This is a genomic window from Cardiobacteriaceae bacterium TAE3-ERU3 (assembly GCA_019218315.1).
GTDB lineage: Bacteria > Pseudomonadota > Gammaproteobacteria > Cardiobacteriales > Cardiobacteriaceae > JAHUUI01.
Window position 1 is genome coordinate 288,357 of sequence record JAHUUI010000001.1, and the last position, 57,671, is coordinate 346,027.

The window sequence follows — 57,671 nt, forward strand, 5'->3', positions numbered from 1 at the left end:
CATGCACGGCAAAACACGGCGCGGCGCGCTGGTCTTCGATATCGCCGACCTGATTAAAGACGCACTCATCCTGCCCTACGCCTTTATCTGCGCCAACGAAGGCGACGACGAACAAACCTTTCGCCAGCAATGCCTCAACGCCTTCACCGAACACAAAGCACTCGACGTGATGTTCGATACCGTCAAAAGCTTGGCATTGGCTAACAAGGAAGCACCGTAATGCTCGTCACCCTCATCAGCCAGTGCGACAAACGCGCCATCAAACGCAGCCAAAAAATCCTCGACGCCTTTGCCAACCGCATCGGCGACCGCACATGGCAAACCGTCATCACTGAAGACGGCCTCACCACCCTGCACAAACAACTGCGCCGCACCGCAACCAAAAACACCGCCGTATCCTGCCACCTGATGCGCAGCCGCTCGCGCACCGACTTGTTGTGGATTGTCGGCAAACGCGAACGCTTCAACCACGTAGGCCACGTCCCCGTCAACCGTACAACCCACAACCTCGCGCACCGTGAATGGGAAAATCAGTGGCAATACGCCGCCCTACTGCAAATCGTCAGTACCCTCGCCGCCCTGTTTCACGACATCGGCAAATGCAACGACGGCTTCCAAGCCAAATTACGCGGGCAAAGTACCCTGCGCGGCGACCCATACCGCCACGAATGGCTGTCCTTGCACCTGTTTGCCATCCTCATTGACGGCTGCGACAGTGACACCGCATGGCTCAAGCGCTGCACCGAACCCGAACAACACATCACCCAAGGTGCATGGACACTTGACCCAACCAACCACATCAACATCGCCACATGGCCACCGCTGGCACAATGGATTGGCTGGCTGATTGTCTCGCACCATCGCCTGCCCGGCTACGAATACACCTTTGCCCGCGACAACAATGCACGGCAACAATATCGCCACGACCCGCAGCAACTCTTGCGCCAAACCCTGCGCGACTATTATCAGGACATCCGCGCTGCCGATTATTGGGTACGCAACCCCAATAGCCTCGGCCAGCCCGAATCTGCCGACTTTTGGCGCGGCAGCCACAACATCATGGCCAGCCGCGTATGGCAAAAGACCTTACGCCGCTGGGCGCAAAAAGCCCTCGACCATCCAACCCTGCTCACCATGATGGACGACTTACAACAACAGCAGCGCAGCATGGCCGACCCGTGGCTACTCTACCTGTCGCGCTTGGCGCTGATGGTCGGCGACCACAATTATTCCAGCCTCGCCTACGACGACCCACGCTGCCAACGTTATCAACCCAAGCAACCCTTACCGCTCACCGCCAACACCCTACCCAAAGGCGTACCCGTCAACCTGCGCAATGCGCGCAGCAACATCCGCCAAAGCCTCGAAGAGCATCTACTCGGCGTCGCCGCAATGACCGCTGATTTTGCACGGCTTCTGCCCCAACTCGGCGATGACCTGCCGCGCCTCAGCCGCCACAAAGCACTAAACAAACCCACCGCGCATCCGCGCTTCAAATGGCAAAACAAAGCCTATGAACTCGCACAGCAACACCAGCAAAGCAGTACCGCACACGGCTTTTTCGGCATCAACATGGCCTCGACCGGCTGCGGCAAAACCATCGCCAACGCACGCATCATGTACGGCCTCGCCGACCCCAGGCACGGCGCACGCTTTACCATTGCCCTCGGCCTGCGCGTCCTCACCCTGCAAACCGGCCAAAGCCTGCGCCACCAGCTCAAACTCAACGATGAAAGCCTCGCCATCCTCGTCGGCGGACAAGCGAATACCGCCTTATTCCACATCGACCAAAATGAAAACCACAACGGCAGTGAATCCGCAGATGAACCGGTTGACGGCTGGGTAGACGGCGACATCCTCGACGGCAGCGTCCACAGCGAACGCCTCGGTACGATTATCGCCAGCGACAAAGCCCGCGAATTACTCTTTGCCCCAATCGTCACCTGCACCATCGACCACCTCATCCAAGCCAGCGAAAACCAGCGCGGCGGCCGCCACATCGCCCCGCTGCTGCGCCTGCTATCCAGCGACCTCATCCTCGACGAACCCGACGACTTCGACCAAAACGACCTGCCCGCCCTTGCACACCTCATTCACCTCGCTGGCATCATGGGCAGCCGTATTTTACTGTCCTCGGCTACGATGACCCCAGACATGCTGCAAGGTCTGTTCGACGCATACCACAGCGGCCGCCAATACTGGAACAACAGCCAAGGGCTCGCCGCAGCACAGCCGGTTTGCGCGTGGTTCGACGAATACAGCTGCCGCGCCGAACATTGCAGCGACAACAGTGCCTTTGCCCAAGCACACCAGCAATTCAGCAGCCAACGCGCCTCCCGCCTAGACCAAGCGCCAGTGCGCCGTATCGCCGATATCCTGCCCATCACCAAACCAACCAGCAAACGCACCAAAAAATACTACCAAACCCTCGCCACACAACTGCTAGACGGCATTACCCGCCTGCACCACGACCACCATCAAACCAGTCCGGACGGCAAAACCGTCAGCATCGGCCTCATGCGCATGGCAAACATCCGCCCTCTAAACCAAGTCGCGCTCGCACTGCACGGCAATGGAGACCTGCTACCCGATGACACTGCCCTGCACCTTTGCGTCTATCACGGACGGCAAATCCTCATCCTGCGCAACGACCTCGAACGCACTCTCGACCGCCTGCTCACTCGCAACCCAAAGCATCCCGAAGCCCTGTTCAGCCATCCAGAAATCCGCGAACGCCTGCAAAGCAGCAACGCACAGCATCATATCTTTGTCGTACTGGCCACTGCAGTCGCTGAGATTGGAAGGGATCACGATTATGACTGGGCGCTGGCTGAACCCTCGTCAATGCGTTCCATCATCCAGCTTGCTGGGCGTGTGTGGCGGCACCGACCAGACAAAACCACTACCAAACCCAACATCCTCATCTGGCAGCACAACCACAAAGGTCTGTTAAATGGCGATATCGTCTTCACCAAACCCGGCTTTGAAGACAGCGAACACCGCCTATCAACCCACGACCTCAACCAACTGCTGCGTGACAACGAAAAGCAGCACCTCAATGCCGTACCACGCATTATTCATAGCAGCGATACCAGTACCGACACCTTGAGCAATCTCGAACACCGCGTCATGCACGACCTGCTCAATAATCCCGAACACAATTACGTCAACGCATGGTGGCGTAATCTTGATAACGCACAACGCGCCCTGTGCCACCTACCTGCCATCAGCCCATTCCGCCACCAACACGGCAAAGATGAAGACTGGCTGATGATTCCCAATGACGAAAGTTTTGACGTTTATTCACGCGAGCAAGTCCTGGAAAATGGCTTGAGCGCCAGCGACACCCACAATCTCACCATTCACGCTGAGCCCATACCTGAACACAATAGCCGCATACAACCGTGGCTAGTGCAAGATCTCAACGCCAGCCTTGACCGCCTGCAACCGCACTACCCCAACCTGTCGCGCACCGCGCTTGCCATACGCTTTGCCAGCGTCAGCTTGCCGCAAAAAGAAGGCGAATGGCTATTTCACCCGTGGCTGGGTTTTCACCACAGTAAAGACGATAGGTAAGTTGAATTAAAAAGCCGCCTGTGCGGCGGCGAACAATCTACCTAGTGGCAGTATTTTCTAAGCCAGATATATCTGGAAAACGAATTCTAGCATTCATTTTCTTTTGAGTTGGGTACTAGAATCACAAGATAGCTACAACTTCAATTAATATAAAAATTTCAATCTACCTAGAAGTAGTATGGAGTTGACAAGCTAATTTTACTTATCTAGACTACTCACATCCGCCACTATCGGAACAACTCATGACAGACATCAACGCCGATACCTTCCGCCAAGCCGTCACTGCTTTCCTGCAAGCACAATTCGAGAAAAAATCCGACAAGCAACACAAAGCACTGGATAAAGCCCGCGAGGCTGGCGACAGCGCTGCAATTGCCAATCTTGAAGCTGAAATCGCCGATATCCGCGATAAATACGCCCGTGATAACTGGATGGATGAAGCTGCCAACCGCCTCGCCAAGCAACTTAATTTTGGCACGCATATATCCAAAGGTATTCATCCCGACGCCAAAGGGGACAACGTCACGTTCAGTAACCCACCCGACTTACCCGACACCCTGATTGGCTCACAAACCATCGGTGATTTAATGCTCGATGCCAACGGCAATGCCGCTGCCCTGCCGCTCGCAGCCTTTTTCGATTGGCCGGTCACCGACAGCTTACACATCCGCGATGTCATCCAGCAGCATCCCGAACTCGCCCAACCAGCGCTTGCCGCTGATCAGCAAACCGCAGCCGCCTACTTGCAAATTTTCCAAACCACGTTGTCTGGCGACATGACCGCCCCACAAACCCACGAGCGCAACAAACAAATCCTGTGGCCGGTTGGCAGTCTCGACGAAGACGCTTACCACTGCCTCGTGCCGCTCTACCCGTCTGCACTTACCCACCACGTCAAAAACACCCTCGACGACCTTCGCTGGAGCGACACCAACAAAACCGCACGTAGCAACCGCTACAAAGCCAACGCCGAACAGCAGCCCTATGTCACCCTGGATAACCTCGCCGTACTGCAACTTGGAGGCGCCAAACCACAGAACATCAGCCAACTGATGAGCAAACAGGGCGGGCGTAATTACCTGCTGCCATCCCTACCGCCAACCTATCATAGCGACGGTTATCCTGGTCTAACCCGCAACGGCACCACCTTATTTAACAAATCTCTGTATCGCCATTGTTCGCTACTATTTTGCGGCTTAAGCGAAGTAGTAAAAAACCCGCGCAATAATGTCGATGTGCGTGAATACCGTACCAAACTGGTTGAAAAACTCGTCCTGCGCGTCCTTGATGTTGCCAAGCATCACCGCAACGACCATCCCGCCGGCTGGACACGCCAATTCGAGGAACTCGATGAAATGCAGGTCTTTTGGCTCGATCCGCACCGTGGCACACTGGATGGCGAAAGTGACTACGAGAACCGCGACGAAGAAGACTGGCGAACCCCAATCAAAAAGGATTTTGCCGCATGGGCGGTTGCACGACTGCAAACTCTGTGCAAAGAACAGGCACAGGATTTTGCCGATGCTGAAATCCGTTACTGGCGCAAATTCTTTATCGATGGTATCAACACATTGGCACGTCAAAATGAGGAGGTCTGGACATGAAGCAACCACTACAAGGCTATTTGCTGCTCGACAGCATCCACATTACCTATGCCAACGCCGTATCCAGCCCCTTAACCTATGGTTTTCCTGCCATCACTGGATTTCTCGGTGCGATGCACGCACTAAACCGCAAAACCCGCCAACACCCGGCATTGGCAAATATCACTTTTGACGGCATCGCCGTGGCCTGCCATGAGCACCACATACTCACTAACCAACGCAGTCCCTACGCCGACCACACTTTCAACCAAACCCGTAACCCCATCCTCAAATCAGGCAAAACCGCCGCCATCGTCGAAGAAGGAAAATGCCACATCACCGTATCACTGGTGATTGCCATTGCCGCCGATAGCGACCCCGACGACCATACGCGTAATGAACTCATCAACTGCGTACGCCAACGCCTGTGGCAACAGCGTATCGCTGGCGGCAGCATCACCAGCGACCCGCAGCAAACCCGTATCGAATACATTCCCGCAGCCAAAGCCGACACCATACCAGTCGAACTACTGCCCGCTTATCTACTCATGGACGCCGGTAATGACCTCGCCGACATCACCGCTGAATTGCGCAAAAAGCACCCACAAACTACCCCGCTTGATGCCCTGATTGATGTTTGTACCCTGCACCACATCCCCGAAAGCAACGGTAAACATACTAAATGGCATGTACAAACCGCCAAGTCCGGACGCGGCTGGCTAGTACCAATTCCGATTGGCTATCAAGGTATCGCACCACTATTTGCCGCAGGCACACTTGGCAACGCCCGCAACCCCGACTACCCCGCGCAATATGTCGAAGCTATCTACACACTCGGCAAATGGCTGTTCCCCTACCGTCTGAAAGACAACGACATCAAAAATGCCCTGTGGCATTACCACTACGACCGCGAAAACGACCGCTACCTCGCCACCCAAACACCCAACAAGGAGCATTAACATGACCCTCAAAACCGCATCCGTACTCGCCTTTGAAAAAAACCTCGACTGCTCGGACGGCTTCTTCTGGCAATACGACAGTGCTAAGCAAGACCAGCCTGCAACACCGGTTGGCATCAGCGAAAAATCCGTACGCGGCACCATCAGCAATCGCCTCAAAAACGCCATTGCCAACGATCCGCTAAAACTCGACGCTGAAATCCAGAAGCCCAACCTGCAAACCATCGACAACGCAGCACTCGATGAGGACAAAGATACCCTATTGGTCAAATGGAGCTGCAAAGTCCTGCCCTTTAGCGGTCAGCCCTGCGCCTGCAATAATCAGGACTACCAAACAGCTCTGATGGAGCAAGTACAAAGCTACATCGACGAACACGGCTTTGCCGAACTCGCCAAACGCTATGCTATCAACATCGCCAATGCCCGTTGGATGTGGCGCAACCGCGTCGGCGCCGAGCACGTCGAAGTCCGTGTACGCTGCGGGAAAGAAGAACTCATCTTCAAAGATGGAAAACAATACAACATCCAGCACTTCGACCACAGCGACACACAACTCACCCCCCTTGCGCAGTGGATTGCCGATGGTCTCGCCGACAAACAATTCACCATCCTCTATATCGAAGCGCACGCCAAAGTCGGTTACGGACAGCAAGTCTTCCCCTCACAAGAACTCGTCCTCGACACCGGCAACCGCAAAAGCAAAGTCCTCTACCAAATCGACGGTAAAGCTGGCATGCACGCACAAAAAATCGGCAACGCCCTGCGCACCATCGACACTTGGTATCCCGATGCTGAATACCCAATTGCCGTCGAACCCTATGGCGCAGTCACCAGCATGGGGCAAGCCTTCCGCCAGCCCAAAGCCAAGCAGGATTTTTACAGCCTGTTCGACAAATGGATCACCAAAGGCGAAAAGCCCGGTGTCGAGCAGCAGCACTACGTCATCGCCGTACTTATCCGCGGCGGTGTCTTTGGTGAAAGTGGGAAAGAATAATGCGCGCCTATCAAGAACTCACCATTATTCCCGGTGACGACATCAATCCCTATTTCATCTGGGGCAAACTATACATGCAACTGCACCTCGCACTCGTCGAGGTGCAGAATCCCGACGGACGGGTCAACATCGGCGTCAGTTTCCCCAAATACCGCTACCAACCCGACAGCGACAAACCCATAGCCACCCTCGGCAACCAACTGCGTATCTTTGCCCCTGACCGTGCACAACTTGAAACCCTGAACCTGAACAAATGGCTTGAGCGCCTCAGCGACTATGTGCACCTGCCCAGTATTCAAGACCTGAGTCCCGACAAAATCAAAGGGCATATGCAAGTCAGCCGCTTCCGACAGGACAAAAACCAACAGCGCATCACCCGCCGCTACGCTAACCGTCATGATATGGAGTACACTGAAGCTAAACGCGAACGTAACCAACGCTACGCCGAAGCACACGGCATCAGCCTCGCTGCAGCCGAGCGACACTACGATCGCCCCAAGCTACAGCAACCACCGTACATCAACATGCAAAGCCTCAGCGGCGAGCAACGCTACCGCCTCGAAATCAACCAGCAACCCATCAACCAAGCCCAAACCGGCACATATAACACCTACGCCCTCAGCAGTATCGCTACCGTGCCGCATTGGTAACCAACAGATCCCCCTCTTATTTAAATTTAAGAGGGGAAGGTTTTATACATAACAACCAGCTTGCAAATATAGCAAGACTCCAGAGAAATGGTTACAGCATATAAAACAATACATTGTTCTTATTTTATTTTTGGTTATTCTGCAACCGTTCTTCTGGAATTAGGCTGTAATCGCCCCAACAAAACTACCGACATATATCCTCAGCCAGTACAATAAACCCAATTTAAACCCAAAAATTTTCGCTCTTTAACAACTGGCATAAAAACAGTGTGTTGCAAGAACGGCAATTTTTTTGGGTAAAACCTCAAAATCTATCGAAAGCCGCATGACAACACAATTTAAATCCAATATACTCTTGTCCACCACCGCACAGGTGGCTTAGAAAATCATGCTCAATAACAAGACAAGCACCCTGATGTCCACCACCGCACAGGTGGCTTAGAAAATCCAAACTCACCACACCACACTGATTGAGGTGTCCACCACCGCACAGGTGGCTTAGAAAAAAAGGTGCTTTAACTTGTTGTGCTGGGATTTGTCCACCACCGCACAGGTGGCTTAGAAATTGCACGGACGCTTACGACGGGCGGCAATGTGGTCCACCACCGCACAGGTGGCTTAGAAAAATGCCGGATAAGGAATGCCTGACGGCATAACGTCCACCACCGCACAGGTGGCTTAGAAAGTATTACCACGGCGCAGACAAGGCGCGCGTCAGTCCACCACCGCACAGGTGGCTTAGAAACCCAAGTTTTATCGGGTGCCCCAGCCGATGCAGTCCACCACCGCACAGGTGGCTTAGAAAGGAACCGGGAACGGCAGTTATCACTGTAATCAGTCCACCACCGCACAGGTGGCTTAGAAATCGGCCAATAGCTGTGCAGCCAGCTCTCTGACGTCCACCACCGCACAGGTGGCTTAGAAACAAGGTTGCCGATCAAAATCACTTTGTTGATGGTCCACCACCGCACAGGTGGCTTAGAAAGCCGCGTTATTGTCGCCAACACGCCCAAGCTAGTCCACCACCGCACAGGTGGCTTAGAAATTGAATGTAATCTGACCCCGCACCTTCTGGCAGTCCACCACCGCACAGGTGGCTTAGAAAACATTGGGGATAAGGAAGTTAAGTTCCAGCCTGTCCACCACCGCACAGGTGGCTTAGAAAATCAGCAGTATCTTATTTTGAACAACGTCGCGGTCCACCACCGCACAGGTGGCTTAGAAAGGCATTTTCACAGGTCCAGACGAAAAATCGCTGTCCACCACCGCACAGGTGGCTTAGAAACAGAAAATACGCTACCGACAATATCCGCGCCTGTCCACCACCGCACAGGTGGCTTAGAAATGCGTCACAGAGTGCGCGATTGTCGCAGTGCAGTCCACCACCGCACAGGTGGCTTAGAAACACAGAGAACAGTCACTAACGGCCGTATTGAAGTCCACCACCGCACAGGTGGCTTAGAAATTGGGAAACTGTCTTTAAGTTGGCCTTAGTTTGTTCACCACCGCACAGGTGGCTTAGAAAATCTTAACGCCCGACTTTGTGCGCTTCAGATAGTTCACCACCGCACAGGTGGCTTAGAAAGCCAACATCGCTCTCTTTCTTAGGGGCTGTATGTTCACCACCGCACAGGTGGCTTAGAAAATTTGATCGCTCATTGATACCCAGCTGTTCCAGTTCACCACCGCACAGGTGGCTTAGAAAAGTCGTTCAACTGTTTTGCCAATTTCTAAAATGTTCACCACCGCACAGGTGGCTTAGAAAAGCACGCCTGACGGATGATTAAAGCTGCTATCGTTCACCACCGCACAGGTGGCTTAGAAAACCACAGCATCGCGCAATAGCTCACGATAGACGTTCACCACCGCACAGGTGGCTTAGAAAATGAGATCAGGGCGGCCGGTGGCGAGGTTGAGGTTCACCACCGCACAGGTGGCTTAGAAAATCAGCTTGGCGCTGTTCGTAGCCGTCGCCAAGTTCACCACCGCACAGGTGGCTTAGAAACTGAGCGAGCGCATTTGGGAGACGACGCACAGGTTCACCACCGCACAGGTGGCTTAGAAAAAGGCGAAATACCGCCGCGTGCCAACCACTCCGTTCACCACCGCACAGGTGGCCTAGACCTGTGCGATATATGGCTACTAATTAGGATGCATGTGTGATCCGCCACACACGGTGGATGTTCGGGCGGCGCTGGAAGTCGAAGTCGATGGTGGATTTACTGATGTCTTCGACGTTGTATTCTTCAGCCAACTCAGGATCAAATTTGAAGCTGCGGTAGTTATTTGAAAAATACAGTACGCCATCTTTCGCAAGGCGGCGCATACACTGGCGCACGAGTTCAGGATGATCGCTTTGTACGTCAAATACGCGGTCTTCTTTTTTTGTGTTCGAGAAGGTCGGTGGATCGCAGAATATAAGGTCGAACTCACTGTCGCCATCGGCAATCCAGCGCATGACGTCGGCTTTGATCAAGCGGTGGCGATCACTGAGTTGGTTGGCATCAAAGTTGCGGTGTGCCCAGTCGAGGTAGTTTTGTGAGAGATCAACGCTGGTGCTGTAGGTTGCGCCGCCAAGTGCGGCATGGACGCTGGCCGAAGCGGTGTAGCAAAACAGGTTGAGTACGCGCTTGTCTTTGGCTTCTTTATAGAGGCGTTCGCGCATGATGCGGTGATCAAGAAATAGCCCGGTGTCGAGGTAGTCGTGCAGGTTGACGAGCAGGGTCGCAGCGCCTTCCTGTACCGGCAAGTATTCATCGCGCCATTCGCGCTTGGTGTACTGGTTGCTGCCACTTTGTCGTGCGCGGGTTTTCATGACGACGTTATCCGGCGAGATACCGAGTACATCCGGTACGACTTGTAAGACGTCATAACCGCGCTGGCGTGCTTTGTCTGCATCGATGGTTTTCGGCGGTGCGTATTCCTGGATGTGCGCCCAATCGTCGTAAAGGTCGATGGCAAAGGCGTATTCGGGCATGTCCTGATCGTAAACGCGATAGGCATTGGTGCCGCGCTTTTCTGCGGCTTTGCGCAGCGGCTTGAGGTTCTTGCGCAAGCGATTGGCGAACATGGTTGCTTGCTCGCTGTATGCCGGCGCATCAGCGGCCTGCTCTTTATCTTCCGGTTGTGTACCACGGTGATACAGCGCAATACGCGCTTCAATTGAGCCGTTAAAGGCCTGATAACTCTTGTGGCTGCGCAGACGCATGCGCTTGAGCATGTCGGTGTTGCTGGAAATCAGCGCCATTTGCCAATCGTCGGGGAAGGTTTTGAACGCACGACCAAGCTGCTCGTAAGTGGCAATCAAATCCTGCACTTTGCCAATACGCTCGCCATACGGAGGATTCGAGAGCAGCAAGCCCACGCGACCGTACGCCGGCTGCGCTTGCAGTTCACTGACGCTACGGCGCTCGAAGTGGATATAACGTGACAATCCAGCCGCTGCGGCATTTTCGCGCGCCGTCGATAAGGTATGCCCGTCGCTATCAAAGCCGTAGATTTTGTTGTTCAGCGCTGCAAGCCCTGCTTCACGGCGCGCTTCAGCTTCTTCTTTCATACGTCGCCATTGCGCAGGGATATGGCTTTGCCAATGTTCGAAACCAAAATGCTCACGCATTAATCCCGGCGCGATGTCTGCCGCCATCATCACCGCTTCAATCAACAATGTGCCTGCGCCGCACATCGGATCAATCAATGATGCGCCTTCTGCGGCCAATTCCGGCCAAGCAGAACGGTAAAGAATGGTTGCGGCAAGGTGTTCTTTGATTGGCGCTGCGCCTTGTGCTTGGCGATAGCCGCGCTGGTGCAATGCACCACCGGATAAATCCAAAGCTAATGTGACTTTGCCTTTGCGCAAATGTGCATCAATGCTGATGTCAGGATTTTTCGCATCGACATCAGGACGACGGTGAAGCTTATCGCGCAACACGTCGACAATCGCATCTTTGACTTTAAGCCCGCCAAACTGGGTATTGCGGATGCCTTGCCCGATGCCGTTAAAGCGTACGGCAAAGGTATTGTCGGCGCTGATATGGTCGTCCCAGGGGATGGATGCAGTGAGTGCGTAGAGATCGTCAGGGTTTTCAATCTCACCCTCGGTCAACACCCATAAGATACGGCTGGCTACACGCGACCACAGGCAAAGCTGGTAAGCAGTTTTGAGGTCACCATGGCCAGATACAACCGAGACGCCCACGCGTACATTCTGTAAGCCGAGCTTTTCAGCTTCTTCGGCGAGTACTTGCTCGCTGCCTTTGGCGCAAGGCAGGATGATGGCTTGGGGGGTAATATCTTCAGTCACGGTTCTATCCAGCAGTCAAAGCGTCCACTATAACCAATTCATAAGCATTTGAATATGTATTCAGGGCGCATTTGTACAAAAGACAAAATTTATTAATATCACTTTTCAATGAAAGCTTAAACATTATGCCGGGCATACCAGCAAAAGAGGCCCATCAAGCCTCGCGCAGTGAGCATCGTATAAGCCCAAAAACCTGAATATTATCGATATGATCTACGCATAGATGGCTGCCAATTTTTCAGACAAAAAAAGCCCCACTTAATTCAGTGGGGCCGATAATGGCTGGAGACCTATGCCATTAAGCTATAAATGTCCAAGCTAAAATCAGGCTTAGTCTTCAAGCAGCGAGCGCAGCATCCATGCATTCTTTTCATGTGTCTGCATGCGTACGGTCAGTAAGTCAGCGGTTGGTTCATCGCTAGCTTCTTCAACTGCCGGGAACAATTCACGGCATGTACGTGCTACCGTTTCCTGACCTTCGACCAACTCACGGATCATGGTTTTGGCATCATTTTTGCCATCGCCATCTTTAATGCTGGTCAGCTCGTTGAACTCTTTGTATGAGCCTGGAGCAATGTGACCCAGCGCACGAATACGCTCAGCAATTTCATCAACTGCCCCTGCGAGCTCGGTGTACTGCTCTTCGAACATCAGGTGCAATGTATTGAACATTGGGCCAGTGACGTTCCAGTGATAGTTATGCGTCTTGATGTAGAGGCTATAGCTGTCAGCCAATACTTTTGACAAACCTTTTGCGATGGTTTGACGCTGTTCGTCAGTCATTCCAATATTGATTTTCATGATATTCTCCTTAAATTTCGCTTCAATCAAATGTCGAGATAAATAATATCATATTTTTAGTTTTACAACATTAAACATCGTAAATTCCGAAACATAGCTCTATTTTTGATTTGAATTATCAATACCAAAAAATTGCTCTATGCTGCTCGATTCAGTGCCCGGAAGCGTCCATTGAGACAATCCATGATGGAAGACCGGCACACGCCCGTGCAAATCAGCAAAATAATTGTAGCTCTCGAAGAAGTTATAGCTGAACAACACCAAGAAAGGGATGGAGATAACTAACCATATACGCCGGGGTTGGCGCTGACCATAATCCGATATGTTGCGCAAAAGGCCACGAACCAGCAGAAGAAAAATTACTGCTAACAGAATATGAATAACCGCATCAAGCCATGGTACATGCCATTGAAAAGCTGCCCAATAGTGTATTTCATCACCAATATCCATGAGTAAAGACACAAATGAGACGATACCAAGTAATGGCAAGATCAATGTCGTCTTTAAAAGTGGCATCAGCATCAGATTCATCAGCCATGCAACGCCAATCAGTGCAGCTGCGCCAAAAAACAGCAATTTAAAATCAAGTACGTAGCGAGAAGACGTATTCAAGTAGCCAATAGCAAGCGGTACAAGTAACGCCAATATAAACCAAAAAACCACCATGACAGGATGGGTGAGGAGGCGCCATGCGCCGGTTGGTTGATATCTATCCATAATTAATCCACCCATTCAATCTGCTCAAGCATGTGCGCAAGTATCTTTCGCCCCAGCCCGTCCTGAATACCATTCAGGCCAATTTCGATAATAAAGCCTTGCTCTGCTTCGCCAATTTCCGCTGCAATCAGGCGCACGTCTTCAATTGGCTCATCGTCAATAATGAATTTCTTGCTTGGCTGGATGCAAAACGTCGTTTTAAATGGTCGCCCTGCGATTTTGACGAAGTTCGATTCACATGCAACATCGTCGTAATCACGCTGTGGGCGTAGCTGCATACTGGTGTTATAGAAATGGCTGTAGGTGCGATAAAAGCGCAACGACAGCATATCCTCGCGTGGGTAAAAATACGAATAAGAGTACGCCATTTGCCCAAGCGTAATATCGTCGCTGATAAACGTTGCGCGGTCACTGTAGCAAGCCACAGCCTCTATACCGAGCAGATCATCAACATCTGGATCCGGCGACGCATCCCAACAACGCACATCATCGCGCATCGCCAAAGGCACACGGAAATGCCCAATGGTTGTCGAAGGCCATTTTTGCGCCAATGGTCCGCCGTAATATTTGCCATTATCATCAAATAGCTGCTGTGCAATCAGGGTATTAAGATCTTTCTCGCCATCACTGACGGTATCAAGCAATTCCTGCAGATAGTCCGAAGGAATAATAAAGCTGATATCGCCACTGCGGCGCAACGTCGATACGTTTACACCAACGACTTTGCCCTGCGTATTTAGCGTCGGACCACCACTCATGCCAGAATTGAGTGAACCGGAAAAAAGCACTTGCTCACGCGCACTTTTGCGCAGCAAGCCGTTATTGGTCCCATCGACGATCACGAAGCCAAGATCATGCGGGTTTCCGAGTGCATAAAGTGGCGCGCCTTGTGGCGGAATCGGCGCAAACGAAAACGGCTCGCCCAAATGCTTATCAGCCTTGAGTACTGCAAGGTCATGCACAACGTCAACGCCAAGCAATTCCAGCGTACCCTCATTATCTTCACTATCGACATAGCTCAAAATACGGTTTTCTTTTTGTACCGCATCAGATACGACGTGATAGTTGGTCGCGAGCATACTGCCATCGCCAACGATAAAGCCAGAGCCGATTGAAGTTTTTTGCCCAGTCGCCTCATTGATTGCACGAATCTGATAGATGCTTTTTTTGTATTTGGCAAACAAATCACTAACGCTAAATGGCACTGACGCAGCAACCTTTTCAGGCACAGCCTGCTCCGCACTGACGCCACCTTCAGGTAACGTCAGCTCGTTAGCCAGCGGGGGTACGCTCTCTAGCTTCGGTATTGCCTGCGCACCTGGCTCAGCAGCACCTGCTTTAGCATCGCCACCCTCAGCCATAGTCGGAGATTGTGGCTCTGCTTGCTGTGCACATAAGCTACTGATGGCGCAGCTCAGTGCCAAAAGAATGGCGCGCATCATGCACTCACCACTACCTTAGCCATACGGCGCTTACCTACCGCGACAATTGCATCAAAGCCAGCTTCAATCAAAAGGTTTTTATCTTCTACTTTCTCGCCATCAATCTTGACCGCGCCTTGCTTGAGCATGCGCAACCCTTCTGAAGTACTTGCGACCAAACCTGCGTCTTTCAGCATATTGGCAATAGGCATCGGCTCTGCGGCTTGTAGCGTAATCGTCTCCAAATCGTCAGGCACTTGGTTTTTCTGGAAGCGTGAGACAAATGCCTCTTGGGCATCCTGTGCCGCCTGCTCGTCGTGGAAACGCGCAACCAGTTCTTGCGCCAATTCAAATTTCACATCACGCGGATTACGGCCATCAGCTACAGCCTGCTTCAGCCCCTCAATATCTTCAAGGCTGCGGAATGACAGCAACTCGAAATAGCGCCACATCAAATCATCAGAGATTGACATAATTTTGCCAAACATCTCATTTGCCGGCTCAAAAATGCCAATATAGTTACCGAGTGACTTACTCATCTTCTGTACGCCGTCCAAGCCTTCCAAAATAGGCATAGTCAGCACAGTTTGCGGCGCAAGCCCGTATTCACGCTGAATATCACGGCCAACCAGAAGGTTAAATTTCTGATCCGTACCGCCAAGCTCAACGTCAGCCTCCATTGCCACAGAGTCATACGCCTGAGTCAGTGGGTACAAAAATTCATGAATGGCAATCGAACGACCTTCTTTATAGCGCTTATTAAAGTCATCGCGTTCAAGCATGCGCGCCACGCTGTATTTTGCGGTCAAGCGAACCATATCAGCGGCTGTCATCGCGTTCATCCACTTTGAGTTAAAGCAGATTTCTGTCTTCTCCGGATCGAGAATTTTAAAAACTTGATCGGTATACGTGCGTGCATTTTCCTCGATCTGCTCACGCGAAAGTGGTGGGCGAGTCGCATTTTTACCAGAAGGATCACCAATCTGCGCCGTGAAATCACCAATCAGGAATAAAACCTTGTGCCCCAACTCCTGAAATTGGCGCAACTTATTCAGAACCACTGTATGGCCGAAGTGCAAATCCGGCGCAGTTGGATCCATGCCCAGTTTCACGCGTAACGTCTTGCCCTCTTTAATGCGCTCAGCCAGCGCTTCTTCACCAATCAATTCATCAGCACCGCGACGAATCACGGCAAGTTGTTCTTCTAACGGGATCATAATGCGTTCCTTGATAAAAATCGTTACAATAACCGACCATTTTATTTTGTCTAACGGCATGCCGCATAATAAAAATACTGATCGCGTCGTCAGGCGCATACTGCCTTGGCTGCTCACTCTGAGCATCAGTGGATTAGCACTCTACTTCTTCTACCCACATTCTAGCGAGTACGTCGCACCCGAAGACGATGTTTATGAAACGCCATATGATACCGCAAGCGAAGAAGAGTACCCACCCCAAGAGAATGTAGAAGAAGAAAGTAAATCGATGCCATCCGATGACGCACTAGACACGACGATAGATGAGCCACGCGATAAGCAGGATACGCCTCCACCAGAATCAGAACCTGAAAAGGAAGTACCCGGGTCATCACAACCGCCGCTAGAAATTGAAGACGAATCTGAACCACCAGCCGAACCTGAAGCAACGCCTGCTACAGAGCAAACATCAGCCGAGGCTGACGAACCAGCTGCATCCGAGCAAGCGGAGCAGCCTCCCGAACCGCTAAATGGCTTCGTCAAACACACCCGTAGCTTCACCAATGCCAACAACTTTTGGCTGGCTATTTCAAAAAGCGATTTAAACCCAACCCTTATCGAGCAACTTGAGCCACTGAAAAAACGCCTCTCATGGCGGTCACTCAAGTCTGTCGACATCCTCTATTCTAATTACTACAGCGATGGCGAATTTAATCCGATCAACAGTAAGCTGCTGATGGTCCGTGGTAACGCTGGTAAAAACAGCTGGACGTTCTACGCTCGGGAAAAAAAAGGCGAGACCTACTTTTACGACAGTGAAGGCGAAGCACCTGAACCATCAATGGACCGCGCACCACTTAATTACACGCGCATATCCTCACCATTCAACCCACGTCGCCGCCATCCCATTACCGGTCGCATCACGCCACACGAAGGTGTTGACCTCAAGCAAGCCTATGGTACGCCAGTACACACAACAGGAAATGGCGTCGTGACCTTTGCCGGCAACCAACATGGCTACGGCCGAATCGTCATCATTCACCACCCGAATGGCTATGAAACCCGCTATGCTCACCTCTCAGCAATCAGCGTCAAGCAAGGCCAGCACGTCAAGCGTGGTGACGTCGTCGGTAAGCTTGGCAATTCCGGCTTTTCTACTGGCGCACACTTGCACTATGAAGTACGCATCAACGGCGTACCGCGGGATCCCATGCGCGTTAAGCTGCCTTCATACAACCCAATTCCTCGTAGAGACATGCAGGCATGGCGCTTCCGCACCGCGCAATACCGCGAAGAAATGAACGATTTACTACACAAGAAAAAAGCATGAACAAAGCCGAGATCAACCTCATCGTCGCGCAAAGCAACAACCGCGTGATCGGCCGCGACGGCGATATGCCATGGCACTTACCGCGCGACCTCAAATGGTTCAAAAGCCATACCAGCGGCTATCCAGTCATCATGGGGCGGAATACCTATCAATCCATCGGCAAAGCACTCCCCAACCGCCGCAATATCGTCATCAGCAGCGCAGATCCCAGGCTATTCCCCGATGCTGAAACTGTGCGTAGCCTCGATGAAGCACTTATGAGCGTCCAGCAGTCAGAGAAAGCATTCATCATTGGCGGCGGCCAACTCTACAAAACAGCCATGGCGCTCGCTGATCGCCTCATCGTCACCCATATCGACACCACTATCGACGATGGCGATACTTTTTTCCCCGTTATTCACTCGGAAGAATGGCAGCTCGTCAGTGAAGAACAGCACGCCGCTGACGAAAAAAACCCGCTCGATATACGCTTTTGCATATATGAGCGGAAAGGTCGTTCAATCTAATACCGCTAATTTGTGCTTCGCTATACCTGTGAGGCACAGCCCGGCAAAGCGGGTACAGCGGATAATAAAAGTACTGTCTTATGCTTAATTCCTGTGCCCGTTGTGTAGAGAGCTCCCGATTACGCCCGTCCTGACAACAAAAGCTGTGCCCAATCTGCTCGTCCATTTACTTTCGCCAGTGCAGCAGCCTGCTGCCAATCATAGGCCAATCGTATATGCTCGACGTCCCAACCATATTGCCTTTGCTGCAAAATGGCATACTGCGCATGCGGGCTGCCGCTTTCCATCTTGTGCAACTGTGGTGCATCATCAGCATAAGCTGGCATCCCGACACTGCCCGGATTAACCACCAACTGTCCATTGCTCAATTGAACTACTCGCGGTAAATGCGTGTGCCCACAGCAAACCACCGCATGATTGTATCCAGCGAGAGAAGCCGTGATTTCGTCGTCATCACGCAGCACCATGCCGCCATCGATCACCTTTTCCAACAAATAGGTTTCATCGCAAGTCGGCGAGCCATGACACAACAACACATCACCAATAACCGCCGTAGCAGGTAACTGCCGCAGCCAATCCAGCCCTGCATCACCCAATTCTGTGAGCACAAAATCTATGGTTGGATTTCGCGTTCTATCGCCTGTAGCTGCTTCGAGCAGCAATCTGTCCTGATTGCCGCTGATCGTCAGGGCATCTGACTCCTGCAAAAGTGCCAGAGTATTCGCTGGTGCAATCGGCCCATAAAAAATATCGCCAAGATTGACGATTTTATCTACGCCACGGCGTGCTATATCAGCCAATACGGCTTCCAGCGCTGGTGCGTTGCCGTGGATATCCGCAATAACTGCCAGTTTCATGATGATTATTCCTTATTAAAGTCATTCAACTATACACCACCGCCGCCTCGGTACTGTCATGGCCTACCAAGCCACCATCAGCACAATAAAAACAATATATAAATAACATCCATAAGATGGCAATATAGCGCCATATAAATTTGGCAGGACTAATTTTGGAGGCAATCGGTGGGCAAGCCCTATATTTTTAATTTATTAAATTCAAGCTACCGTGGGGGTATAGAAGAAATGTATCTCCAGTATAACAACATCCTGCAACAGCTTGGATATAGAGTCCTTTGCATTGTGCCCGATGATTACCGCTACTTTGAGCAGAACCAAAACGTTGAGTACAACAAGCTCAACATCAAAGGCTGCTACGATATAAAAGCCACCTACCGCCTACATCAACTAATCAAGCAATATAAACCTCAATTTCTACTCAGCCATAATGGCCACAGCCACAGTATAGTAGCGCATTGGATGCGTTTTTTTCGTCGCTGGAGCCCACACAAGCCAACGACTATCGGCATCAGCCATGGTTGCTTAAAACGAACACAACACTTTGATGCGCTGCTCTGCGTCAGCCAGTATCTCGCTAATGAAGCGCAGCAATCAGGCTACCGTAACCCTATATGGCATATGCCGAACTTCCTCGCATCTCTACCCGCCAACACAGTAAAATCAGATCACGCCTCTCTAGTATTTGGCCTGCTGTCCCGCCTATCTCCAGAGAAAAATATTGGCTTGGCAATAGAATCCTTGGCCATAATCAAGCAACGCCACCCTGAGCTTGATATCAAGCTGGCTATTGCTGGTGATGGAGAATGCCGCGATGAACTAGAGCAGCAAATTATCGCCCATGGCCTTGAAAAGCACGTATCCTTACACGGCTGGATTGGAGATAAAGATAGATTCTTTGCAAATATAGATGTATTACTACTTCCCTCAATACGAGAATCATTTGGCCTCATTATTCTTGAAGCTTTTGCGTGCCAAACGCCAGTCATTGCAAGCAGCATCCAAGGGCCGGCCGAGATCATAAAGCACGATCATAACGGATTACTCTTTCCTTCAGGGAACGCAGAGCAACTTGCCGAAAACATGCTCAAATGTGCAACCGATAAGCAGCTACGCACAAAATTAGCCCTAAACGGCAAGCATTCTTTAGAAGAGCACTACCTTTCTGAGCATGCAAAGAAATCGTTAAACGAAATTCTTAAATCCCTATCCAATCATTAAACACTACTGCAATAGCCATGGCTGCCAAATACCTTGATTGACAATAACCCAGCGCCAAGATGTAGCGCCACTCATAAGCCACGCAGATATGCTTACAAATTAATCCCCGATACAAATTCCTGCTTCTATGCCTAACTATAAGATCTGGCGCATTATCAATAATCATTTGCTAGAATCATAAACTTAACTTTTATTAATTGAGCCAGTAAATGAAAAAGATCATCGCATTATTGTCACTCGCTTTTGCCTTCACCCAAGCGCCTGCGCTCGCGGCACCCATATTCGTTGGTACAGCCGAAAAAATCGTCAAGGTGGCTGACCTTCCCGATATTCCTGAGCTCGAATTAGCGCCTAATCAATATCTAGATGTTGGCTACTGCTATGAGCAATTCCAGCTGATTTTCATCCCTGTCTGGAACTATAATGAACACTATTGCGGCTACGTCTCTGACGACACATACACCGAAACCAGCAAAGAAGAACTGCTCGAGATTTCGAGTATTTTGGAGGCTGATACCAGCTGGGATAACGACGACCCCAAAATCCCCATGACGGATCGCGTTTGGGGTAAAGTTGGCCTTGTCGCCCTGCTGCTGATGTTCATCGCCTATCAGGCCTCGAAAAACAAGAAATCAGCTCGCCGCGAAGACCCAACTAACACACCCGACTAACCCCACACATCAGGCTCAACAATGACCACACGCCACGCATTTTTCATCTCTGACCGTACTGGTATCACCGCTGAAAGCATGGGGGAGGCGCTGCTGAGCCAGTTTGACCACATCAACTTTGAACGCAGCGTCCATCCATTTATCGACACCCCAGAAAAAGCGCAGCAAATTGTCGCGACCATCAACCGAGCAGCGGAAGAAAGCACTTTGCGCCCATTGGTCTTTTCCAGTATTGCCAATAAAGACCTGTGCAACATCATCACTACCAGCAGCGGCCTGCACATCAGCTTTTTCACTGCATTCGTCGATGTGCTGGAGAAAGAGCTCGGCGTTGCCGCTAAAAACATGCCCGGGCACATTCACGGCATTACGGACACAGCTCGCTATGATCAGCGCATGGAAGCGGTCAACTTTTCACTCAATCACGACGACGGCATCAGCGACAAAAACCTACAGCAAGCAGATGTGATTCTCGTCGGCGTCTCGCGCAGTGGCAAAACCCCAACCTGCCTCTACCTCGCCCTACAACACGGCATCCGTGCCGCCAATTACCCACTGACTGAAGAAGACCTCGAAAACAACGGCTTGCCACGTATGCTGCAACCATTCAAGGACAAACTCTACGGCCTCACCATCGACCCCGAGCGCCTGCATTTTATCCGCAGTGAACGCTTGCGCAATTCACGCTACGCCAGCCTCTCGAACTGCAAGCAAGAAGTCCGTGCGGCAGAGCGCCTGATGCGTAACCACCGCATCGCATTCACCAGCACCACGCACAAATCAGTCGAAGAACTCGCGGCAAACATCATTCTTGCCAACGGCCTCAAGCGCCGGACATAAAGCATCCAGGGTATGTGCTGAGGCTTAAAGACGACCACTTACAGGAGGATATTTGCCAGGTCAGTCAGTTTTTCCAGCACATAATCCGGCTGAGCACGGCGTAGCTGCGCCTCGTCCTGCGCACCGGTCAAGACACCAATACTCAAACCACAGCCAGCATTCTGCCCTTCCTCAATATCAATCACCGAATCACCTGCTTTAAGCACTTTTTGCGCATCACTCACGCCAGCCATATCCATCGCCAGCAAAATCATATCCGCGGCCGGACGACCATTATCAACGTCATCAGCAGTAACCAATCCGTCAATATCACGGCCGACTTGCCACCCGACAATACCGAGTATTTTTTCAGCCGTGATACGGTTATAGCCAGTATTGAGGAAAACCTTGATACCGTTATCACGCAAGCGCACAAACAGATCTTCAATCCCTGAAAAAGCACGCACACTATTGCCGTCATACCCCTGCGCCAGTCGTTCTTTAAAATCGGCAAAAATCACATCACTCTCATCGTCTAGCTGCTCAGGATCAATGGCCGACTCACCAGCAAGCACATCGTGAATCGCTTGCCTTTTTTCCTTACCACCGCCGTGCTCAAGGCAACTGGCTAACGACACATCATATCCCCGTGTATTAATTGCATCGCGGACCGTCTTATAGACCAGATTACCCTCATCAATCGTCGTCCCTGCCATATCAAAAACACACAGTTCGATCGTATTCATGCCAATACCTCTTCAATCAACTCCTCACCAAAAGCGAACCCGGTCGATGCACCAGTACCGCTGGTGACCAGCCCAACAATCACGCCCTGCTCAGGCCGCGCCTTATACACCACATCCGGTGAAGACAAATACACACCTTGCCAACGCTGCATCACCTGATACCCGCCGGGGATCATGCGCTGATATTCATTGAGAATCAGATCATCAACCGCCTCATTGCGCCACGGGTTTTCCTCTTCCGCGTAGCTGTGGCTATCACCCACAACCAACGAGCCATCTGCAGACTGCACCACAATCAAATGCACCCCGTGGCGACGTTCTTCGGCCTGCTCCTGATCGAGCAATTGCGCAAGATGCTGCCCTTCGCGCAACATGGCAAAGCCATCGTAACGCGCCAAGCTCAAATCAGACATCAATGCAGACGCCATGCTAAAGCGCTCCTCAGGCATGATACGCAGCATATTCAAGCTGCATTTACGCGCCTGAACCGCCGTAATCGCATACGGATATAGCTCAGCCACATCTACGCCAGGGCAAACAACAATACGCTCGGCATGAATACTTCCTGCTGTCGTACGCAAAACAGGCGGCTCAACTGCGTTCACAGTCGTATTGAACAAAAATGTGACGCCGTGCGCCTCTGCCAACCAAGCAGACAGTTGCTTAATCGCATCGCGCGACTCAACCCGCAGCTCATGCGGACTAAATAACACACCCTCTCCCTGGCCAAGATAAGGTGCTTGCGCTGCTATCTCTTTTTGACTGAGCAAACGGCATTCATGCCCCATATCCGTGCGCATAAATGCCTCAAGCACCGCCATTGCCTCAGGGCGCTGTGCCAGCAAATGAGTACCGTGCTGCAAAATATCAATGCCCGCTTGAGGCGCAACCTCCGCCCAGACCTCGCGCGAGCGCATCGCCCGCGCCCAATGCGCACCAGCACGCTGGCCGGACACCGTCACAAACCCAAAATTGCGCACCGACGCAGCAATACACTGCGCATGTCGCTCAATCACGACCACACGCAAGCCTTTACGCACCGCAGCCAGCGCGCATGCCAAGCCCAAAATTCCGCCGCCAACAACCGCGACATCATAAGTTTTTACCATTACTCTTCTCCAACCAAGTGCCGACCGCACAACCAACGCATTGAGGAGAATACGCGGCAATACTGATTACAAAGTGATGCCGCACATTCTGCAAAAAAGCCGCCAGAAACCCGGCGGCTTAGCAGTATCCAAACGCAATCAATGCTTGAGGAAATCACCCACATCAAGCAAAATCAGCTCATTGTCATCCGCCTGATTTGGCTCGCGGCTCGATGAAAACGGCAAGTTATTGTCGTTACCGACCACGATATGCTGATCGTCGATGACATCCACATTTTCAATCGTGAAGAACGGGAAGGTAAACACGCCATCATTAAGTGGCTTACGCGCCACACCATTTGGGTCCTGAATATTCATCAGGTCGATATACGCCACCTTTTCAACCTCACCACCGCCTTCCGGCAAGCGCACCTTATATACGCGCTTGAACTGCGCCGGCTTGTCAAAGCATTGCGTCGTATCTTCCGCACCTTCAGCACAGGCCTTATCTGCCGTACCTTCAAGGTTGTCACGCTCAATAATCAGGCCGTACTCTGCATCAATCATATTGAAATCGCCGATCGCGTAGGCATTGTCATCAAGCACGTATTGCCACGACGTACCGGTAAACTCACCCTTGGCTGGATCAAAAGCGAGAATCCGCAGATAGTTTTTACCATCAACGTTTTCATACTCACCTTTTTCCACGTCATATAGCGTGCCTTCGAGCAACGGATAGAGCATGCTGCCATCCGGTGCTGCGGCCATGCCCTCAAATCCCTTCGAGCGCGATGAAGAAAATGCCAGCAACTCACCATCGGGCTTGCGTGGCAACGACAGCGCCGGATTATCCGGTGACTGCACCACCTTGCCATCAACCACCGTCTCATACACGGCCAAAACCTTGCCCTCCTTATCTACCTTAATCAGGTACGGACCAAATTCCTCGCCAAGCCAGAAATTGCCATCAATGACCTGAATACTCTCAAGGTCAAAATCGCTACCGGTCAAATAACGCGCGTCCGTACCTTCATGCACGATGCGCTGCGGCACGACTTTATCCGGATCGTGCAAAAAGACCGTTTCCAGCGGCTCAAACGTGCCCTTGTCATAATCGATCTGGTAACGGCGCCAGAACAATGCCGTATCCGGTGAATTGGCCTTACTGCCAAAGCCATTGTCAGTCAGCAACCATACTGAGCCATCATCATTGACGACAATCCCCGAATGCCCTTGCACCGGCTGACCCTCAAATGGTAACGACACACCTGTCGGGCGACCGCCTGATTTACCCTCGACGCTGCCAATCTCATCGACGCGCACGCCGGTTGTAAACTTGCCGCTGATCTTTAAATCAGCAGGCGCATCTTCCGGTACATCCAAATAGGTTTCAGCTGGCAATAGCGCATGCCCCGCCAAAGTCGCCGTAAATTCCTCTGCTGCTTGCACGTGAGCTACCGCCAGAGCAATTGCTGCGGTCAGTAATTTTTTCATGTTTGATCCTGTATAAGAAACACTGCGCATACCATAAAACGCCTGTGTAACCGTTTTATGTCAGAAAATACTTGTCGCTTTTTCGGTAGCGCAGCGGACAAACCGTAAGCTATAGTGGGACGCCAGAAAAACGTTTACAGCACATAAAGACAAGCCTTTATGTTTATACGCTATAAAGCAATGTACTTTACCCCATTAAAAGCCCCCCAGCGATGAACGCCAACCGATTTGATTTCGCCTTTTTCCTCACCGCGCTGCATATCACTTTCTTCTCTTTATCAGCCATCATCAGCAAGCTATTGCTAAGTGGCATGGTAGTAGAAAACCAGCTACTCGCACGCGCTCTGTTTGCTGCCCTTTGGGTATTGATCGTATCGCGCGGGCAAGTGCTGCGTCATTCATGCTCATCGCTATGGCCGATGCTGCTGGCGCGTGGTGTACTTGGCTTTTGCGGCATGTACGGTACGTTTTATGCCTTCTCTGCCCTGCCGGTTTCTTTCGCGATGATGATCATTTCGACCACACCTTTATGGGTTATGTTCATGGGCTCATGGTTACTCAAAGAGCACGTCGCGATAGAAAACGTCATTTATGCGCTGCTGATTCTGGTGGCAATTTATTGCTTTTCCGATGATGCGCAACGCAATGACACTCAGACCATCAATGCAACCGCCGTTGCTATTGCATTGGCCGCCAGTATCTCTGCCGCCGCAGCCTTTCTCACCATTCGCAAAATGGCCGCCCAAGTTGGCGCGCAAACGATCGTCTTTTGGTTTGCGCTGTGTTGCATCGTCGGCTTTGCCAGCCTATCGCCATTGAGCTTTGTGCAAAACGTGCAGCAGATTTCCACCGAGCAATGTTTACTGCTCGGCACATTATGTGTATTTGGGCTTCTCTCCGACCTGACAAAAACCAAAGCGTACCAGTACGCCCCAGCGTGGTGGGTGAGCATACTGTCGGTGCTGACCGTCGCCGTATCGGCTGTATTGGCGTGGTGGCTGTTAGGCGAAGCCATCTTGCTGATGCAGTGGTGGTGGATGGGATTGATGATGGCCGTGCTGGCTTGGACCATCTACCGTCATAACGTGGCTGCAAGGCGGCATTAATACCGCCTTGCGATAAGGGAAAACTATAAAGACAAATCCACTGGCAACACATACAGCCGTGCGCTGTCTATCTCGCCATTGGTAGGTAACATCTTTTGCGTCACCTTGCCTTTCTTATCCGAAGTTAGGGCAAAATCATCATCATTTAACACCGCCAGCTTGCCATCAGCAGTGAGGAACATACCCTCGAATTTCTCATGCGGATAATTCAGCGCTTCGACCAAATCCACCGCCAGCTGTTTTTCTACCGGTTTGATGCCCGCGGCTTCCAGCTCTTCCCACGTTGATGCTTCAAGCGTCTTGCCATTAACCAGCAAACCATTTTCTGCATCCACGTCGCCACCGACGTCAGTCGCACCTTTTAAATCAATTACATAAACGTGCTTTTGCGCAGGCTTGTCGCCACCGACAAACTTGCCATCGCGTTCATCAACCAAAAAGCGGGTTGCGCCCAAAGCGCGAATTTCTGAATTGGAGAGATTGTCGTCGTTCTGGCGATAGAGATATTGATGTGTTTCGCCGCTGTCCAAATTCAGCGTCACGATGCGGGTCAAGGTGCGGTTGGTTGCTTCGTCTTTGGACGGGTTATACATCGTCGATTGCATGATGCCGACCAGCGTCTTGTGATCCGGTGTGATTGCCAGCCCTTCCATACCGCGATTGGCGCGACGCTTGGCAAACACTGCCGGCAAGCTCAGCTCGCCACTGTTGGACTGCAAACCTTGTGGCGAAATACGCGCCAATTCCCGCCCTTCAGCATCGAAATGAACGATATGCGGGCCGTATTCATCGGAAACGTAAAACGAACCATCGGCCAGCACCACCAATCCTTCACCATCAAGACCGTATTGATCCGTACCCAGCTTATTGCCCTCACCATCAACCGCTTGCTCACCGGTTGCGCCAAAGCCTTTTGGATTAGGCAAGCCGGTTATCTTTTGCCCGTCAGGGTTGGTCAAGCCAATTTCCTTAACCAGCGTGATGTCGCCTTGATCTGATACTTCAAACAAGCCCACCGCTGGTTGATAATCCGCCACCAGAAACTGCTTTTCGCCTTTGTTGGCACTGTCCGCATTTGGACCACGGTCAGTCAGCGCATAAAAGCGCTGGTTATTATTCGGATCAGCAAACGCGGACGAACCATAGCCACCGTGGCGTATTTCTACCTTGCCGTCATCGAGACTACCCAACACCGTATAAGGCAACGCAGCACCTTGCTCTGCAATCGTATTAAAACCGGCTAACGCACTACCACTGCTTGCCAATGCGCAAGCCAACACCAACAAACGAATTTTCATGATTTACCCCAGTGATAAAAAACACCACAGTACGCCACAACTATTACTACAATGTTTCCATTATTCCATTCCCTGCCGACAGGTAATGGCATTTTTCCGCCGATATGTTAAAAACACTCTTTTAGCGCAATACTTTTAATACCATGCAAAAATTTATACTAATGATCGTATCGTGTATGGCGCTGCTGTTAACCGCCTGCGACGATACGCCGACAACCGACAATACCCGAACAACAACCACGACAGAATCCACGCAAACTGCACTGGCGCAAGAACAACAAGCGCAGCAAGCACAAACCATCATCCTTGCCCTCGGTGATTCACTGACCGAAGGGTTGGGCGTGGATAAGGAAAATGCCTATCCGGCGCAGTTGCAGGCGTATTTGCACGAACATGGCTATCCTGATGTTGAGGTGATTAACGCTGGGTTGAGCGGCGAGACCAGCAACGGTTTGCTCAACCGCATCGACTGGGTGCTGCAACGCAAGCCGGACGTGACCATTCTCACCATCGGTGCAAATGACGCAATGCGCGGCTTGGATGTTTCCAATATCGAAACCAATATCCGCCAAGCCATCACCACTTTGCGCGAGGCGGGCAGTGATGTCATCCTCGGCGGCATGCAGATTTACGATAACCTCGGGCGTGAGTACGTCAATGCCTACCGCGAGATTTACCCACGCATCGCCGAAGAAATGGACGTGCCGCTGATTCCGTTTTTCCTCGACGGTGTCGCGGCTGACCCGTCACTCAACCAGCAAGACGGCATTCACCCAACCGCCGAAGGCTATACCATCATCGTGCGCGACAACATTGCGCCCGCCGTTACCCAATACCTCGACCAACACCGACATGACTGACCAACCTCTGCTGCGTGCTGAATCCTTAACCAAAAATGTCTCCATCGACGGACGGCAAATCCCGATTATCAAAGGCATCGACCTCGCGATTGCCGCCGGTGAATTTGTCGCCATCACCGGCAAATCCGGCTCGGGCAAATCGACTTTGCTTACCCTGCTTGCCGCACTGGATTATCCCGACAGCGGCACGGTATGGCTCGACGGCGACGAACTGACGGCGCTCGACGAAGAAACCCTTGCCATCAAGCGGCAAAGCGAAATGGGCTTCGTATTCCAGTCTTTCCATTTATTGCCGACCCTGACCGTCGCGGAAAACATCGCGTTTCCGTTGCACATTGCACGCAAGCCAGACCCCGCACGCGTCGATGCATTGCTGAGCGCGGTTGACCTGCAACACCGCCGTGACAGCCTGCCGCAGCAATTATCCGGCGGCGAACAGCAGCGCACCGCGCTCGCCCGCGCCCTTGTTGCACGGCCAAAAATTCTCTTTGCCGACGAACCGACCGGTAATCTCGACGAACACAACGCACAGCAAGTCATGCGCCTGCTGCTCGACCTGCAACAGCAATCGGGCACTGCTTTGGTCGTCGTCACCCACGACCAAAGCATCGCTGCGCAAGCCGACCGCAGCATCATCATTCACGACGGACGCATCGCATGACCCCCAATCACCTGCTTTTACAACGCGCGTGGTGGCGGCAATGGCTCTATCCGCTGCTGTTTTTGTGTGGCCTGTGGCTGTCGCTCTCGACCTACCTCACCCTCGACGCCATCCAGCAATCGGTACAGCGCTACGTCGACAGTAACCAAAAAACGTTGGTCGGCGGCGACCTGATTCTCACCAGCCGCCAACCGTGGCCGCCAGCCCTGCTCGAACAACTCGCCGCGCAAGACCCCGAACGCATCGTCTATGAACACCAGTTCAACGCCATGCTGCATAACGATACCGAATCTCTGCTCGCACGCATCAAAGCCGTCACGCCGTCTTATCCGCTCTACGGCGAAGTCGAGCTCGCTTCCGGCAAACCGCTGTGGCAACAACTCACCCCCGACCACATCATCGTCGAAACCCAAGTCCTGCGTGGCTTGGGCTTGCAAGTCGGCGACCAAATTGACCTCGGCGACGCGACCTTCACCATCGCCGACGAACTCACCGTCGAACCCGACCGCCCTTTAACCGCATTTGGCTTTGGCGCACGCGTACTGATGCGCGATGGCGACCTCGATAAAACCAACCTCGTCGGGCAACGCAGCCGCATCAATTACCGCATCGAACTCGCCGCCAATACCGAACAAGCCGCTGCACTCACCGAACAACTCAAGCCCATCAGCGACAGCGACCCCGCCGTTGACCTCAGCGATGCCGCCAGCGCCGACACCAGTTTCACGCGCATATCGGGCAACGTGCTGACCTTCCTCAAATTGCTCGTCGTCGCGGTATTAATCCTTTCTGGCGTCGGATTGCTCAGCGTGGTCAAAACCTTTATCCAGCGCCAACAGCGCAGTAACGCCATCCGCCGCGCCCTCGGCGAGCCTTTGCGCAGCATCAAGCGCAGCTACTACGCCCTGTTCACCGGCATGGCACTGCTCGCCGCTGGCGGTGCCACCGCAATCAGCGCAGTCATGCTCAATGCCAGCCGCAGCCAGCTCGACGCCATTCTGCCCGCCGACCTTGCCCTGCACCTCAACCTGCTCAGCATCGGTAAAATCACCGTACTGGCGATTGTCATTACTTTACTCATCACATGGCAAAGCCTGCGCCTGATTGCCTACAGCAAACCGGCGCTACTGATGCAGCCCAATGCACCCACCGCCCCGCAACAGCGCACCCCATGGCTGTGGTACGCGAGCATTGTCATTGCCCTGTTTTTGCTGCTCAGCTTTGAGCTGTCCAGCTTCGCCCGTGGCGGACAAATCACCCTCGGCCTGCTCACCATCGCTGCCGTATTCCGCCTGATTGCGCAAGGTTGGCTCATCCTGCTCAAGCGCATTGGCAAACGCACCCGCATCGACTGGCTGACTCGCCTCGCGATCACCAACATCGCGCGCAAGAACAACCAATCGACCCTGTTCTTCACCACGTTGGCGGCGGCAATCAGCGTGCTGAGCAGCGTTGCTATTCTGAACCATAGCATCGACCGTCAATTAATCAGCAATTACCCCGAAGACGCGCCCAACCTGTTCCTGCTCGACGTGCAGCACGACCAACACGACACCCTAAACGAACTCATCGCCGCACCGGTGACTTATTACCCCGTCGTCCGTGCGCGTATCGAAAACGTTAACGGCATCTCGCCACGCGACATCGACGGCGGCACCAGCATCACCCCGACGCGCGTGTTTAACCTCAGCTATGCCGAAAGCGTCATGGACAGCGAATTCATCCAAAGTGCGATCCGCAATGGCGCGCTTTATAGCGCCACAGACGACGCCGACATTGTGCCCATATCTATCCTCGATACTGCCGCCGACGGGCTTGGCGTTGGACTCGGTGACCACATCGACTTCGATGTGCAAGGCATCACCATCCGTGGGCAAATCACCAGCATCCGTGAACGCTACGAACGCGGGCCGACGCCGTTTTTCTACTTCTTGTTCCCGACCGAAGTATTGCAAAACGCGCCGCAAATCCAGTTTGCCACCGCCAAAGTTGACGCCGCACAAATTGTGGATTTGCAAACCGCGATTGCCAACACCTACAGCGGCATCACCACCATTAACGGCGCAGCGATTGCCCAGCGCCTGCAAAGCTACGTCGCGCAGCTGACCAAGTTGGTCAGTATCTTCACCGTACTTGCCTTACTCGCCGGACTGATGGTGCTGATTACCTCGCTGCTCTCGACCGCGCAAGACCGCCTACGCGACAGTGCATGGTTCCGCCTGCTCGGCATGAAACGCGCCGACCTCTACCGCATCAACATCGTCGAAATCTGCCTGCTCGGCTATAGCGCCGCCGCACTCGGCATCATCCTCGCCGCTGCCGCAGCGTGGTACATCATCGACCACTGGTTCAGCCTGCGCTTTAGCATCCCGTGGCTGGACGTCATCCTCGGCTTTGTCACGCTCAGCGCCATTCTCATTACTATTGCCATCGTCTATACCCGCTTTATCATAACCAAACGGGTGATGGCGAAAATCCGCGAGATGGTGTAACTCAAACTATGAGCAACAAAAAAGCCAGACCTCACAAGGTCTGGCTTTGCTACATTTAGCTTAAGTACGGACTTAAAAGTGCCCGAAAAAGCCTGTTTGGGCTGGTGCAATCGCACCTACAATAGCTTTTGCTTGCGCAAAATCATTAGCAATCAACGTTCTTTGTAGTTCGAGAACTGACATACGTAGCGCATCCAAATCAGCCGCAGCTTGGACGGGATCAGTCACTGAATTTTGCTTTTCTGGTGACACAATCAGCAATGCCGCCTGCCCTGCATATTCAGATAAAACATTCGCAGGCAACTTCATGCGCTCTACGCTCTCAGCCTTATCCAAGTCAGATAAAGCAGAGCGCATTTTCTTCACGGTTTGATTAAGGTCCATCCGGGCATCAACAATACGCGGCTCAGGCAGGATAGTTTGCGCATCAACGACCGTCGTCTCGCTGGTGCCAGTGACACTATTGCCAACTGTTACTTCTGTCACGCTACTGACCGCCTGATTACCACTCCCATCAATAACCGTTGCAATCCGCTCGGTTACAGCTTGACTCTGAATACTAGCATCAGGAATAGGCATAGCACGGTCTTTCGCACGCTCTGCTGCTTCATCAGCATGAGCCAATCCATTAGCCAGACCAATACCGCTAATCATCGCCACTAAAAGTAGTTGCTTCTTCATAAGAACCTCCATAAAGATAATGCAAACTTCTAAGATTAATGTAACAAAATCAAATAGCAGCCTGTGTTACAAAATGGTGGTCAGAAAATAACTGCTTAGTCATGTTAGAGTAAATAATCTCAAATCCTTAGCAAGGATTGAGCAAAAGACCATTCAACGTTCTGCCTGCTATTTTCAATACTATCCTGGGTGAATCCTGACTCAATCATGGCCTTCTGGCAAAACCTGAAAACGCGAAACACTCTAGGTTGAAAAAGTACAAATGAACAACCAACAGAGCCAAGCTCACCTACCTCTAGCGCGCAATAACTTCTAGTGTGTACAATGCCTCTCTTCAACACCAAAAAATATTGCTCTTTAACAACCCAAATATAAACAACCAGTTACATCGAAGGCTAAATTTTGGGTAAATATGGCAAATTTCGCTTAAGAGCTTGTAGCAATTAGCGTTAAAGAATATATACTCTTGTTCACCGCCGCACAGGCGGCTTAGAAACAAGCCACGCAAGCGTGGTGACGCATATCGTAGTTCACCGCCGCACAGGCGGCTTAGAAAAGAGGGTTTATCCGTGATTGTTAGTGCATTTGGTTCACCGCCGCACAGGCGGCTTAGAAAAGCTAATGGCCTGAAGGGTAAAGTTGAAGATAGTTCACCGCCGCACAGGCGGCTTAGAAAAAAAGTTTTGTTTCATAAATCACCTTTTTAGAGTTCACCGCCGCACAGGCGGCTTAGAAATGTTAGGCTCTGTGCGCTTTTCTGCTTCTCTCGTTCACCGCCGCACAGGCGGCTTAGAAAAGCCCAAGAGGTGGACGGCAAAGACTCACGAAGTTCACCGCCGCACAGGCGGCTTAGAAAATCACAAGCGGCCTAGAGGCGTTAATTGCTTCGTTCACCGCCGCACAGGCGGCTTAGAAAACATGCGCAAATGTGGCGGGTTCACCTGAATAGTTCACCGCCGCACAGGCGGCTTAGAAAGTAACCAGTGTTCGCCGCCGTAACGGGTCGTTGTTCACCGCCGCACAGGCGGCTTAGAAAGGACGTGCGATGCCGGGCTGGCAATCAATTGTGTTCACCGCCGCACAGGCGGCTTAGAAAAGTCGAATAAACTTGATTGGAAGGCAAACCAGGTTCACCGCCGCACAGGCGGCTTAGAAATGTGAACCTCCATATCTGTTATACGCTTATCTGTTCACCGCCGCACAGGCGGCTTAGAAAAAGAAATTAACGTCAGACAAACAGACCATATAGTTCACCGCCGCACAGGCGGCTTAGAAATCGGCAATGTGCGCCGCTTTCAGCGTCTTGCCGTTCACCGCCGCACAGGCGGCTTAGAAAGAAAAACAATCACCCGATGGATGAAAGTGGGAGTTCACCGCCGCACAGGCGGCTTAGAAAGATGGGGATTAGCAACAGTGGAATATAAAATTGTTCACCGCCGCACAGGCGGCTTAGAAAGCTGATTGCACGTAGTGAATATCGAACAGGTCGTTCACCGCCGCACAGGCGGCTTAGAAAATAATATTGCCCCGTCACTGCCGCACTGTTGGGTTCACCGCCGCACAGGCGGCTTAGAAAATTACAAGCGGCCTTGAGGCGTTAATTGCTTCGTTCACCGCCGCACAGGCGGCTTAGAAATGAACCCAAAGTTAAGCGTTATTTATCCGCTTCGTTCACCGCCGCACAGGCGGCTTAGAAATGTAGGCGCACCAAAGATGTTTATCGAATCTTGTTCACCGCCGCACAGGCGGCTTAGAAAGCGCGAAGTGCGCGACCAGAAGCGCAAAGACAGTTCACCGCCGCACAGGCGGCTTAGAAAAATGAGGGCGATATCGCCTGATGAATTGCCCCGTTCACCGCCGCACAGGCGGCTTAGAAAAGCTTCAACAGCTGCGGCGGTTGTTTCGTTATGTTCACCGCCGCACAGGCGGCTTAGAAAATCCCCAATGATTCCAGCGTTGAGATTATCGAGTTCACCGCCGCACAGGCGGCTTAGAAACCTTTTTTTAAAGTTAATAGGATAATAACCTAGTTCACCGCCGCACAGGCGGCTTAGAAACACGGAAGCTGATCACAAAATTGTGTGATGCGGTTCACCGCCGCACAGGTGGCTTAGAAATCCAGCGCTTGCTTTAATACTGGCGCAATCGGCTTCACCACCGCACAGGTGGCTTAGGAAACCACACATAGCTTATCTTTTTGGCGTACTACGGCTGCTTATCAAACGTTGGCATTCCTTCGGGAATCTCGACCCAATCAAGCTTTTCACTAACCCAGACATGCGCCGTCGGTGCGAATAGGCTATCGTCAGTAAGATGAACCGGCTTTAGCTTCAGTTTAACTGTCGAAGTGTCATCAGGGTTGAAGTGATAAATTCGATTACCGCAATCGGGGCAGAATTTGGCGCTATTTAGGCGTCCACTGTCCGAAGAGCGCGTCCATTCTTTCATCTCACCATAAAATTTAATTGCATCCACGGCAAAAATGGCGGTAATACTGTATGGCGCAGTCGAGAGCTTTTGGCATTCAGTGCAGTGGCATGCCTGCACGCGCTGTGGTTTGGCAAGGATATCGTAAGAGACTTGCCCACATTGGCAAGATCCGTGGATAGGAAAATTCATCGTTGAATTCCTTTTAAAAGATACGTCAATCGTAAAGCATCTCGCAGCTGCAACAAATCTGCAATAATCTCTCGCTAAAATAACCCACTTCATGCTCAAGGACGCTCATGAACTGGCCGGAAATTACGCCTTACGATCTTAAGAACCACACACCATTTCGTGAGGAAAGTCAGTATTATCTGTCGCAAACAGAGCCTTACCGTCCGGAACTACACAAATTCATCCTCGTTCTGGTAGGTATGAACCTGTTTCTTGGTGTATTTTTACTTGCGTTATGGGCCTTTCTCCATTCTGTTGCTCCAGAAAGTATTGATAGCGTAATGGATTTTTTACTTTATCTAGTCAGTAAAATCCCATTATTTATATTTTTCACGCTCAATCTTGCTGCTATCTTCTATTACGCACAACACTATTGGCAAATTAGACACTTAAACCGCTTTTATCCACCGACTCTATATGCCGATAACGCACCTCAAAAGCATGGTACAAAACTGGAGTTTGAGTTTTACTTGAAGCCGCCAGAAGCCAAAATTGGCATCACATCAAGCGTGTGTGCGCGGATATTTTGCGAAGAAGCAACCAAGGTACAACGTGGAACAGACACCATCACTGAACGCCATACACATTGGTCAGAGGTGCTTCCGATGCGTCAATTCAGTGCCGATACATCCGTCATCCGCTACCCGATTGCTGTTGTTCCACCAGCAGGGCTGCCTACAACACTCAATCCATTGGTATGTGCAAGTGCAATTACAATTTGGCCGTTCCAAGCCGATTTACCTACTGTTTCCATTCGAGATGACCAATTCATGATTAAAAGCAGCGCTTGGAAGGCCGTCAATATATACGATTTACCGCAGCAATCGCCATTTGTTGCCGAGGGACGGCACTATCGCTCTGAAGCCACTTTACATAAGTTATCGATCAAGCTTATGGTCATATGCACCGTCATCATGAACCTGATCCTTCTCCCTTTTACACTGCCACCATTATTTTCTTTCTTGGAACAAAAGCTAGCCACGCCTAACGGCCACGGCGATACGTCACTCTTAGTCACTATTTCCATATCACTCGCATTCACCACCATCATCAACTTCTATATAGTCCGCCATATATATCGCCAACATAATAAACAGAAACGCTTGCAGCGTTTTACAGCGCCTACGCTCTACACCAGCAGCTCGAGCTTCCTACGAGGTACAAAACTACAAGCCACCTACCAACTCAGATCACGTCGTGCGCGGATTGGTGAGGAAGTTGTCGTCACTGCGTGTGTACTTTGTGAAGAGGGCCTAAAAGTCACCCGGGGCACGATGACCCAGCTACAGCGCAAAGTACATTGGCAAATAGAGCTACCGCCGCAGCGCTTCAATGCCAACAATGCCGAAATCTACTATGACTTCAGCACAGCTCTCCCCGACAACTTACCACCCACCATAAAAGGTGATGAGCACTGGGTACATTGGTGCGTGCATATCCGCATGCAATTTCCCAACGTCAAGCCAATTTATGTGCCCTTTCAACAGGACATTAATTGATGAAGCAAACAAGCTGGCCCACCATAAAACACAATGAATACCGCAGCCAAACACCATTCATACACGATGGTCAGCGCTATATCACACAGGCGAAAGTTGCCGCAGATGACCCCATTTGGCCGCTGACTATCGTGGCACTACTCGCCGTTGTACCACTATTCTTACCCATTGATAAGCTGCTCAATCTTGGCAGAACGTTCAGCAACACTCTTTGGTACATCACCCTGCTTGGCTTCGCCGGATACAGCTGGCAAAGCCTGCAATTCAATAACCGACTCAAACGCTTTAAGCGCTTTTCCCCTCACACATTGGCGATGATTCGCAACAGCTGGAGCAGTGGTGAAGTATTTATGTGCGAATACCTACTGACACCACTAAAAGGGCAAATCGGTGAACCAATAGATGTGTCTGCACGCATCGTCTGTCAGGAAGAAGTTGAGGTCGAGCGTGGTACCGAAACAGCATATAAAATCAACGAACGCTGGGCGATCACACAGCCCAAAAAGCGCTTCTTAAGTAAAGACACTGGCATTCGCTACACCATCGAAGAAGAGCTTCCGGCTGAGCTATCGTCCAGTATTCGCAGCGCCAAACACCAACTACACTGGTACGTGCAAATCCGCCTCGATTGTGTACGTAATCCGCCATTTTTTGTCGTCTTCCGCATCAATGTCAGTTAGCCACCCACTGACTACACAATCAGCATACCGCCCCGGCGATAGCCTGCTCGGGCAAACCACACCCAACACTCTCGTTATCCTGCAAAAACGCAGTGAAGACTTTGCCGGCTGTAACGTTGACGACATCGCCACCACCCATGCCGATGCCAGCGGCCAATTTACCCTGCCAATACCCACCGATGCACAGCCAACCTACAACGGCCAGCTATTCCGCATCCTGTGGCAAATCACCGATGGTAATACTTGCCAAAGCATCACCCTGTCCACAGACGGGCAACCCATACCCGACCCTTATCAACGCATCGGCTTATATGGTAATCCGTTTGTTGCCGAACCGTATAATCGAACCACTGCGGCACCGGACATCCCACCAACCCTGTGGCTGGATAGAGGCTTTTCCCAAGCCCCGAAACCCAAGCAAAGCCAACTGGTGCAAATCATCGGCGTCAAAGGTGCAGGCAAATCCTCACACCTCGCACAGTGGCGCAAACAGCAACACGGCGCAATCCAATACTACCCGCCGCCCAACGCCATGCTAAAGCGGCTTGCCGCGTACAAAAACATCCTGCCTGACAACGCCCTGCTCTACATTGCCAGCTGCCTATCGCGCAGCACATGGCAACGCCCGCCAGTCGGCGACATCTGCTATTGGGATGAAGCTTGCCGCATTCCCCTACCATCGCTATTACTCGCCCTGTGGCGTGGCAAACGACAGCGGGCCACCATCTGCGCTGGTACCCACCGTGATCTATCGCGATGGGCAAAACTCTTTGGCCTAAACGTCACCACCATCTCACTCGATGGCTTTAGCTGTGACGAACTGCAACAATGGGCAAATGCGCGCATCAAAGCTGCCCGCATCAGTGACAACCCCGATCCTTCATACAACTTCCCGCAAACCCTGCCACCCGACATCGCCGCATACATCACCAAACAGGCACAAGGATCATGGCGCGAAGCAACGGCACTACTGCATGTTTGGGCGGCAAAGCAAGTGAAGAAAAGAGATGATGACAGCTAGAAACTACAGCGCTTTAAACAACTCAAGCGCCGCCTGTCGGCTTACTTTGATATCAACTTCTGGCTGCGGATAATCCTTGACATGCGCCCAAGGTGCGAAGCATTGTTTGGCACTCAGATGCGCGAGTTCGGGTAGCCACTGTTTGAGATAACGCGCTTGTGGGTCGAATTTTTCCGCTTGGGTAAGCGGATTAAAGATACGGAAATATGGTGCAGCATCAACGCCACATCCAGCAACCCACTGCCAGCCCATCGTATTACTGGCGAGATCGGCATCAATCAGTGTGTGCATGAACCAATCCGCACCACACTGCCAATGCAGGCGTAGGTTTTTTGTCAGGTACGAAGCAACCAACATGCGCACACGATTGTGCATCCATCCCGTTACCCACAATTGCCGCATGCCCGCATCAATAATTGGAATACCAGTCTGCCCTTGCTCCCAGCGTTGTAAGGACGACGACGCATCTTCTGCCCTCTGCCACGGAAACTGATTGAATTTCTGCTGGAACGGACGGTTCAGCGTATCCGGAAAGTGGTAGAGAATATGGTAGGCAAACTCGCGCCATAGAACCTCTTTGCAGAACGTGAGCAAGTCAGGATGTTCGGCAAAGTTCGGATATTGAGCCAGCATTTGGTAGATGATTTGCCGTGGCGAAAGTACGCCTGTGTTCAGCCAGGGCGATAATTTTGAAGTGCCATACGTTTCACTTGGTATATCGCGTAGCATGCAGTAGTTTTGGCACTGTTTGGCAATCCATTGTACGCAATGGCTGTGCGCCGCCGCTTCACCGACAGGCCAATGCGAAAGCACTTTCTCTTGCCACGGCTGCAATGCCTGCATGGTAATAGCTTCACCAATGCTTTGCCCCGCGAGTGACAAATTATCTGGTGCAGGCAACGGAGAACTAATCTGCTCCAGATTGGTAAGCAGGTTATTTGCAAAAGGGGTATAAACCTTATAGGGATTGCCCTGCTGATTGAGCGTTTGCGTATCAAACGGCTCAAACAACACACTCGCTTTATGGCTATGCGCCGCGATGTTGCCATTGTGCAGTGCCGCCTTGAGTTGCCGATCCGTGGCAATACCGCCTGGGGTGTAACGCCTGTTCCAATGGATGGATTTGATGTTGCGCTGTGCCGCAAGTGCGGGTATTTCCTGATGGCTGGCAATTGTAATACTGCCGCCCAAGTGTGCTATTTGCTGCTGTAATGCATTGAGGCATTGCTTAGTCCATGTCCCGACAGCACTACTGGTATCCTCGCCATCGTTGCAATAAAGCAGATAAAGCGCACAACCATTATCAGCAGCCTCGCGATGGGCAGCGTGTAGCGCCGGATTATCGGCAATGCGCAAGTCATGGCTGCGAAACAGGTTGAGAATGCCGTGGTTATTCATGGTTTATGACCGGATGTGGACAGTATAGGCAAAGCCCCTTTCCCAAGCATGGAAAAGGGGCTTTCAGCAATCAAACAATTAATGTTTACTTGTCTGATTGATTGTTATCTGGCGATAAACACTTGTGCAGGAAGCCCATCATGGTGCGCTGCATATCGAGGCGGTTTGGCTCTTTGGCAAAGCCGTGGCCTTCGTCGTATTTCACCATGTACGGTACATCGACACCGCGATTGCGCAGGTTCTCGACAATCTGATCGGCTTCGTTGATATTGACGCGCGGGTCGTTCGCACCTTGTACGACAAATAATGGCTTGGTGATTTTGTCGGCATTTTGTACCGGCGATACTTCATCCATGATTTTCTGCTGCTCGGGGTCAGTCGGGTCATACCAAATGGTGTAGAGCATCTTACGCACCGATTCCCAGTACGGCGGGATACTTTCCATGAAGGTATAGAGGTTGGACACACCGACGTAATCCACACCACATGCATACAAATCAGGGGTTTTAATCAAACCACGCAATACGGCAAAGCCACCGTGACTGCCGCCATAAATAGCGATGCGCTCGGGATCAGCCCAGCCTTGGTCGATGATGTAGGCAACGCCGTCCTCGACATCATCCATAGTCTTGCGCCCAACCTGCCCCAATCCAGCATTAAAGAATTCCTTGCCGTAACCACCGGAAATGCGGAAGTTAACCTGCAATACGCCGTAACCGTGGCTGGTCAGCAATTGTACCTGCGGGTCAAAGCCCCAGCTATCACGCACACCTTGCGGTCCACCGTGAACGATTACCACCACCGGCACCGCTTCGCCTTCTTTCACCGTCGCAGGACGGCTGAAATAGCCATGCAAGGTTTTGCCGTCACGCGAAGTAAACTCAATCGGCGTCATTTCTGACATATCTTCACGCTTGAGGTGCGGGAACAGCTGGGTCAGCGGCTCAAGCTCGGTGCTTTCGGTGTCGTATAAATAATAGCTGCCCGGCTCACGGTCGCTGGCCACGTAAATAATCAGCTTTTTCTCGTCGTCGTCTTTATCGACTATGCTGATTTCGTTTTCATCGCCAAGCTGCTTTTCAAGGTCGTCCATCCAGCGGGTAAAGGTTTCACTTTGCGGGATGGTTTGTGGCTTGGCGCCGTTGTAGTAAATCGCGTCCAGCTCGTAGCCGCGCTTACGCGACAAGCTGACATGGCCCGCGTCATAAGTGTCATCACCAAAGACTTTTTCGATGACTTCGTTCTTTTTCAGGTCGTAGCGGTAAATAACCGACTTGTCGCCATCCTCATTCGACACCACATAGGCATCGTCAGGATTATCGCTTTGCTCGTCAAAGCCGAGTACGCCAAAGGTCTCACCAAACGGAACATGCTTGATTTTCTTGAACTCACCATCGACCATGTAATACAAATCAGCATCCTGACCATTGACCACACGGGTAATCAAGCGCAGGTTGCCGTCTTTATCAAAGGTAAAATCTTCAATCGGTTCGTCACTGGCAGGATTTTCATAAAGCTTTTCCAGCTCGCCGTTCATCACATTAAGTAAGTACGGCTCGAACAACTGCGGGTTATCCTTGTTCATCTCGATGATGATGTGTTCCTTGTCGTCCTTGAGGCTGTTGTTAATCATCGCGCGCACACCATCAAACGGGGTCAAATCGCGCGGCGTTTCCTCATCCAGGCCGATGGCGTAAATATGGTAGTTCTCGTCGCCACCGCTGTCCTGCATGAACACGATGCGGTCATCATTAATCCAGCCGTAACCACGGATAACGTCCTCGCCCTCAGTGATGAACTGGCGTTCTTCGCCCATTTCCACATCACGCAACCAAATATCGCGCTTGCCCTGCTCATTACGCTTGCGCCAGCTCAAGTGCTTGCCATCCGGCGACACCTGATAGCCACTCACTTCCGGCAAAGTAAAGAAATCCTCGACCTGATACGGTGCATCACTCTCGGCAAGGGCGGCCAGCTCAGCCAATGCTTCTGGTGATGACGGCAATTCGGGATTGCCCGGCAATGCTGCCTCTTCTGCGGCATGTGCACCGCCAGCGGCGGCCATCAGCGCACAAAACAGTAAACTTTTTTTCATCATCTTTTCCCTATCATTGATATAAAAAATCAGCCTAACGTGATTACAAGGCAAAATAAAGTTAATCATTAATTAGCGATAGGTATAGTCAGCGCAACACTCTGCTCACCCTTCCTTTTGCGCAATACGTCATAGCCGCTAATACGCCCAGCGTAAGGCAAATCATGGCCGTAAAGCTGGTAATGCGCTTGCGCATATTCCTGTGCGATATGGTTTTGCTCAGCTTCATCCATAAGATAAAAATTGGTAGGTAAATCCTGATAAATAAAGCGGTTAAAGGCCATCAAACTGATCGCACTAGCACCATCAGGCTCAAAACTGATTTTTGCGCGCAAGCGGTAATCCGCACGCTGCTGCAAATCGGCCTCTATACTCTTGAGCACTGGCTGATACTGCGCTGACGCTACGTCCAGCACGCAACACAGTGCAGCAACAAAGCCTTTGCCATCGTATTTGAAATCGTAATACCCGTCGCCAAGGCCCAATGAATCACTGTGCAATACTTGCTGCAAGCGCTCGCATGCCTGCTCATAGCGGTTAGACTGATAGCCCATGCGGCTGATAACCGCTTGCGGCGACAGCACCAAAGTAGTCATTTGCGCAGCAATCAATTGCTGTAGACGGGAAGTAGATAAGGTAGATGTGGTCATGGTGAAGTCCTCTTGCCCTGAATGGAAATCGTATTTACGGCGACCTTCAGGGCATATTGAGGACGACGCGCTTTACCAGTATTTTTAATCGCGCTGGAAGTTGCTTCTCTTAAACCCACGATGGCATTAATTTACACATTTTTCCTTCCGGATTCAATTGGCTGTTAAATAGAGCACATCCAGAAAACCAAACAAATCTGACTTCTTGACTACTGCAATGGAGACTTGAACAAGCGTAGCCGGTTGGTATTACTCACCACCGTAATCGACGACAATACCACGAGCATTTTTCATCATTCTGCGTTAAGTTACTGTCAATATGTAAACGTTTCCTTGTCTGAATAAAAAATATGTTCATGGCAAAGATCACACATTTCGTAACAACACGGCCTACATTAAAATATGGAGCTTCTATGAATACATCAATTGGTAAAACGCTGCTCAATGCGACACAGATTGCGCAGGGTGTTGCCTGTGTTGCCGAACAATTAAATACCGCCTTTAGCGGCAAGAGTACCGTTGTCATGACAGTTGTACCAGGCGGCATCTTCTTTAGTGCTGATCTATTGCGCCAACTCACCTTTCCCGTCAAGATGGATTACATTTCCTGCCCGCACCGACCAGGCGATCGCCACAACACCTCTGCCATCACCTACCCGCACAATATCGCCATCGACGGCCAACACGTAATCGTGGTCGATGATGCCGTCGAATCCGGCGGTACGATGCAGCGAATCATTCAATATCTGCACGACCAGCACCGGCCGGCATCGCTGTCAGTGGCGACCCTGTTCGTCAAACCGGGTCGCCGTACCCTATCCGCGCCACTCTACTATGGTCACGAAATGGACAACGACGATTTACTGGTCGGCTATGGTCTGCCCTGGCAAGATCGCTACCGCAATTTACCGTTCATTGCGCAGCTGATGCCCTAGTGCCATTTCCCGACTGCCCGCGCAACGGTGAGCGGAACAGACGCAGCCGGTTAGCATTACTGACCACAGTAATCGACGACAACGCCATCGCACCACCGGCAATCACCGGGCTAAGCAACGCACCTGTAAATGGATACAAAATGCCAGCAGCAATCGGGATACCAACCGCATTGTAAATAAATGCACCGAGCAGATTGCCTTTCATGTTGCGCAGGGTCGCGCGCGATAACGCCAACGCATCAACCACGCTGATAACGCTGTGGCGCATCAGGGTAAACGCCGCACTTTCAATCGCCACATCAGTGCCGCCGCCCATCGCCATACCGACATCAGCCTGCGCCAGCGCCGGTGCATCGTTGATACCATCGCCAACCATTGCCACCCGTCTGCCTTCTTTTTGCAAACGCTGCACGACTTCGGCTTTGCCGTCCGGCAACACACCAGCCACCACTTCATCAATACCCACTTTGGCGGCAATCGCATCAGCGGTCGCCTGCACATCACCGGTCAGCATCACCACGCGCAAACCCAAATCGTGCAATGCTTTGATCGCTTGCGCTGAATCCTCGCGCAACGGGTCGCTGATGCCGAGTATGCCAATCAGCTGACCATCGCACGCGACATAAACCGGTGTTTCGCCCTGCTCTGCCATTGTCTGCACCGTATCGTCATGCTCGCGCACATCTACGCCAACCGCTACCATCATCGCGGCATTACCCAATGCCACAGGCGAATCATCCAATACACCTTGCACACCCTTACCGCCAAGCGATTGGAAATCCTGCAACGGCTGAATTGCTTGGTCATGCGCGGCGAGAATCGCCTGCGCCAAGGGATGCTCGGACGACTGCTCAAGCGCTGCCGCTGTCGCCAGCAATGCTGCTTCATCGCCGTAAACAGGATGCACAGTGGTCAAGCGCGGCTTGCCTTCGGTCAGCGTGCCGGTTTTATCGAGTACCACGGTATCCACCGCTGCGCCAAGTTGCAGTGCTTCGGCATCGCGTACCAGCACACCGAGTTCGGCAGCACGCCCGACACCAATCGTCACCGACAACGGTGTCGCCAAGCCCAATGCACACGGGCAGGCAATAATCAGCACGGTGACCGCGGTAATCAGCATATAGCTGATTTTTGGCTCAGGACCAAAGGCATACCACAGCAGCGCGGTCAGCACAGCAATACCGACCACCACCGGCACAAACACCGCCGCAATACGGTCAGCAAGCCGCGCCAGTGCCGGTTTCGAGGTTTGCGCCTGGCGCACCAGCGTGATAATGCGCGCCAGCATCGTATCTTTGCCGACCTGCGTAGCACGATAAAGCAGCGTACCCGATTGATTGACCGTACCGGCATGCAGCGTGTCACCGACTGCCTTATGCACTGCCAACGGTTCGCCGGTAAGCATGGATTCATCGACGTAGCTGTCACCGTCGCTGACTTCTCCATCCACCGCTACTTTTGCCCCCGGTTTGAGGCGCAAAGTCATGCCGGTAGTCACATCTGCCAGCGGCACGGTTTGTTCCTTGCCATCAATCACTACCAACGCAGTTTGTGGCTGCAAATCGAGCAGGCGATCAAGCGCTGCCGAGGTCTTGGCGCGGGCGCGGGTTTCAATTGCATGGCCAAGTGTAATGAGGCCGAGGATCATCGCTGTCGCTTCAAAATAAACGTGGCGCGCACTGTCGGGAAACGCTGACGGCATCAGCACGACTGCCGTGGAATACAACCACGCCGCGCCAGTACCGAGCGCAACCAGCGTATCCATCGTTGCACGGCGATGCTTGATGGATTGCCATGCGCCAACAAAATAATGCCGCCCGACTGTGGCCAGCAAAGCCAATGTTATCAATGCCACCACGCCCCAGGTGATACGGCTGGTCGTGCTATCGACCGCCATCGAACCACCCAGCACGCCCCACAGCATCAGCGGCGCACCAACTGCCAGCGCAATCCATGCGTCGCGGCGAAAGCGCTGATACTGTGCTGCCTGATTGTCCGCCAGTTCTGCGCGGCGGGTTTCGGCATCGTCTTGCAACTGCGCACTGTAACCAGCATCCTTAACCGCCTGTTCGACGCTTGCAGGGGCAACCGAACCCCACACTGCTGCGGTACGTTCGGCAAGATTGACGCGCACTTCACTCACCCCGTCGAGCGCGGCAATCGCCTGCTCGACCGACGACACGCAGCTCGCGCAAGTCATGCCTTCAAGAATAAACTGGTGCAATTCGTCATCAGCTTGATGCTGACCTGTTTGCGCCGTCTCTGATACGTTCACCTCACAAGCAACCGGTTGTGCGTCCGCATCACTTGCCACTGTCGCCTCATAGCCCAATGATTCAATCAGCGCGATCAACTCATCAGCTGTCGCTGTGGTACGAGCCTGCAAACGGGTCTTGTTTACTTCATGGGCAAACACATCGTCACGCGCATCGAGTGCCGCTTTGACCTTTGCCACGCATTTTCCACAGGACAAACCCGATAAATTGAGCAATACTGGCGGCACATCGGGTACTTCGTAGCCCAAGCTTTCAACCACTTCCACCACCGCCTCACGGCTCACTGCACCGCTGACGCTCGCGTGCTGCTTATCGACTTGCACTTGCTCGACACCGTCCAACGCTTGGAGCGCTTCACTTAATTTGCGCACACAACCGCCGCAACTCAAGCCGGACAGCGGCACGACCACTTTACTTTGCTCACTCATGTTGTGCCTCGCGGCGAAAGACCAGCATTTTGCACTGCATATGCTGCACACATTCATCGCGCTGGTTAAAGGTCTCTATTTGCGCAATCACAATACCGCGATCAGGCTTGGAGCGTGAGGGTTTGATGTCCAGCACTTTGGCAACGACGTGCAATGTGTCCCCCGGGCGGGTCGGCTGTGGCCAACGCAGTTCACCACCTGCGCCAATTAAACCACCGGCAATCGGAATCGAATCAACCATCAGCCGCATCGTTACGCAGGCGGTATGCCAGCCACTTGCTGCGAGTCCGTGAAAAAAAGAACCCTCAGCCGCCGCTTCATCAAGGTGAAAAGGCTGCGGATCGTATTCTTTAGCAAAGGCTTTGATGTTGTCCGCCGTTATCGCGTACTCACCGCTGCTAAACGTGTCGCCAACCTGCAAGTCATCAAGATATTTCTTATCCATCACTATTCCTTGTTAAATATATTTGGGATCGCTATAGCCTAACAGGAATCAATATAAACGGGTGACGTCGCTGTAGCTAAGCCATGTCAATCAGCGTGCGCAATCCTTGCGGATAAGCAATGCTACTTGTTTTTAGTATTACGCTTAAAAATGCCCCGTATCCACGACCAACGTTGCGCCATTTTTTGCTGCTTCTGACTCAGCTCTGGCCGCTTATCTTCAACTGCTCTTTCGGCTTTCTCAACGGATTGAATTATTTCTTCGATATACGGATCATTCATACGCCACCCTTCGCGCCAAGATTCAGTTTTTCAGCCTATTAAATCTCAATATTCACTTTTAGAGATGACCATCACATGACACGACGGTAGTGCCCAAATAATACCTACGTTGTAGCTTGTTTGGTCGCAGTTTTAGCTTTATGTGGTACGCATTCTAGTGGGGTGAGTTGTGTACCACAAGAGTACCACTAAAAGCTTCTGTTTCTGACAGTTCACCCTATTTCTGCCCGACCTAAAACCTGTGACAATTCATTGTCATCACATTGTTTTGATATAAAAAAACGGCTACAAGTGTCATAACTCATAGCCGCTTTTTATTAAATATGGCGGAGAGAGAGGGATTCGAACCCTCGATACGGTATTAGCGTATACACACTTTCCAGGCGTGCGCATTCGACCACTCTGCCATCTCTCCGTGTGCGCGTGCAGCGCAAGGCCGCACACTATACATAATTCAATGTTTGCCTGCAATCGGATTGATTACAGGCGGTTTTATTATTGCTGCGCTTCCTTGATTGACAGGCGAACGCGGCCTTGACGGTCAACTTCGATCAGCTTGACCTTGACGTCCTGACCTTCGCTCAGCTCGTCACGCACGTCTTCGACGCGGTAATCAGCAATTTGTGAAATGTGAACCAAGCCTTCTTTGCCCGGCAGGAATGCGACGAATGCACCGAAGTCAGTAATCTTGACTACTTTACCTTCGTACACGCGGCCGATTTCAGGCTCAGCAGTGATTTCTTCAATCATGCGGCGTGCTTCATCAGCAGCTGCTTTATCAACTGCGGCAATCTTGATACTGCCGTCGTCTTCGATTTCGATGGTCGCGCCACTTTGCTCAGTGATTGAACGAATGGTTGCGCCGCCTTTACCGATGACTTCGCGGATCTTGTCAGTATCGATACGCATGGTTGTGAAGCGCGGTGCAAATTCAGACAGCTCTTCACGGTGATGATCAATCGCGTCGTTCATGATGCCGAGGATATGCAGGCGGCCATCTTTGGCTTGATTAAGTGCCTGCTCCATGATGTCGCGAGTGATACCGTCGATCTTGATGTCCATTTGCAGTGCGGTGACGCCATTGGCTGAACCGGCTACTTTGAAGTCCATATCGCCGAGGTGATCTTCATCGCCGAGGATGTCGGTCAGAACGGTGAAGCGCTCGCCTTCTTTGACCAAGCCCATAGCAATACCGGCAACCGGTGCTTTGGTTGGCACGCCTGCATCCATCAGCGCAAGGCTGGTACCGCAGACAGAAGCCATAGAGCTTGAGCCATTTGATTCGGTGATTTCAGAAACGACACGCATGACGTACGGGAAGTCTGCATCGCTTGGCAATACCGCTTCGATACCACGGCGCGCAAGGCGGCCATGACCAATTTCACGACGCTTTGGCGAGCCGACACGGCCAGTTTCACCAACCGAGTACGGCGGGAAGTTGTAGTGCAGCATAAAGTTGTCTTTCGCTTCGCCAGAAATGGTATCAAGCAGCTGTGCATCACGGCCTGTGCCGAGTGTTGCGACAACGATCGCCTGAGTTTCACCACGAGTGAACAAGGCTGAGCCGTGAACGCGTGGCAATACGCCAGTACGGATAGTGATTGGGCGCACGGTGAGCGTGTCGCGACCATCAATACGTGGCTCTTTAGCAAGGATGCGGTCACGCACTGTGCGGTATTCCAGATCATGCACGTAGTTGCCGACCAGCTTTTCTGACCAGCCACCTTCTTCTTCGCTAACCAGCTGTGCAACAGCTTCAGCATGAATATTTGCGACTGCTTCCTGACGCGCTTGCTTGTCAGCGATTTGATACGCTTCGCTCAGCTTGCCAGCAAACAATTCTTTGATTTTGCCGTCCAGCACTTCATCACGCGCTGGTGCTTGCCAATCCCATGCGGGCTTGCCAGCTTTTTCTGCCAGTGCGTTGATTTCGCGGATAACGGTTTGCATCTGCTCGTGGCCGTACATGACCGCGCCGAGCATGACGTCTTCAGGTAATTCGTTGGCTTGTGACTCAACCATAAGGACGGCGGTTTCTGTACCGGCAACGACCAAATCCAAATCAGAGCTTTTCAGCGCTTCATTTGAAGGGTTGAGCAAATATTCGCCATTTTTGTAGCCCACACGCGCTGCGCCAATTGGTCCCGCAAACGGAACGCCGGCGAGCTTGAGGGCTGCGGAAGCACCAATCAATGCCGGGATATCAGCACTGACTTCAGGGTTATACGACATAACGGTCGCAATAATCTGAATTTCGTTGAAAAAGCCTTCTGGGAATAGCGGACGGATTGGACGGTCGATCAAACGCGAGGTCAACGTTTCGTTTTCACTCGGGCGACCTTCGCGCTTGAGGAAGCCGCCGGGGATTTTACCGGCAGCGTAAGTCTTTTCCTGATAATCGACTGTCAGCGGGAAAAAGTCCTGCCCTTCCGCCACGTCTCTTTTGGCGACAGCTGTAACCAGTACAACTGTGTCATCCATGTTAACCAGCACCGCACCATCGGCCTGACGGGCGATTTCACCCGTTTCAAGCGTTACTTGATGCTGTCCGTAAGCGAAAGTTGTGGAATGTTTCACGCAATAATCCTTTTCTATTAACGACTTCTATTAACGACGCAGACCAAGATCAGCGATCAGCTGACGGTAGCCTTCGAAGTTGTGGCGCTTGATGTAGTCAAGCAGGCGACGACGGGTGCTGACCATTTTCAGCAGGCCACGACGTGAGTGGAAGTCTTTTTTGTTTTGCTTGAAGTGGCCTTGCAGGTCTTCAATGCGAGCAGTCAGCAGTGCAACTTGCACTTCTGGTGAACCAGTGTCGCCTTCGGCGCGCTGGTATTTTTCAATGATTTCTTTCTTTTTCTCAAGAGTTAACATGGGGTTCTCCAATAAATTTACGCTGTGCCGATGGCTTTAGGCGGTGGCGAAAGGCGCGGATTTTACGCGCTTTAAGGAAAAAAGGCAATATCTGCCAAGACTTAACCATTCATTCGCGCGCCACCTAAACAGAAAGCAGCCGGTCGCAACCGGCTGCTTTGGGTTCTATAGCTAACGATATAGCTGAACGATTTTAAATTTCATACAAGGCGCGGGATCCCACGACAAAATACTAGCGTATTTTTCATGGGTGCCCGCATTGGCGAAGACAGTACAATCAGTACGGAGGGTTCCCATTGAAAAAATTGTCTATAATTTTTTCAATGGGGCCCGGCAAGACAATGCAACGCTGTATGGGATTTAAAGGTGTTCGGCTATATTCTCAGCCGTGGCGCTTGCGCAGTTCGTAAGCAGCCTCGACCATATTTGCCAAAGCGGCCTTGGTTTCCGGCCATGCACGGGTTTTCAAGCCGCAATCCGGGTTGACCCACAAACGCTTGGCGGGGATTTTCTCCGCGGCTTTTTCCATCAGCTCAACCATATACTCAACGGTTGGGACGTTTGGTGAGTGGATGTCGTAAACGCCTGGTCCGATTTCATTCGGGTAGTTGAAGTTCTCGAATACATCGAGCAGTTCCATATCCGAACGCGAGGTTTCGATGGTGATAACGTCTGCATCCATGTCGGCAATTGCCTGAATGATGTCATTGAATTCGCTGTAGCACATGTGGGTGTGGATTTGCGTTTCATCCTTCACGCCATTGGCGCTGATACGGAATGCTTCAACAGCCCAATCAAGGTACGGCTGCCACTGCTCACGCTTGAGCGGCAAGCCTTCGCGCAGCGCTGGCTCGTCAATCTGAATAACTTTGAGCCCAGCAGCTTCGAGGTCAAGCACTTCGTCGCGGATTGCAAGTGCGATCTGGCGGCAAGTATCGGCGCGCGACTGGTCGTCACGCACAAATGACCAGTTCAAAATGGTGACCGGACCGGTGAGCATCGCTTTCATGCTGCGCTTGGTCAGGCTTTGCGCGTATTCACTCCAGCGCACCGTCATCGCTTTCGGGCGAGAAATATCGCCGAAGATGATTGGCGGCTTAACACAACGTGAGCCGTAAGACTGCACCCAGCCGAAGCGAGTAAAGATGTAGCCATCGAGCTGCTCACCGAAGTATTCAACCATGTCGTTACGTTCGGCTTCACCGTGGACGAGCACGTCGAGATCAAGCTCTTCCTGAATTGCTACGCACTGGCGGATATCTGCCTGCATCGCATCGACGTATTCCTGCTCGCTGATACGACCAGCGCGATAGTCGCTGCGGAACTTGCGGATTTCAGGGGTTTGCGGGAACGAACCGATGGTTGTGGTCGGGAACAGTGGCAAATTAAGGTGTTTATGCTGCAATTCAGCACGGTCAGCATAAGCACTCTTGCGTTCGCCGAGGTCTTTGCTGATGTTGCTGACGCGCTCGCGCACCGCATCGTTATGCACACGCTTCGATTCACGGCGGCTTTGCAGCGCGGCTGCATTGTCGTCGAGTTCCTGGCGAACCGCATCGCGGCCTTCTTCCAATGCTTTTTTCAGTACGACCAGCTCAGCCAACTTCTGCTTGGCGAAGGCAAACCAGTTTTTGATTTCAGGGTCGAGTTTGTCTTCCTGCTCAAGGTCAACCGGCACGTGCAGCAGTGAGCTTGATGGCGCAAGCCACAGGCGATCACCCAAGCGCTCGGCAATTGGCTCAAGCTTATCTAGGGTTTTATTAAGGTCAGTTTTCCAAATATTACGACCGTCAATCACGCCCAAAGACAATACCTTGGTGTCGCACCAATCGATCAGGCGATTCACTTCATGGCCTGCGTGGATCAGGTCGAGATGGAAGCCGTCAACCGGCAAATCGCGCAATACGTCGAGGTTATCACCCAGATCGCTGAAATAGCTGGCGAGGATGATCTTTGGCTTGCTGCGGTTGAGCTGATGATAGGCTTCGTGGAAGGCATGGCGCCAATCGCTGTCCAGCGTAGTGACGAGGCAAGGCTCATCAATTTGCACCCATTCTGCGCCCGCTTCGGCAAGCTTGTTGAGCAGTTCGTCGTAAACCGGAATCAGTTTTGGCAATAAATCGAGCTTGTTGCTGTCGTCTTTTTCTTTACCGAGCCACAGATACGTCACAGGGCCAATAATCACCGGCTTGGCATTAACGCCCTGAGCTTGCGCTTCCTTAAGCTGGGTAATGAGGCGGTCAGCATTGAGGCTGAATGAAGTCTCTGCATCAAATTCCGGCACGATGTAGTGGTAGTTGCTGTTAAACCACTTGGTCATCTCACCAGCGGCAACACCACCAGCTGCCCTATCAGCCGGGCTACGGCCACGCGCGGTACGGAAAAAAGCATCGAGTTCGCTGCCCTCGAGCCCGATCACGCGCTTGGGCAAATTGCCAAGCGTCACGCTCATATCAAGAACGTGGTCGTATAAAGTGAAGTCCCCTACCGGTACAAAATCCAGCGCACGCTGATCTTGCCAGTGTTTGTTACGCAAGCTTTTTGCGGTATTAAGCAGCTTTTCAGCGCTGTCTTCACCGCGCCAATAAGCTTCTTGGGCAAATTTGAGTTCACGGCGTGCGCCCACGCGTGGGTAGCCGAGGTTGTGAATCGTAACAGTCATGATGATGCTCCGTATGCGTTATAGGTGGTTTTACTATAGAGCGTTTCACCATGACCGATAGTGGTAGTTTTGCATATAACCATCAAAGAATTTCATATGTTATTCGTGCAACTTTCATCAGCTTCCCTTTTCGCAACCCAAATCAGTCACCAAGAAAGTTTTCATTAATTTTCAGTTGATTAACTTATGCACGAAACCATTAAAAAAATTCATATATTGTTTATCAAATCTACCATACAAATAGATATAGGGTTTATTGTATGATTAACCTTTCATCATGCAAACTTGAGGACTAAGCTATGCCCGTCGAGCGCCCTGAATACTCCACACCCAGTAACGCCGCGACCGGCCTCGTGCCGCGCAATATCCGCAATGGTTTGATCACCATCGCCATCGCTGCGGTACTTTCTTACGCTCTCTATGCTTTCCTGCCCTACGAAGAAGCTGCTAACCGCGGACTCGCCTTACTACTGTTTGTCGCGATTTTGTGGTTCACCGAAGCAGTGCACATCACCATCACCGCGCTGATGGTGCCGGTACTCGGCGTGCTGCTGTTCATGCCCGGCAATGAAGGCATGCCCAGTGTGACCATGAAAGAAGCACTGACCAACTTCGCCAACCCAATCATCTTCCTCTTCTTCGGCGGTTTCGCCCTCGCCACCGCCATGCAAGTGCAGCGTATCGACTACAAAATTGCCCGCCGCATCATTCAGCTCAGTGGCTCACGCCTGCTTTATGCAACCATCGCACTGTGTGCCGTCACCGCATTTCTCTCGATGTGGATATCCAACACGGCAACCGCTGCGATGATCCTGCCACTCGCCCTCGGCCTGCTTTCAAACGTCGATAAATCAGACCGCAATACGCGCATCTTCGTTTTGCTTGCTATTGCCTATTCAGCCAGTATCGGCGGCATTGGCACCATCGTCGGCTCACCGCCAAACGGCATTGCAGCCAAAGCCCTGGAAATGCACTTTGTCGATTGGATGCCCTATGGCATCCCCGTCATGCTCGCATTGCTGCCAATCATGTTCATCGTGCTGATGCTCGTCTTCCGCCCTAATCTGAACCACCAAATCGCGCTGGAAAATGACGAATACCTCCCATGGACGCCGCCACGCATCATGACCATGGTCGTGTTTGTCGTCACTGCGACCCTATGGATTCTCGGTGGCTGGCTCAAAGATCTTGGCATCAGCAGCCCGGATACTCTTGTCGCCATCGCAGCCATCATTGCCGTCGTCGCCCTCGGCCTCGCCACTTGGCCGCAAGTCGTCGATAACACGGACTGGGGCGTACTGCTGCTGTTCGGTGGTGGTATCACCTTGAGCGCCATCCTCAAAGAATCCGGTGCATCGCTCGTTCTTGGGGAGCAAGTCGCGCATACTTTCGGCCACCTGCACCCGCTGCTGATCATCACCATCATCACCGCGTTTATCATCTTCCTCACCGAGTTCACCAGTAACACCGCCTCTGCGGCGCTGCTTGTGCCCGTCTTCGCGACCATCGGTGTCGAGCTCGGTATGCCGAAAGAAACCTTGGTACTGGTCATCGGTATCGGTGCATCGTGCGCATTCATGCTGCCTGTTGCGACGCCACCGAACGCGATCGTCTTCGGTACCGGCGAAATACGCCAACGCGACATGGTCCGCGGCGGCATGTATTTGAACGTCGCCAGCATCATCTTCGTCGCGCTGTTCTCCTATTTCTTCATCCACTGATCCCGCGCGACAGCAGCGGCGCATACCAAAAGTATGCGCCGCTTTTTTAATGGCGACGGGCAAAGCGGCGGCTCAGCCACAGCACCCGCCCATTGCTCTTATTAATAATGCACACGAACTCGTGGCTTTCCATGCCATACAGCGTCTCCGTCTCGCGGGTGCAAACCGGGTTTGGCGCAAATTCGCCATGCTCTTGTAGGCAAGACTTCGCGATCGCTCGCGCCTGCTCAATACTGCTCACTTTCATCACACACACCACTATTGGATTCACCTAACGCATACCAATCAATATTGCGCGTCAAATACATCACCGCGAACAGCGCGACAAACAGCAGCAACGAACCAAGCAGCAAATTGTATGTCGGTAGACGCAGCAAAACGAACATCACCACATAGCCAACAACCAATAATGCGCCCATCAGCAACACTGCGCGGCCTTTATCGAGCACAAACCGTAAATACCAGACAATCAGCCCAATACAGGCAACAGCAGCAATCACATAAGCTGGAACGAAGCCGATCTGCTCAGCAAATGACAGCAACAGCAGATAAAAGACCGATAACGCAGCTCCAACCAAGAGATATTGCATCGGGTGAATGCGCCAATCTTGCAGCACTTCGTAAAGAAAGAATACCGTAAACGTGAATGCCACCAGCAACATGCCGTACTTAATACTGCGCGCAATCATGCGGTAATCATTGATGCTGCTATCCGGCCCGGAGGCACGCAGATCCAAAACAGCCGATGCATAATCCACTCGTTCGGCAACCAACAAGTAAATCATTGCCAAAACAATCGCAAAGACGACACCTAGACCGCATAACACAGCCAGCTTTTTCGATATATTCATTTGTCATACTCCATTTTGCTTGAGATGACAGCATCATCCTTTACTCATATGAAGCCTCTGCGAAGCAACTGTGAAGAATGTGTGAAGATTATTATCTACACTAGAATATCAACGTCACACAAACGCCTTTATGTACATTCCTAACTACCAGAGAGCCATGGTGTAGTGCCATAATTTGCGCGACAAAGCTCAGCCCCAGCCCGCTGCTGCGCGGTGTGCCGTCTGGCCTTGGTAGAGAAAAAAAGCGCTCGCTGAGCTTAGGCAAGGCGTAGTCGGGGATTGGCTCGCCAAAGTTATATACGCTGAGATAGACGCAATCGCCCTGCTGCTCGGTAGAGATGGTGATTGCGCTATTTGCCGTGGCGAAGTCGATGGCATTATCGAGCAAGTTGTGCAGTGCTTGCTCAATCAGAATGCGGTCACCGCGTACGGTGAACGGCTGCACGCCACTACTATTGATACACAGATTTTTCTCGACAACACGCGGTGGTAAATCCTGCACAACATGATTAACAACATCCACCAGCACAATACTTTGCAGTTGCTCGATCTGCTCGCGGTTTTCCAACCGTGCGAGATTGAGCAGTCGCTCAACGAGGATTTTCATACGCTGGTTGGCGCGAATAATTTGCGTGGTAAAGCGCTCGCGCTCATCGGCGCTTAAGCCGCCTTCATCAAGAATTTCTGCAGCAGCATGGATACTGGTCAGCGGTGTTTTCAGCTCATGAGTCAGGCCATGGACGTAATGCTCAACAGTTTGTTTACCATTGAGTTCTTGTCGCAAACGGCGCACTGCTTCGGCGAGGCGATGCAAATAAACATCACCAAAGCGCGGCTGCTTGGCCGGGCGGTTCGCTGCCATATCCTCAGCGTAAGCAGTGATACGCCGCAATGCACGCGCCAGCCACCACGCCATCAACAGCAGTACGGCCAGTGCAATAGTAAGATAGCCCAGCACCAGCCAGCGCAAATCGTTGCCATTTCCGAGCCGTAGCACATCATGCACACTGTATGGCTGCGCCACCGCGACCATGCCAATGATGCGCCCATCAAGTCGAATCGGCACGCCAACAACCATCTGCTTGGCATCACCGTCTTGTGTATGCACCGAATCAATATAGCTGCTGCGTGCACCATATTGACCGCGTAACGCACGATACACATCGTTCCACCGCGAATAATCCTGCCCGGCTGCCTTGCCTTGCGAATCATATACGACCACTCCATCAGCATTGGTCACGTACACGCTGACGTCGAGCTGCTGCTTTTGGTAATCGTATATCTGCGCGCTGAGCTTGCTCTGCTGCGCCCTGCGCATGTCTGCGGCAAGCGCCGTAGTATCAAGTGCGCCACTGCTTTCTGCTTGCTGCGCCAAACCAGCAGCAAGAATATTCGCCATATCGACCAATGTCACTTCCACGGCCTGCTGGGTACCGGTTTCGATGTGTTCACTGCTGCGCTCAATAAATTGCCACGACAGCAACACCATCGTCGCTAAAATCACAAAAAACAAACGCAGACTAATGCCGCGTGGGAACAGCGTCATGACGGCACTCGGACGCTATAACCAAGCGCACGGTGGGTAATGATAATCTCCTCTGCACAGCCAGCATTGCGTATCTTGTGGCGCAGTGCCTTGATGTGGGTATCAATAGTGCGCAAATCGGATGGATGATTGGCAGAAAAAGCTGCAGCAAGCAATTGATCGCGTGAGAATACCTGATGCGGGCGCGCCAGCATATGTGTAAACAAGCGCAGCTCGGCTAGTGTCAGTGGCAAAGCCAGCCCATTGAGCAACACCTGCTGCCGCGCTTGATCATAGAAAAAGCCATGACTAATCACGCCACTCTGCGTCACAGGCGTACTGCGCTTAAGCACCACTTTAACCCGGGCAACTAACTCACGCGGGCTAAACGGCTTTCCTACATAATCATCCGCGCCAAGCTCAAGGCCGAGCACGCGATCCACCTCATCATGATGCGCGGTGAGCATAATCACTGGTAATTCACCACGCTGACGCACTGCTTTCAGCACCTCAAAGCCATCTTGATCAGGCAAGCCAACATCGAGAATCAGCAAATCGCACGGTACACTATCGAGCAACGCAAAGCCATCAGCCGCAGACAATGCATGATGGCATACCATCCCCGCCCGCGACAGCGCAAACGCTACCGTATCGGCAATTTCCTGCTCATCTTCAACAATGACTATATTTTTATTCAAAGACTTAACCAATGACAATAACTAATAATGTCCCATCATGCTACACGAAAATAACCATAATGTTTTAATGGCAAAGTAGCTATTTGATAGCTTACATCATTTAATTAAAACAATAATAATCAAACCATTGTATGATTTATTGCTATTTCCATGTCCGACTTTTGGAGGCACCTATGACAGGATTCAAGGCTTTTCTGCACAAATACTTTATTGATGCCTTTACCGGCATGGCCTACGGCCTGTTCGTCACGCTAATTGCGGGGCTGATTATCGGGCAAATCGGGCGCTGGGCCGAGGTGGGGCTGCTGGTAGATGTCGGGCGAATTGCTGCCCTGCTGATGGGCGCAGGGATCGGCGCAGGCATTGCCTATTATTTGAAAGCACCGACGCTGGTCGTGCTCGGCTGCATCGTCGCCGGGATGATGGGCGCACACAGCGAGGCGCTGATGGCTGGCGAGTTCTTTAAGTCATTCCAAGATGGCAGCCGCAATATTTCCTATATTACGCCTTCGCCGGGTAACCCGATTGGCGCGTATCTCGCCAGCGTGTTTGCCTACCGCGTCGGCACTTGGCTCAGCGGCAAGACGAAGCTCGATATTCTGCTCGTGCCACTCGGTATTATAGTTACTACACTGCTGACTTGCTGGCTGGTCTGCCCGCCGTTCGTTGCGCTGGTGGCGGCGATCAGCCAAGGCGTTCATGCCGCGACTGAGTTGCAGCCATTTTTGATGGGGATCGTGATTGCGGTGGTGATGGGCATTCTGCTCACGCTGCCGACCAGCAGCGCAGCAATTGCAATTGCCATCGGCCTGCACGGTATCGCCGGAGGCGCTGCGGTGGTCGGCTGCGCGGCGCAAATGATCGGCTTTGCTACCGCCAGCTTTAAGGAAAATGGCTGGGGCGGCTTTATCGCCCAAGGACTGGGCACGAGTATGCTGCAAATTCCC

At 51.9% G+C, this 57,671-nt stretch carries 46 protein-coding genes, 1 tRNA gene and 1 CRISPR repeat array (2 of these 48 cut by a window edge); of the genes, 21 read left to right on the forward strand and 26 right to left on the reverse strand.

Going from position 1 to position 57,671, the window contains the following annotated elements:
- The 6 genes from cas1f to cas6f form a co-directional block, all read left to right on the forward strand.
- Positions 1-220, forward strand: the 3' portion of a protein-coding gene (cas1f, locus tag KRX19_01310) for a type I-F CRISPR-associated endonuclease Cas1f (protein MBV7433648.1). 761 nt of this gene lie to the left of the window's left edge; the window shows 220 of its 981 coding nt (coding positions 762-981); its start codon lies beyond the left edge, outside the window; its stop codon occupies positions 218-220.
- Positions 220-3,576, forward strand: coding sequence for a type I-F CRISPR-associated helicase Cas3f (gene cas3f, locus KRX19_01315; protein MBV7433649.1), 3,357 nt, complete (start codon positions 220-222; stop codon positions 3,574-3,576). The genes cas1f and cas3f overlap by 1 nt, the downstream gene beginning before the upstream one ends.
- A 242-nt stretch (positions 3,577-3,818) precedes the next feature.
- Positions 3,819-5,180, forward strand: a complete 1,362-nt coding sequence (gene csy1 / locus KRX19_01320; GenBank protein MBV7433650.1) for a type I-F CRISPR-associated protein Csy1 — start codon at positions 3,819-3,821, stop codon at positions 5,178-5,180.
- On the forward strand, positions 5,177-6,118 hold the full coding sequence (gene csy2, locus KRX19_01325; protein MBV7433651.1) for a type I-F CRISPR-associated protein Csy2: 942 nt from the start codon (positions 5,177-5,179) through the stop codon (positions 6,116-6,118). The genes csy1 and csy2 overlap by 4 nt, the downstream gene beginning before the upstream one ends.
- Before the next feature lies 1 nt (position 6,119).
- The gene (csy3, locus tag KRX19_01330; protein ID MBV7433652.1) at positions 6,120-7,112 is read left to right on the forward strand and encodes a type I-F CRISPR-associated protein Csy3; all 993 of its coding nucleotides are present in this window, start codon (positions 6,120-6,122) and stop codon (positions 7,110-7,112) included.
- Positions 7,112-7,762, forward strand: coding sequence for a type I-F CRISPR-associated endoribonuclease Cas6/Csy4 (cas6f, locus tag KRX19_01335; GenBank protein MBV7433653.1), 651 nt, complete (start codon positions 7,112-7,114; stop codon positions 7,760-7,762). Before csy3 ends, cas6f begins: the two co-directional genes overlap by 1 nt.
- A gap of 1,891 nt (positions 7,763-9,653) precedes the next feature.
- Here cas6f and KRX19_01340 read toward each other — a convergent pair.
- The 6 genes from KRX19_01340 to tyrS form a co-directional block, all read right to left on the reverse strand.
- On the reverse strand, positions 9,654-9,797 hold the full coding sequence (locus KRX19_01340) for a hypothetical protein (protein MBV7433654.1): 144 nt from the start codon (positions 9,795-9,797) through the stop codon (positions 9,654-9,656).
- Positions 9,798-9,908: 111 nt separating this feature from the next.
- Positions 9,909-12,050 carry a bifunctional 23S rRNA (guanine(2069)-N(7))-methyltransferase RlmK/23S rRNA (guanine(2445)-N(2))-methyltransferase RlmL gene (rlmKL, locus tag KRX19_01345; GenBank protein MBV7433655.1) on the reverse strand — a complete coding sequence of 714 codons (2,142 nt, stop codon included), beginning with the start codon at positions 12,048-12,050 and terminating at the stop codon, positions 9,909-9,911.
- Between the two features lie 342 nt (positions 12,051-12,392).
- Positions 12,393-12,863 carry a DNA starvation/stationary phase protection protein gene (locus KRX19_01350; GenBank protein MBV7433656.1) on the reverse strand — a complete coding sequence of 157 codons (471 nt, stop codon included), beginning with the start codon at positions 12,861-12,863 and terminating at the stop codon, positions 12,393-12,395.
- 99 nt (positions 12,864-12,962) lie between these two features.
- Complete coding sequence (locus KRX19_01355) at positions 12,963-13,580, reverse strand: hypothetical protein (GenBank protein ID MBV7433657.1); 618 nt, start codon at positions 13,578-13,580, stop codon at positions 12,963-12,965.
- A gap of 2 nt (positions 13,581-13,582) precedes the next feature.
- Complete coding sequence (locus tag KRX19_01360; GenBank protein ID MBV7433658.1) at positions 13,583-15,022, reverse strand: serine protease; 1,440 nt, start codon at positions 15,020-15,022, stop codon at positions 13,583-13,585.
- Positions 15,019-16,278, reverse strand: a complete 1,260-nt coding sequence (gene tyrS / locus KRX19_01365; GenBank protein MBV7433659.1) for a tyrosine--tRNA ligase — start codon at positions 16,276-16,278, stop codon at positions 15,019-15,021. Before tyrS ends, KRX19_01360 begins: the two co-directional genes overlap by 4 nt.
- Here tyrS and KRX19_01370 point away from each other — a divergent pair.
- Both KRX19_01370 and KRX19_01375 read left to right on the forward strand, forming a co-directional pair.
- Positions 16,277-17,527, forward strand: a complete 1,251-nt coding sequence (locus tag KRX19_01370; GenBank protein ID MBV7433660.1) for a peptidoglycan DD-metalloendopeptidase family protein — start codon at positions 16,277-16,279, stop codon at positions 17,525-17,527. The genes tyrS and KRX19_01370 overlap by 2 nt on opposite strands.
- On the forward strand, positions 17,524-18,033 hold the full coding sequence (locus KRX19_01375; GenBank protein MBV7433661.1) for a dihydrofolate reductase: 510 nt from the start codon (positions 17,524-17,526) through the stop codon (positions 18,031-18,033). Before KRX19_01370 ends, KRX19_01375 begins: the two co-directional genes overlap by 4 nt.
- Before the next feature lie 119 nt (positions 18,034-18,152).
- Here KRX19_01375 and KRX19_01380 read toward each other — a convergent pair whose 3' ends face one another.
- Positions 18,153-18,890 (reverse strand): metallophosphatase family protein, encoded by a 738-nt coding sequence (locus tag KRX19_01380; protein ID MBV7433662.1) that lies wholly within the window; start codon positions 18,888-18,890, stop codon positions 18,153-18,155.
- A 285-nt stretch (positions 18,891-19,175) separates the two neighbouring features.
- Between KRX19_01380 and KRX19_01385 the strand changes: the two genes are divergently transcribed.
- The 3 genes from KRX19_01385 to KRX19_01395 all read left to right on the forward strand — a co-directional run bounded on the left by KRX19_01385 (position 19,176) and on the right by KRX19_01395 (position 21,622).
- On the forward strand, positions 19,176-20,111 hold the full coding sequence (locus KRX19_01385) for a glycosyltransferase family 4 protein (protein ID MBV7433663.1): 936 nt from the start codon (positions 19,176-19,178) through the stop codon (positions 20,109-20,111).
- A 209-nt stretch (positions 20,112-20,320) separates the two neighbouring features.
- The gene (locus KRX19_01390) at positions 20,321-20,782 is read left to right on the forward strand and encodes a hypothetical protein (protein ID MBV7433664.1); all 462 of its coding nucleotides are present in this window, start codon (positions 20,321-20,323) and stop codon (positions 20,780-20,782) included.
- A gap of 21 nt (positions 20,783-20,803) precedes the next feature.
- Positions 20,804-21,622 (forward strand): kinase/pyrophosphorylase, encoded by an 819-nt coding sequence (locus KRX19_01395; protein ID MBV7433665.1) that lies wholly within the window; start codon positions 20,804-20,806, stop codon positions 21,620-21,622.
- 38 nt (positions 21,623-21,660) lie between these two features.
- Here the strand turns inward: KRX19_01395 and KRX19_01400 are convergent, their stop codons facing one another.
- From KRX19_01400 to KRX19_01410, 3 genes are all read right to left on the reverse strand, one after another.
- Positions 21,661-22,347 carry a phosphonatase-like hydrolase gene (locus tag KRX19_01400; protein ID MBV7433666.1) on the reverse strand — a complete coding sequence of 229 codons (687 nt, stop codon included), beginning with the start codon at positions 22,345-22,347 and terminating at the stop codon, positions 21,661-21,663.
- Positions 22,344-23,456 (reverse strand): TIGR03364 family FAD-dependent oxidoreductase, encoded by a 1,113-nt coding sequence (locus tag KRX19_01405; protein ID MBV7433667.1) that lies wholly within the window; start codon positions 23,454-23,456, stop codon positions 22,344-22,346. The genes KRX19_01400 and KRX19_01405 overlap by 4 nt, the downstream gene beginning before the upstream one ends.
- Before the next feature lie 138 nt (positions 23,457-23,594).
- The gene (locus KRX19_01410) at positions 23,595-24,929 is read right to left on the reverse strand and encodes an esterase-like activity of phytase family protein (protein MBV7433668.1); all 1,335 of its coding nucleotides are present in this window, start codon (positions 24,927-24,929) and stop codon (positions 23,595-23,597) included.
- A gap of 212 nt (positions 24,930-25,141) precedes the next feature.
- Here KRX19_01410 and KRX19_01415 point away from each other — a divergent pair, with 212 nt between their 5' ends.
- Positions 25,142-26,035 (forward strand): DMT family transporter, encoded by an 894-nt coding sequence (locus tag KRX19_01415; GenBank protein MBV7433669.1) that lies wholly within the window; start codon positions 25,142-25,144, stop codon positions 26,033-26,035.
- 23 nt (positions 26,036-26,058) lie between these two features.
- On the opposite strand, the gene KRX19_01420 is transcribed toward KRX19_01415, so the two are convergent.
- The gene (locus KRX19_01420) at positions 26,059-27,333 is read right to left on the reverse strand and encodes an esterase-like activity of phytase family protein (GenBank protein MBV7433670.1); all 1,275 of its coding nucleotides are present in this window, start codon (positions 27,331-27,333) and stop codon (positions 26,059-26,061) included.
- A 143-nt stretch (positions 27,334-27,476) separates the two neighbouring features.
- Here KRX19_01420 and KRX19_01425 point away from each other — a divergent pair, with 143 nt between their 5' ends.
- Genes KRX19_01425 through KRX19_01435 form a run of 3 tightly spaced genes read left to right on the forward strand, consistent with a single transcriptional unit; the run spans position 27,477 to position 31,346 of the window.
- Positions 27,477-28,193 (forward strand): arylesterase, encoded by a 717-nt coding sequence (locus KRX19_01425; GenBank protein ID MBV7433671.1) that lies wholly within the window; start codon positions 27,477-27,479, stop codon positions 28,191-28,193.
- A complete protein-coding gene (locus KRX19_01430; protein MBV7433672.1) occupies positions 28,186-28,854 on the forward strand; it encodes an ABC transporter ATP-binding protein in 669 nt (222 codons plus the stop codon). The genes KRX19_01425 and KRX19_01430 overlap by 8 nt, the downstream gene beginning before the upstream one ends.
- A complete protein-coding gene (locus KRX19_01435; protein MBV7433673.1) occupies positions 28,851-31,346 on the forward strand; it encodes an FtsX-like permease family protein in 2,496 nt (831 codons plus the stop codon). Before KRX19_01430 ends, KRX19_01435 begins: the two co-directional genes overlap by 4 nt.
- Before the next feature lie 72 nt (positions 31,347-31,418).
- Here KRX19_01435 and KRX19_01440 read toward each other — a convergent pair whose 3' ends face one another.
- Together KRX19_01440 and KRX19_01445 are read right to left on the reverse strand one after the other, a co-directional pair.
- The gene (locus KRX19_01440; protein ID MBV7433674.1) at positions 31,419-32,027 is read right to left on the reverse strand and encodes a hypothetical protein; all 609 of its coding nucleotides are present in this window, start codon (positions 32,025-32,027) and stop codon (positions 31,419-31,421) included.
- A 468-nt stretch (positions 32,028-32,495) separates the two neighbouring features.
- A CRISPR array of direct repeats spans positions 32,496-34,204; the repeat unit is 28 nt; unit sequence GTTCACCGCCGCACAGGCGGCTTAGAAA.
- A gap of 28 nt (positions 34,205-34,232) precedes the next feature.
- Positions 34,233-34,646, reverse strand: a complete 414-nt coding sequence (locus KRX19_01445; GenBank protein ID MBV7433675.1) for a GFA family protein — start codon at positions 34,644-34,646, stop codon at positions 34,233-34,235.
- A gap of 107 nt (positions 34,647-34,753) precedes the next feature.
- On the opposite strand from KRX19_01445, the gene KRX19_01450 reads away from it, so the two are divergent.
- From KRX19_01450 to KRX19_01460, 3 genes are read left to right on the forward strand one after another with little or no spacing between them, the layout of a single operon-like run.
- Positions 34,754-36,184: a hypothetical protein gene (locus KRX19_01450; GenBank protein MBV7433676.1), complete on the forward strand. Its 1,431-nt coding sequence runs from the start codon at positions 34,754-34,756 to the stop codon at positions 36,182-36,184.
- Positions 36,184-36,864: a hypothetical protein gene (locus KRX19_01455; GenBank protein ID MBV7433677.1), complete on the forward strand. Its 681-nt coding sequence runs from the start codon at positions 36,184-36,186 to the stop codon at positions 36,862-36,864. Before KRX19_01450 ends, KRX19_01455 begins: the two co-directional genes overlap by 1 nt.
- Positions 36,854-37,885, forward strand: a complete 1,032-nt coding sequence (locus tag KRX19_01460) for a hypothetical protein (protein ID MBV7433678.1) — start codon at positions 36,854-36,856, stop codon at positions 37,883-37,885. Before KRX19_01455 ends, KRX19_01460 begins: the two co-directional genes overlap by 11 nt.
- Positions 37,886-37,888: 3 nt before the next feature.
- Here KRX19_01460 and KRX19_01465 read toward each other — a convergent pair whose 3' ends face one another.
- The 3 genes from KRX19_01465 to KRX19_01475 all read right to left on the reverse strand — a co-directional run bounded on the left by KRX19_01465 (position 37,889) and on the right by KRX19_01475 (position 42,028).
- Positions 37,889-39,283 (reverse strand): DNA photolyase family protein, encoded by a 1,395-nt coding sequence (locus tag KRX19_01465; protein MBV7433679.1) that lies wholly within the window; start codon positions 39,281-39,283, stop codon positions 37,889-37,891.
- 85 nt (positions 39,284-39,368) lie between these two features.
- Positions 39,369-41,378, reverse strand: coding sequence for a S9 family peptidase (locus tag KRX19_01470; GenBank protein MBV7433680.1), 2,010 nt, complete (start codon positions 41,376-41,378; stop codon positions 39,369-39,371).
- Between the two features lie 68 nt (positions 41,379-41,446).
- Positions 41,447-42,028 carry a hypothetical protein gene (locus tag KRX19_01475; GenBank protein MBV7433681.1) on the reverse strand — a complete coding sequence of 194 codons (582 nt, stop codon included), beginning with the start codon at positions 42,026-42,028 and terminating at the stop codon, positions 41,447-41,449.
- Positions 42,029-42,441: 413 nt separating this feature from the next.
- Between KRX19_01475 and KRX19_01480 the strand changes: the two genes are divergently transcribed.
- Entirely contained in the window at positions 42,442-42,963 is a 522-nt protein-coding gene (locus tag KRX19_01480; protein MBV7433682.1) for a hypothetical protein, read from the forward strand.
- Here the strand turns inward: KRX19_01480 and KRX19_01485 are convergent.
- The 6 genes from KRX19_01485 to metE all read right to left on the reverse strand — a co-directional run bounded on the left by KRX19_01485 (position 42,941) and on the right by metE (position 51,929).
- Positions 42,941-45,667: a copper-translocating P-type ATPase gene (locus KRX19_01485; protein MBV7433683.1), complete on the reverse strand. Its 2,727-nt coding sequence runs from the start codon at positions 45,665-45,667 to the stop codon at positions 42,941-42,943. The two genes, KRX19_01480 and KRX19_01485, sit on opposite strands and share 23 nt — an antisense overlap.
- Entirely contained in the window at positions 45,660-46,112 is a 453-nt protein-coding gene (locus KRX19_01490; protein MBV7433684.1) for a MaoC family dehydratase, read from the reverse strand. The genes KRX19_01485 and KRX19_01490 overlap by 8 nt, the downstream gene beginning before the upstream one ends.
- Positions 46,113-46,717: 605 nt before the next feature.
- Positions 46,718-46,808 (reverse strand) — tRNA-Ser (locus KRX19_01495).
- A gap of 80 nt (positions 46,809-46,888) precedes the next feature.
- Positions 46,889-48,970: a polyribonucleotide nucleotidyltransferase gene (gene pnp, locus KRX19_01500; GenBank protein ID MBV7433685.1), complete on the reverse strand. Its 2,082-nt coding sequence runs from the start codon at positions 48,968-48,970 to the stop codon at positions 46,889-46,891.
- 30 nt (positions 48,971-49,000) lie between these two features.
- Positions 49,001-49,267: a 30S ribosomal protein S15 gene (rpsO, locus tag KRX19_01505; protein MBV7433686.1), complete on the reverse strand. Its 267-nt coding sequence runs from the start codon at positions 49,265-49,267 to the stop codon at positions 49,001-49,003.
- A 382-nt stretch (positions 49,268-49,649) separates the two neighbouring features.
- Positions 49,650-51,929, reverse strand: coding sequence for a 5-methyltetrahydropteroyltriglutamate--homocysteine S-methyltransferase (metE, locus tag KRX19_01510; GenBank protein ID MBV7433687.1), 2,280 nt, complete (start codon positions 51,927-51,929; stop codon positions 49,650-49,652).
- A gap of 299 nt (positions 51,930-52,228) precedes the next feature.
- On the opposite strand from metE, the gene KRX19_01515 reads away from it, so the two are divergent.
- Entirely contained in the window at positions 52,229-53,650 is a 1,422-nt protein-coding gene (locus KRX19_01515; protein MBV7433688.1) for a DASS family sodium-coupled anion symporter, read from the forward strand.
- 46 nt (positions 53,651-53,696) lie between these two features.
- On the opposite strand, the gene KRX19_01520 is transcribed toward KRX19_01515, so the two are convergent.
- The 4 genes from KRX19_01520 to KRX19_01535 form a co-directional block, all read right to left on the reverse strand.
- A complete protein-coding gene (locus tag KRX19_01520; GenBank protein MBV7433689.1) occupies positions 53,697-53,897 on the reverse strand; it encodes a hypothetical protein in 201 nt (66 codons plus the stop codon).
- Positions 53,878-54,501: a cell envelope integrity protein CreD gene (locus tag KRX19_01525; GenBank protein ID MBV7433690.1), complete on the reverse strand. Its 624-nt coding sequence runs from the start codon at positions 54,499-54,501 to the stop codon at positions 53,878-53,880. Before KRX19_01525 ends, KRX19_01520 begins: the two co-directional genes overlap by 20 nt.
- A 100-nt stretch (positions 54,502-54,601) precedes the next feature.
- Positions 54,602-56,047, reverse strand: coding sequence for a two-component system sensor histidine kinase CreC (gene creC / locus KRX19_01530; protein MBV7433691.1), 1,446 nt, complete (start codon positions 56,045-56,047; stop codon positions 54,602-54,604).
- Positions 56,044-56,724: a response regulator gene (locus KRX19_01535; GenBank protein ID MBV7433692.1), complete on the reverse strand. Its 681-nt coding sequence runs from the start codon at positions 56,722-56,724 to the stop codon at positions 56,044-56,046. The genes creC and KRX19_01535 overlap by 4 nt, the downstream gene beginning before the upstream one ends.
- Before the next feature lie 173 nt (positions 56,725-56,897).
- Here KRX19_01535 and KRX19_01540 point away from each other — a divergent pair, with 173 nt between their 5' ends.
- Positions 56,898-57,671: the 5' portion of a PTS sugar transporter subunit IIC gene (locus KRX19_01540; GenBank protein ID MBV7433693.1), read on the forward strand. The gene runs 306 nt beyond the window's last position; 774 of the gene's 1,080 nt are visible here — the first part of the coding sequence; the start codon lies at positions 56,898-56,900; its stop codon lies off the right edge, out of view.

Bases quoted from the DNA above. Each gene is read 5' to 3' on its own strand.
- cas3f (MBV7433649.1), top strand. From the start codon at position 220: ATGCTCGTCACCCTCATCAGCCAGTGCGACAAACGCGCCATCAAACGC.
- csy1 (MBV7433650.1), top strand. From the start codon at position 3,819: ATGACAGACATCAACGCCGATACCTTCCGCCAAGCCGTCACTGCTTTC.
- csy2 (MBV7433651.1), top strand. From the start codon at position 5,177: ATGAAGCAACCACTACAAGGCTATTTGCTGCTCGACAGCATCCACATT.
- csy3 (MBV7433652.1), top strand. From the start codon at position 6,120: ATGACCCTCAAAACCGCATCCGTACTCGCCTTTGAAAAAAACCTCGAC.
- cas6f (MBV7433653.1), top strand. From the start codon at position 7,112: ATGCGCGCCTATCAAGAACTCACCATTATTCCCGGTGACGACATCAAT.
- KRX19_01350 (MBV7433656.1), bottom strand. From the start codon at position 12,863: ATGAAAATCAATATTGGAATGACTGACGAACAGCGTCAAACCATCGCA.
- KRX19_01355 (MBV7433657.1), bottom strand. From the start codon at position 13,580: ATGGATAGATATCAACCAACCGGCGCATGGCGCCTCCTCACCCATCCT.
- KRX19_01360 (MBV7433658.1), bottom strand. From the start codon at position 15,022: ATGATGCGCGCCATTCTTTTGGCACTGAGCTGCGCCATCAGTAGCTTA.
- KRX19_01370 (MBV7433660.1), top strand. From the start codon at position 16,277: ATGCCGCATAATAAAAATACTGATCGCGTCGTCAGGCGCATACTGCCT.
- tyrS (MBV7433659.1), bottom strand. From the start codon at position 16,278: ATGCCGTTAGACAAAATAAAATGGTCGGTTATTGTAACGATTTTTATC.
- KRX19_01375 (MBV7433661.1), top strand. From the start codon at position 17,524: ATGAACAAAGCCGAGATCAACCTCATCGTCGCGCAAAGCAACAACCGC.
- KRX19_01380 (MBV7433662.1), bottom strand. From the start codon at position 18,890: ATGAAACTGGCAGTTATTGCGGATATCCACGGCAACGCACCAGCGCTG.
- KRX19_01390 (MBV7433664.1), top strand. From the start codon at position 20,321: ATGAAAAAGATCATCGCATTATTGTCACTCGCTTTTGCCTTCACCCAA.
- KRX19_01395 (MBV7433665.1), top strand. From the start codon at position 20,804: ATGACCACACGCCACGCATTTTTCATCTCTGACCGTACTGGTATCACC.
- KRX19_01400 (MBV7433666.1), bottom strand. From the start codon at position 22,347: ATGAATACGATCGAACTGTGTGTTTTTGATATGGCAGGGACGACGATT.
- KRX19_01405 (MBV7433667.1), bottom strand. From the start codon at position 23,456: ATGGTAAAAACTTATGATGTCGCGGTTGTTGGCGGCGGAATTTTGGGC.
- KRX19_01410 (MBV7433668.1), bottom strand. From the start codon at position 24,929: ATGAAAAAATTACTGACCGCAGCAATTGCTCTGGCGGTAGCTCACGTG.
- KRX19_01415 (MBV7433669.1), top strand. From the start codon at position 25,142: ATGAACGCCAACCGATTTGATTTCGCCTTTTTCCTCACCGCGCTGCAT.
- KRX19_01420 (MBV7433670.1), bottom strand. From the start codon at position 27,333: ATGAAAATTCGTTTGTTGGTGTTGGCTTGCGCATTGGCAAGCAGTGGT.
- KRX19_01425 (MBV7433671.1), top strand. From the start codon at position 27,477: ATGCAAAAATTTATACTAATGATCGTATCGTGTATGGCGCTGCTGTTA.
- KRX19_01430 (MBV7433672.1), top strand. From the start codon at position 28,186: ATGACTGACCAACCTCTGCTGCGTGCTGAATCCTTAACCAAAAATGTC.
- KRX19_01435 (MBV7433673.1), top strand. From the start codon at position 28,851: ATGACCCCCAATCACCTGCTTTTACAACGCGCGTGGTGGCGGCAATGG.
- KRX19_01440 (MBV7433674.1), bottom strand. From the start codon at position 32,027: ATGAAGAAGCAACTACTTTTAGTGGCGATGATTAGCGGTATTGGTCTG.
- KRX19_01445 (MBV7433675.1), bottom strand. From the start codon at position 34,646: ATGAATTTTCCTATCCACGGATCTTGCCAATGTGGGCAAGTCTCTTAC.
- KRX19_01450 (MBV7433676.1), top strand. From the start codon at position 34,754: ATGAACTGGCCGGAAATTACGCCTTACGATCTTAAGAACCACACACCA.
- KRX19_01455 (MBV7433677.1), top strand. From the start codon at position 36,184: ATGAAGCAAACAAGCTGGCCCACCATAAAACACAATGAATACCGCAGC.
- KRX19_01460 (MBV7433678.1), top strand. From the start codon at position 36,854: ATGTCAGTTAGCCACCCACTGACTACACAATCAGCATACCGCCCCGGC.
- KRX19_01465 (MBV7433679.1), bottom strand. From the start codon at position 39,283: ATGAATAACCACGGCATTCTCAACCTGTTTCGCAGCCATGACTTGCGC.
- KRX19_01470 (MBV7433680.1), bottom strand. From the start codon at position 41,378: ATGAAAAAAAGTTTACTGTTTTGTGCGCTGATGGCCGCCGCTGGCGGT.
- KRX19_01475 (MBV7433681.1), bottom strand. From the start codon at position 42,028: ATGACCACATCTACCTTATCTACTTCCCGTCTACAGCAATTGATTGCT.
- KRX19_01480 (MBV7433682.1), top strand. From the start codon at position 42,442: ATGAATACATCAATTGGTAAAACGCTGCTCAATGCGACACAGATTGCG.
- KRX19_01485 (MBV7433683.1), bottom strand. From the start codon at position 45,667: ATGAGTGAGCAAAGTAAAGTGGTCGTGCCGCTGTCCGGCTTGAGTTGC.
- KRX19_01490 (MBV7433684.1), bottom strand. From the start codon at position 46,112: ATGGATAAGAAATATCTTGATGACTTGCAGGTTGGCGACACGTTTAGC.
- rpsO (MBV7433686.1), bottom strand. From the start codon at position 49,267: ATGTTAACTCTTGAGAAAAAGAAAGAAATCATTGAAAAATACCAGCGC.
- metE (MBV7433687.1), bottom strand. From the start codon at position 51,929: ATGACTGTTACGATTCACAACCTCGGCTACCCACGCGTGGGCGCACGC.
- KRX19_01515 (MBV7433688.1), top strand. From the start codon at position 52,229: ATGCCCGTCGAGCGCCCTGAATACTCCACACCCAGTAACGCCGCGACC.
- KRX19_01520 (MBV7433689.1), bottom strand. From the start codon at position 53,897: ATGAAAGTGAGCAGTATTGAGCAGGCGCGAGCGATCGCGAAGTCTTGC.
- KRX19_01525 (MBV7433690.1), bottom strand. From the start codon at position 54,501: ATGAATATATCGAAAAAGCTGGCTGTGTTATGCGGTCTAGGTGTCGTC.
- creC (MBV7433691.1), bottom strand. From the start codon at position 56,047: ATGACGCTGTTCCCACGCGGCATTAGTCTGCGTTTGTTTTTTGTGATT.